The 57671-nt window shown below is 55.1% G+C and carries 52 protein-coding genes, 1 tRNA gene and 1 pseudogene (1 of these 54 only partly in view); 26 read left to right on the forward strand and 28 right to left on the reverse strand.

Annotated features, from left to right (window positions below; genetic code table 11):
* The first annotated feature begins 19 nt into the window (after positions 1-19).
* The 8 genes from ACT9TW_RS10755 to pheP all read left to right on the forward strand — a co-directional run bounded on the left by ACT9TW_RS10755 (position 20) and on the right by pheP (position 9799).
* Positions 20-96, forward strand: a tRNA-Arg gene (locus ACT9TW_RS10755).
* A 359-nt stretch (positions 97-455) separates the two neighbouring features.
* Positions 456-1472, forward strand: coding sequence for an iron ABC transporter substrate-binding protein (locus tag ACT9TW_RS10760; RefSeq protein WP_315688054.1), 1017 nt, complete (start codon positions 456-458; stop codon positions 1470-1472).
* A gap of 24 nt (positions 1473-1496) precedes the next feature.
* Positions 1497-3071: an ABC transporter permease gene (locus ACT9TW_RS10765; protein WP_446492340.1), complete on the forward strand. Its 1575-nt coding sequence runs from the start codon at positions 1497-1499 to the stop codon at positions 3069-3071.
* 1 nt (position 3072) lies between these two features.
* Complete coding sequence (locus ACT9TW_RS10770) at positions 3073-4110, forward strand: ABC transporter ATP-binding protein (protein WP_446492341.1); 1038 nt, start codon at positions 3073-3075, stop codon at positions 4108-4110.
* Between the two features lie 163 nt (positions 4111-4273).
* Positions 4274-4549 carry a DUF1471 family periplasmic protein YahO gene (yahO, locus tag ACT9TW_RS10775; protein WP_014069212.1) on the forward strand — a complete coding sequence of 92 codons (276 nt, stop codon included), beginning with the start codon at positions 4274-4276 and terminating at the stop codon, positions 4547-4549.
* A gap of 439 nt (positions 4550-4988) precedes the next feature.
* On the forward strand, positions 4989-6068 hold the full coding sequence (locus tag ACT9TW_RS10780; protein ID WP_446492342.1) for an outer membrane protein assembly factor BamB family protein: 1080 nt from the start codon (positions 4989-4991) through the stop codon (positions 6066-6068).
* Between the two features lie 53 nt (positions 6069-6121).
* The gene (locus ACT9TW_RS10785) at positions 6122-8308 is read left to right on the forward strand and encodes a TonB-dependent receptor (protein WP_446492343.1); all 2187 of its coding nucleotides are present in this window, start codon (positions 6122-6124) and stop codon (positions 8306-8308) included.
* Positions 8309-8410: 102 nt separating this feature from the next.
* Complete coding sequence (gene pheP, locus ACT9TW_RS10790) at positions 8411-9799, forward strand: phenylalanine transporter (RefSeq protein ID WP_182059920.1); 1389 nt, start codon at positions 8411-8413, stop codon at positions 9797-9799.
* Positions 9800-9934: 135 nt separating this feature from the next.
* Here the strand turns inward: pheP and ACT9TW_RS10795 are convergent, their stop codons facing one another.
* The 3 genes from ACT9TW_RS10795 to ACT9TW_RS10805 form a co-directional block, all read right to left on the reverse strand.
* A complete protein-coding gene (locus ACT9TW_RS10795; RefSeq protein WP_315685889.1) occupies positions 9935-11092 on the reverse strand; it encodes a DDE-type integrase/transposase/recombinase in 1158 nt (385 codons plus the stop codon).
* A gap of 112 nt (positions 11093-11204) precedes the next feature.
* Complete coding sequence (locus ACT9TW_RS10800; protein ID WP_315688058.1) at positions 11205-11504, reverse strand: helix-turn-helix domain-containing protein; 300 nt, start codon at positions 11502-11504, stop codon at positions 11205-11207.
* Positions 11492-11854 (reverse strand): type II toxin-antitoxin system RelE/ParE family toxin, encoded by a 363-nt coding sequence (locus ACT9TW_RS10805; protein ID WP_446492344.1) that lies wholly within the window; start codon positions 11852-11854, stop codon positions 11492-11494. The genes ACT9TW_RS10800 and ACT9TW_RS10805 overlap by 13 nt, the downstream gene beginning before the upstream one ends.
* 206 nt (positions 11855-12060) lie before the next feature.
* Between ACT9TW_RS10805 and ACT9TW_RS10810 the strand changes: the two genes are divergently transcribed.
* The 4 genes from ACT9TW_RS10810 to ACT9TW_RS10825 all read left to right on the forward strand — a co-directional run bounded on the left by ACT9TW_RS10810 (position 12061) and on the right by ACT9TW_RS10825 (position 16522).
* Positions 12061-13299, forward strand: coding sequence for an MFS transporter (locus tag ACT9TW_RS10810; protein ID WP_315688059.1), 1239 nt, complete (start codon positions 12061-12063; stop codon positions 13297-13299).
* A 15-nt stretch (positions 13300-13314) separates the two neighbouring features.
* Positions 13315-14340, forward strand: a complete 1026-nt coding sequence (locus tag ACT9TW_RS10815; RefSeq protein WP_446492345.1) for a sugar phosphate isomerase/epimerase family protein — start codon at positions 13315-13317, stop codon at positions 14338-14340.
* On the forward strand, positions 14333-15475 hold the full coding sequence (locus ACT9TW_RS10820; protein ID WP_446492346.1) for a Gfo/Idh/MocA family protein: 1143 nt from the start codon (positions 14333-14335) through the stop codon (positions 15473-15475). Before ACT9TW_RS10815 ends, ACT9TW_RS10820 begins: the two co-directional genes overlap by 8 nt.
* A 75-nt stretch (positions 15476-15550) precedes the next feature.
* On the forward strand, positions 15551-16522 hold the full coding sequence (locus ACT9TW_RS10825) for a LacI family DNA-binding transcriptional regulator (protein WP_446492347.1): 972 nt from the start codon (positions 15551-15553) through the stop codon (positions 16520-16522).
* Between the two features lies 1 nt (position 16523).
* Here the strand turns inward: ACT9TW_RS10825 and ACT9TW_RS10830 are convergent, their stop codons facing one another.
* Positions 16524-17768 carry a mechanosensitive ion channel family protein gene (locus ACT9TW_RS10830; RefSeq protein WP_446492348.1) on the reverse strand — a complete coding sequence of 415 codons (1245 nt, stop codon included), beginning with the start codon at positions 17766-17768 and terminating at the stop codon, positions 16524-16526.
* Between the two features lie 67 nt (positions 17769-17835).
* A complete protein-coding gene (locus ACT9TW_RS10835) occupies positions 17836-19272 on the reverse strand; it encodes an MFS transporter (RefSeq protein WP_446492349.1) in 1437 nt (478 codons plus the stop codon).
* 107 nt (positions 19273-19379) lie between these two features.
* Between ACT9TW_RS10835 and ACT9TW_RS10840 the strand changes: the two genes are divergently transcribed.
* From ACT9TW_RS10840 to ACT9TW_RS10855, 4 genes are all read left to right on the forward strand, one after another.
* On the forward strand, positions 19380-20258 hold the full coding sequence (locus tag ACT9TW_RS10840; protein WP_446492350.1) for a helix-turn-helix transcriptional regulator: 879 nt from the start codon (positions 19380-19382) through the stop codon (positions 20256-20258).
* A gap of 24 nt (positions 20259-20282) precedes the next feature.
* Positions 20283-21317, forward strand: a complete 1035-nt coding sequence (locus tag ACT9TW_RS10845) for a DUF2157 domain-containing protein (RefSeq protein WP_446492351.1) — start codon at positions 20283-20285, stop codon at positions 21315-21317.
* 137 nt (positions 21318-21454) lie between these two features.
* On the forward strand, positions 21455-21784 hold the full coding sequence (locus ACT9TW_RS10850; RefSeq protein ID WP_446492352.1) for a type II toxin-antitoxin system RelE/ParE family toxin: 330 nt from the start codon (positions 21455-21457) through the stop codon (positions 21782-21784).
* A complete protein-coding gene (locus tag ACT9TW_RS10855; protein ID WP_041162197.1) occupies positions 21777-22052 on the forward strand; it encodes a helix-turn-helix domain-containing protein in 276 nt (91 codons plus the stop codon). Before ACT9TW_RS10850 ends, ACT9TW_RS10855 begins: the two co-directional genes overlap by 8 nt.
* A gap of 35 nt (positions 22053-22087) precedes the next feature.
* On the opposite strand, the gene nfsB is transcribed toward ACT9TW_RS10855, so the two are convergent.
* From nfsB to ACT9TW_RS10870, 3 genes are all read right to left on the reverse strand, one after another.
* Positions 22088-22741 carry an oxygen-insensitive NAD(P)H nitroreductase gene (nfsB, locus tag ACT9TW_RS10860; RefSeq protein WP_446492353.1) on the reverse strand — a complete coding sequence of 218 codons (654 nt, stop codon included), beginning with the start codon at positions 22739-22741 and terminating at the stop codon, positions 22088-22090.
* Positions 22742-22861: 120 nt separating this feature from the next.
* Positions 22862-23230 carry an MmcQ/YjbR family DNA-binding protein gene (locus ACT9TW_RS10865; RefSeq protein ID WP_446492354.1) on the reverse strand — a complete coding sequence of 123 codons (369 nt, stop codon included), beginning with the start codon at positions 23228-23230 and terminating at the stop codon, positions 22862-22864.
* A complete protein-coding gene (locus tag ACT9TW_RS10870; RefSeq protein ID WP_446492355.1) occupies positions 23220-23810 on the reverse strand; it encodes a TetR/AcrR family transcriptional regulator in 591 nt (196 codons plus the stop codon). Before ACT9TW_RS10870 ends, ACT9TW_RS10865 begins: the two co-directional genes overlap by 11 nt.
* Positions 23811-23999: 189 nt before the next feature.
* Here ACT9TW_RS10870 and ACT9TW_RS10875 point away from each other — a divergent pair, with 189 nt between their 5' ends.
* The 3 genes from ACT9TW_RS10875 (at position 24000) to ACT9TW_RS10885 (ending at position 27200) form a co-directional block, all read left to right on the forward strand.
* Complete coding sequence (locus ACT9TW_RS10875; RefSeq protein WP_446492356.1) at positions 24000-25103, forward strand: MBL fold metallo-hydrolase; 1104 nt, start codon at positions 24000-24002, stop codon at positions 25101-25103.
* Between the two features lie 32 nt (positions 25104-25135).
* Positions 25136-25477 (forward strand): RamA family antibiotic efflux transcriptional regulator, encoded by a 342-nt coding sequence (locus ACT9TW_RS10880; protein WP_446492357.1) that lies wholly within the window; start codon positions 25136-25138, stop codon positions 25475-25477.
* Between the two features lie 154 nt (positions 25478-25631).
* Positions 25632-27200 (forward strand): alpha/beta hydrolase-fold protein, encoded by a 1569-nt coding sequence (locus ACT9TW_RS10885; protein ID WP_446492358.1) that lies wholly within the window; start codon positions 25632-25634, stop codon positions 27198-27200.
* On the opposite strand, the gene ACT9TW_RS10890 is transcribed toward ACT9TW_RS10885, so the two are convergent.
* Positions 27186-27434, reverse strand: a complete 249-nt coding sequence (locus ACT9TW_RS10890; RefSeq protein WP_446492359.1) for a DUF1158 domain-containing protein — start codon at positions 27432-27434, stop codon at positions 27186-27188. The genes ACT9TW_RS10885 and ACT9TW_RS10890 overlap by 15 nt on opposite strands.
* A gap of 489 nt (positions 27435-27923) precedes the next feature.
* On the opposite strand from ACT9TW_RS10890, the gene ACT9TW_RS10895 reads away from it, so the two are divergent.
* Positions 27924-30644 (forward strand): cation-transporting P-type ATPase, encoded by a 2721-nt coding sequence (locus tag ACT9TW_RS10895; RefSeq protein WP_446492360.1) that lies wholly within the window; start codon positions 27924-27926, stop codon positions 30642-30644.
* A gap of 579 nt (positions 30645-31223) precedes the next feature.
* A pseudogene (locus ACT9TW_RS10900) lies at positions 31224-31394 on the forward strand (hypothetical protein); the annotation flags it as partial.
* Here the strand turns inward: ACT9TW_RS10900 and ACT9TW_RS10905 are convergent.
* The gene (locus ACT9TW_RS10905; RefSeq protein WP_446492361.1) at positions 31327-32448 is read right to left on the reverse strand and encodes a YbdK family carboxylate-amine ligase; all 1122 of its coding nucleotides are present in this window, start codon (positions 32446-32448) and stop codon (positions 31327-31329) included. The pseudogene ACT9TW_RS10900 and the gene ACT9TW_RS10905 sit on opposite strands and share 68 nt — an antisense overlap.
* Before the next feature lie 169 nt (positions 32449-32617).
* Between ACT9TW_RS10905 and ACT9TW_RS10910 the strand changes: the two genes are divergently transcribed.
* Positions 32618-33136, forward strand: coding sequence for a DUF2569 domain-containing protein (locus tag ACT9TW_RS10910; protein WP_446492362.1), 519 nt, complete (start codon positions 32618-32620; stop codon positions 33134-33136).
* Between the two features lie 106 nt (positions 33137-33242).
* The gene (locus tag ACT9TW_RS10915; protein ID WP_182059941.1) at positions 33243-33716 is read left to right on the forward strand and encodes a cold-shock protein; all 474 of its coding nucleotides are present in this window, start codon (positions 33243-33245) and stop codon (positions 33714-33716) included.
* 44 nt (positions 33717-33760) lie between these two features.
* Here the strand turns inward: ACT9TW_RS10915 and ACT9TW_RS10920 are convergent, their stop codons facing one another.
* From ACT9TW_RS10920 to ACT9TW_RS10945, 6 genes are all read right to left on the reverse strand, one after another.
* Positions 33761-34216 carry a hypothetical protein gene (locus ACT9TW_RS10920; RefSeq protein ID WP_446492363.1) on the reverse strand — a complete coding sequence of 152 codons (456 nt, stop codon included), beginning with the start codon at positions 34214-34216 and terminating at the stop codon, positions 33761-33763.
* Between the two features lie 334 nt (positions 34217-34550).
* Positions 34551-35255, reverse strand: a complete 705-nt coding sequence (locus ACT9TW_RS10925; RefSeq protein WP_446492364.1) for an ABC transporter ATP-binding protein — start codon at positions 35253-35255, stop codon at positions 34551-34553.
* Positions 35242-36078 (reverse strand): ABC transporter ATP-binding protein, encoded by an 837-nt coding sequence (locus ACT9TW_RS10930; protein WP_446492365.1) that lies wholly within the window; start codon positions 36076-36078, stop codon positions 35242-35244. The genes ACT9TW_RS10925 and ACT9TW_RS10930 overlap by 14 nt, the downstream gene beginning before the upstream one ends.
* On the reverse strand, positions 36071-36904 hold the full coding sequence (locus ACT9TW_RS10935) for an ABC transporter permease (protein ID WP_217186221.1): 834 nt from the start codon (positions 36902-36904) through the stop codon (positions 36071-36073). The genes ACT9TW_RS10930 and ACT9TW_RS10935 overlap by 8 nt, the downstream gene beginning before the upstream one ends.
* The gene (locus ACT9TW_RS10940; RefSeq protein WP_446492366.1) at positions 36904-37926 is read right to left on the reverse strand and encodes an ABC transporter permease; all 1023 of its coding nucleotides are present in this window, start codon (positions 37924-37926) and stop codon (positions 36904-36906) included. The genes ACT9TW_RS10935 and ACT9TW_RS10940 overlap by 1 nt, the downstream gene beginning before the upstream one ends.
* Positions 37927-38029: 103 nt before the next feature.
* Positions 38030-39598, reverse strand: a complete 1569-nt coding sequence (locus ACT9TW_RS10945) for an ABC transporter substrate-binding protein (RefSeq protein WP_446492367.1) — start codon at positions 39596-39598, stop codon at positions 38030-38032.
* 200 nt (positions 39599-39798) lie between these two features.
* Here ACT9TW_RS10945 and ACT9TW_RS10950 point away from each other — a divergent pair, with 200 nt between their 5' ends.
* Positions 39799-40497: a GNAT family N-acetyltransferase gene (locus tag ACT9TW_RS10950; RefSeq protein ID WP_446492368.1), complete on the forward strand. Its 699-nt coding sequence runs from the start codon at positions 39799-39801 to the stop codon at positions 40495-40497.
* A gap of 109 nt (positions 40498-40606) precedes the next feature.
* Here ACT9TW_RS10950 and ACT9TW_RS10955 read toward each other — a convergent pair whose 3' ends face one another.
* Genes ACT9TW_RS10955 through ACT9TW_RS10970 form a run of 4 tightly spaced genes read right to left on the reverse strand, consistent with a single transcriptional unit; the run spans position 40607 to position 45347 of the window.
* Positions 40607-42106: an FGGY family carbohydrate kinase gene (locus ACT9TW_RS10955; RefSeq protein WP_446492369.1), complete on the reverse strand. Its 1500-nt coding sequence runs from the start codon at positions 42104-42106 to the stop codon at positions 40607-40609.
* Between the two features lie 14 nt (positions 42107-42120).
* Positions 42121-43539, reverse strand: a complete 1419-nt coding sequence (locus ACT9TW_RS10960) for an L-fucose/L-arabinose isomerase family protein (protein ID WP_446492370.1) — start codon at positions 43537-43539, stop codon at positions 42121-42123.
* Between the two features lie 34 nt (positions 43540-43573).
* Positions 43574-44524: a transketolase family protein gene (locus tag ACT9TW_RS10965; RefSeq protein WP_446492371.1), complete on the reverse strand. Its 951-nt coding sequence runs from the start codon at positions 44522-44524 to the stop codon at positions 43574-43576.
* Positions 44517-45347, reverse strand: a complete 831-nt coding sequence (locus ACT9TW_RS10970) for a transketolase (protein WP_446492372.1) — start codon at positions 45345-45347, stop codon at positions 44517-44519. Before ACT9TW_RS10970 ends, ACT9TW_RS10965 begins: the two co-directional genes overlap by 8 nt.
* 285 nt (positions 45348-45632) lie before the next feature.
* On the opposite strand from ACT9TW_RS10970, the gene ACT9TW_RS10975 reads away from it, so the two are divergent.
* Positions 45633-46589 carry a sugar-binding transcriptional regulator gene (locus tag ACT9TW_RS10975; protein ID WP_182059955.1) on the forward strand — a complete coding sequence of 319 codons (957 nt, stop codon included), beginning with the start codon at positions 45633-45635 and terminating at the stop codon, positions 46587-46589.
* 48 nt (positions 46590-46637) lie between these two features.
* Here ACT9TW_RS10975 and ACT9TW_RS10980 read toward each other — a convergent pair whose 3' ends face one another.
* The 8 genes from ACT9TW_RS10980 to ACT9TW_RS11015 form a co-directional block, all read right to left on the reverse strand.
* Positions 46638-47726, reverse strand: coding sequence for an ABC transporter permease (locus tag ACT9TW_RS10980; RefSeq protein WP_446492373.1), 1089 nt, complete (start codon positions 47724-47726; stop codon positions 46638-46640).
* Position 47727: 1 nt separating this feature from the next.
* The gene (locus ACT9TW_RS10985; protein WP_182059957.1) at positions 47728-49254 is read right to left on the reverse strand and encodes a sugar ABC transporter ATP-binding protein; all 1527 of its coding nucleotides are present in this window, start codon (positions 49252-49254) and stop codon (positions 47728-47730) included.
* Positions 49254-49862 carry a DUF2291 family protein gene (locus tag ACT9TW_RS10990; RefSeq protein WP_182059958.1) on the reverse strand — a complete coding sequence of 203 codons (609 nt, stop codon included), beginning with the start codon at positions 49860-49862 and terminating at the stop codon, positions 49254-49256. Before ACT9TW_RS10990 ends, ACT9TW_RS10985 begins: the two co-directional genes overlap by 1 nt.
* Before the next feature lie 11 nt (positions 49863-49873).
* Positions 49874-50815: a D-ribose ABC transporter substrate-binding protein gene (locus tag ACT9TW_RS10995; RefSeq protein ID WP_182059959.1), complete on the reverse strand. Its 942-nt coding sequence runs from the start codon at positions 50813-50815 to the stop codon at positions 49874-49876.
* A gap of 212 nt (positions 50816-51027) precedes the next feature.
* Entirely contained in the window at positions 51028-52056 is a 1029-nt protein-coding gene (locus ACT9TW_RS11000; protein ID WP_446492374.1) for a methionine synthase, read from the reverse strand.
* A gap of 27 nt (positions 52057-52083) precedes the next feature.
* Positions 52084-53067 carry a DUF1852 domain-containing protein gene (locus ACT9TW_RS11005; RefSeq protein ID WP_446492375.1) on the reverse strand — a complete coding sequence of 328 codons (984 nt, stop codon included), beginning with the start codon at positions 53065-53067 and terminating at the stop codon, positions 52084-52086.
* 213 nt (positions 53068-53280) lie between these two features.
* On the reverse strand, positions 53281-53937 hold the full coding sequence (gene entD / locus ACT9TW_RS11010; RefSeq protein ID WP_446492376.1) for an enterobactin synthase subunit EntD: 657 nt from the start codon (positions 53935-53937) through the stop codon (positions 53281-53283).
* 114 nt (positions 53938-54051) lie between these two features.
* Positions 54052-56301, reverse strand: coding sequence for a TonB-dependent siderophore receptor (locus ACT9TW_RS11015; RefSeq protein ID WP_182059963.1), 2250 nt, complete (start codon positions 56299-56301; stop codon positions 54052-54054).
* A 207-nt stretch (positions 56302-56508) separates the two neighbouring features.
* Here ACT9TW_RS11015 and fes point away from each other — a divergent pair, with 207 nt between their 5' ends.
* Positions 56509-57671, forward strand: the 5' portion of a protein-coding gene (fes, locus tag ACT9TW_RS11020) for an enterochelin esterase (protein WP_446492377.1). It continues 85 nt past the right edge of the window; only the first 1163 of its 1248 coding nucleotides appear in the window; it begins with the start codon at positions 56509-56511; its stop codon lies off the right edge, out of view.

The raw sequence follows: 57671 nt of genomic DNA on the forward strand, positions 1-57671 counted from the left end.
GAAGTTTACGCTTCTCCGTGCGCCCTTAGCTCAGTTGGATAGAGCAACGGCCTTCTAAGCCGTAGGTCGTAGGTTCGAATCCTACAGGGCGTACCATTCAGGTCATCGTTTTATCAAAACACCCATTTCACCGCCGTAAAACTCTCTTATGCTCCTGCACGTCATTTTTTGAATAATGCTGTGTATTTCACCTCAGTAACGTGTAAATTCAATTGCCTGAAATAAATAGAACGCTAATGAAATAATGTATTTTGAATCTTAAGGTTTTCCTAATCTTTAATATATCCATATTTTTTTCTTAGATTTTTATCATTTTAAATTCGCGTAAAAGCCTATTTTAGACTTTTACGTAAAAACATGACTGATAGTAATTATCATTAGCGTTTTTGTATGCTTTAATCCGTATCCGCAAAGCCATTCGTTGTGAATTACTTTGGTCTATTAAGGATATGTTCATGAATTCTCGCGTATTGTCATGCTTCTCGCTTGCATTATTGTCTTCATCACTTTTCCTTTCAACTCAGTCTGTTGCGGCTGAAAACAACGAAGGTATCGTTGTTTATAACGCCCAGCATGAAAATCTGGTGAAGTCGTGGGTTGATGGTTTTACTAAAGAAACAGGGATTAAAGTCACACTGCGTAATGGCGATGACAGCGAGCTGGGTAACCAGCTGGTTCAGGAAGGAGATGCATCACCTGCGGATGTCTTCCTGACCGAAAACTCCCCATCAATGGTACTGGTTGATAATGCAAAACTGTTTGCGCCATTAGATGCGGCCACTTTAAAACAAGTCCCTGCGGAATATCGTCCTGCGCACGGCCGCTGGATCGGTATTGCTGCACGTAGCACCGTCTTTGTTTATAACCCGGCTAAGCTGAGCGAACAGCAACTGCCTAAATCGCTGATGGATCTGGCAAAACCTGAGTGGAAAGGCCGCTGGGCTGCTTCCCCGTCTGGTGCTGATTTCCAGGCGATTGTTAGTGCGATGCTGGCGCTGAAAGGCGAACAGGCTACCCTGGACTGGCTGAAAGCGATGAAAGCCAACTTTGTTGCCTATAAAGGCAACAGTACCGTGATGAAAGCGGTCAACGCTGGTCAGATTGATGGCGGCGTGATTTATCATTACTACCGTTTTGTTGATCAGTCCAAAACCGGTGAAAACAGCAAAAATACTCAACTCTATTACTTCAAACATCAGGATCCGGGCGCGTTCGTGAGCCTCTCTGGCGGCGGTGTTCTGGCGTCCAGTAAGCATAAAGAGCAGGCGCAGGCGTTCATTAAGTGGATCACCGGTAAAGAAGGTCAGGAGCAGCTGCGCACTAACAATGCATTCGAATATGCCGTAGGCGTTAACGCCGCGTCTAACCCGAAACTGGTTCCGCTGAAAGATCTTGATGCACCAAAGGTTGAGCCTTCTACACTCAACAGTAAGAAAGTCATTGAGCTGATGACACAAGCGGGCCTGCTGTGATCCTAAGAGTTAAGTGAAAGCCTTATGTCTGGTTTGAGTCTCGACCTCGGTAAAAGTACATCTCGCCAGCCGCCCCGCAAGCGGCCGGCGTTGCCGATGGTTGTGTTAGCTGTACTGTTTTCATTGATGGCGCTTCTGCCTTTAGGTTTTATCATTGCCATTGGCTTTGAGACCGGCTGGGAAACCATTAAGGCTCTCGTGTTTCGCCCGCGTGTTGCTGAGCTACTCAGCAACACGTTGTGGCTGACGGCGTTAACGGTGCCTTTGTGTATTGTCCTGGGTGTCTCCATCGCCTGGTTGACTGAGCGTACCACGCTGGCGGGCAGTCGGGTCTGGTCAGCGCTTGCCGTTGCGCCGCTGGCGATCCCTGCATTTGTCCAAAGCTATGCCTGGATAAGTGTCGTGCCTTCTATGCACGGTCTCTCTGCGGGTGTATTTCTCTCCGTACTTGCCTACTACCCGTTTATCTATATGCCTGTTGCTGCGGTTCTGCGCCGCCTTGACCCAACGCTTGAGGATGTTGCCTCTTCGCTCGGTACGCCGCCGTGGCGGGTGTTTTTCCGCGTGGTGTTGCCGCAGTTAAAACTGGCGATTTGTGGCGGGGCGCTTCTGGTTGCGCTGCATTTGCTGGCGGAATATGGCCTGTACGTCATGATCCGCTTCGATACCTTTACGACCGCGATTTACGACCAGTTCCAGTCGACGTTTAGCGGCCCGGCGGCCAATATGCTGGCGGGTGTGCTGGCCTTGTGCTGCCTGGCGATTTTGCTGCTTGAAGGCGCAACGCGCGGTAAAGCCCGCTATGCCCGTATCGGATCCGGCGCAGCGCGCGAGCAAAAACGCTGGCCGCTGAAACCGGCTGCGGCTGCGATGGGGCAGGTGCTGTTTGTGGCGCTGGTTATTCTGGCCCTGGGTGTACCGCTCGTTGTGCTGTGTCGCTGGATCTGGCTTGGGGGCGTCCAAAACTGGATGAGCGCCGATCTCTGGCTCTCGCTTCGCCAGACGCTGGTACTCGGCGTGGGTGGCGCGCTGCTGACCACCGTCTGCGTTATCCCCATTGCCTGGCTCGGTATTCGCTATCCGCATCACGTGTTCAGGATGCTGGAAGGGTGCATTTACATCACCAGTTCACTACCGGGGATCGTGACGGCGCTGGCGTTGGTGACGGTAACAATCCATTACGCGCGGCCGATTTATCAAACCGAAGTCACGCTGTTCCTCGCCTATCTGCTGATGTTTATGCCCCGTGCGCTGATCAACCTGCGGGCCGGCATCGCACAGGCGCCGGTAGAGCTGGAAAACGTTGCCCGCAGCCTGGGTAGCTCTCCGGCAAAAGCACTCTGGAGCGTCACCATGCGGCTTGCCGCCCCCGGTGCGGCGGCAGGTGCTGCGCTGGTGTTCCTTGGCGTCAGTAACGAACTCACCGCGACGCTGCTGCTCTCGCCGCTGGGGACACGCACGCTTTCAACCGGCTTCTGGGCGCTGACCAGTGAGATTGATTACGTTGCTGCGGCGCCTTACGCCATGCTGATGATCCTTATCTCACTGCCGCTGACCGGTATCCTTTACATGCAGTCTAAAAAAATCGCAGGGCTTTGACATGCTTGAACTAACGTCGATTTCTAAATCATTTGCCGATGCGCTGGTGCTCGATAACCTGAACCTGACCGTCGCGCCAGGAAGCAGAACGGCGATTGTCGGGCCGTCGGGTTCAGGAAAGACAACGCTGCTGCGTATTCTTGCCGGTTTTGAAACGCCGGATGCCGGGCGCATTGTGATGCAGGGGAAAACGCTGTTTGATGAGGCGAATTTTGTTCCTGCTCATCAGCGTGGGATCGGTTTTGTTCCGCAGGAAGGGGCGCTGTTCCCGCACCTCAATGTGGCAGACAACATTGCCTGGGGGCTGGAAGGCACCCGGCAGGAAAAACGCCAGCATGTTGAGGCGCTTATGGAAATGGTGTCGCTGGACAGGCAACTGGCAACGCACTGGCCGCATGAGATTTCCGGCGGTCAGCAGCAGCGCGTCGCACTTGCGCGTGCTCTGGCACAGCGTCCGTCGCTGATGCTGCTGGATGAGCCTTTCTCCGCGCTTGATACCGGGCTTCGCGCTATGACGCGTAAAGCAACGGCGGATCTGCTCGCTGACGCGGGCGTGGCGTCTATTCTTGTGACCCACGATCAGAACGAAGCCCTGTCATTCGCGACCCAGGTTGCCGTGATGCGCTCAGGGCGTTTCACCCAGGTGGGGACACCTTTTGAGGTTTACACCCAACCGGTGGACGAAGAAACCGCGCTGTTCCTGGGCGATGCGCTGGTCCTGCCTGCGCAACTCAATGCCGGGCGCGCGATTTGCGCTCTGGGTGAAGTCCTGACTGATGATGATAAGGCAACGGGGCTGGGACGTATGATGCTGCGCCCGGAACAACTTCGCGTGACAGCATGCGCGCCGCATGAAAGCCAAATCTCCATTCTTGACGTCGATTTCACCGGCCACTTATCCACGCTCACACTGGCATTTGCCGGGCAGCAAGCGCCGCTTATCCTGAAAACAGTGAGCCAGCCGGGGTGGAACCCAGGCACGTCTGTACGTATCGATATTGCCGGTAAGGCCCGTGTTTTTTGCGTTTCGCAGGCCTGAAAGAAATTCTTAATACTCGTTAGTATTTTCCGGCAACGGATTGTTATAAAAGATTTTTTCCAGGCATGTGGCATTTCCTGAGTTTCTCTACCATGCTGATAAAACCTCACCAAGAAAAGTGAGGTTTTACGTGGTTGTTTATTAATCTCAAGGAAAAAAGGTTATGAAAAAAACAATTGCTATTTTGATGGGAACGGCGTTTCTGTTTACGACTAATGTCTTTGCTGCTGAACTGATGACTCGCGCTGAGTTTAAAAAAGTCGAGTCTCATTATAAAAAAATCGGTACTGTCTCCACTTCGAATGAAGTATCGGTCGATGATGCGAAAAAAGAGCTGATTGAGAAAGCGGATAAGAAAGGTGCTGATGTTCTGGTGCTGACTTCCGGCAATACGAACAACAAAATTCATGGCACGGCCAATATTTACAAGAAAAAGTAATACAGTGAACGCCGCCCCGGAATGATGGGGGGGCGTTCCGTTTTGTTTCGTTTTAAACCCGCCTGAAATAAGTATGGTTGCTTGAGCAGCGCCTTCAGTGGTTAACCACTGAAGTAACCCCTGCATCTCGTCGATTTTTCTCTCCGCAAACTCATTAACCCGACACGGGGTCTCAACCTAATAATGATTTTTTGAATCCCCATCTGTATTTACACTTGATTACACAAAGATAATGAGTATAGTTCTCATTCTCTTTAGTGTTTGCGGCAACGACGGACGCCCCCCGCATCAGCAGTGAGTGCCTGACTCACAAGGAACACTGAGTAATTACGGTGGACTTTGCACTGGCCTTACAGCCTGTCAACACAATCAGATCGCTTAGCGACATACGACGCAATTTCCCGCCTGACTTTCTCTTGAACGGTAAAGGATGTTCCTGATGACCCCAAAAATGTCTGCGCTGGCATTGCTTGTTGCTGTCTCTCTTTCCGGTTGCGCTGCACAACAGGCGGCCACCCCAGCACCTGCTGTCCAGAAGACCGTAACGGCCCCTGAGAAAACCGGTGTGCTCAAACGTGAACTGGCCGATGGTCTGTACGAAATGGTGCTCAACCAGAAAGGCGATGCGCTGTTTGTTGCCAGTTCTGAAGGCTTTAAGGATGTGCAGGGCGGTGTGGTCTATAAGCTTGATCCCGCCACGCTGAAAACCCTTGGCCGCAGCCATACGGATCTGAAAAACTTCGCGATGACCATCGCACCTGACGGGCAAACGGTCTACGTCACGAACTCGCTGGACGGCGGTATCAGCGCCATCAGCACCGCGGACGGCAAAGTCAATCAACGCCTGATGTTCACCGAGCGCAACAAAGAGGGCTTCCCGTTTGGTGCACGTGAAATTCTGCTGCACGACGGCACGCTGTTCGTGGGGGGCGTGGGCGATCCGGGTGTGATTTGGGTGATAGACGCCGAAACCCTGAAGCTGAAAAAAACCATCAAAAATGCCGGCCAGTGGGTCACCGGGTTGCTGTGGTCTGAACAGACTGACCGCCTGTATGCAGCCAATGGCGGCGGCGAGATCCTTGTCATCAATCCGCACACCAACAAAATCGAAAAACGCTGGAAGCCACTGGGCAGCAAGCCCGCCCTGCTGTTGAATCTGGCCGAAGACAAGGCCACCGGGCGCCTGTTCGTCACGGATAATTCCAAAGCCAAAACCACGCTGGTGCTCAATATCCGCACCGGTGACGTTATCAAACAGCTGGATATCGGCGACTCGCTGGCGGTGAAGTTCAACGCCAACCGCAGTGAGCTGTACATCACCCAGCGCGAAAGCGGAAAACTGCTGAGCCTGGACGCCACCACCTATGCCGTGAAGCAATCATGGGATCTGCCGCCGAATCCGAACAGCCTGCTGTTGTCCGCAGATGGCCAGACCCTGTACGTCACCGTTAAACAGGCTTTCAACAAAGACCACTCAACTAACGGGCCGGACAGCGTCGTTCGTATTTCGCTTAACTAAATTCTAAGGCCCGTTCACGGGCCAATTTTGCGCGTACTTTTAATGAGTTAATTATGACCAACACCACAATGCACAAAACGCTGCTGGCGCTCGCCATTGGCGCGGTTACGCACTCCGCCTTTGCGGCGGACAACAAAAATGAAGACACCATTGTCGTTCAGTCGGCTTCGGCAGACACGTTCAAACCGGGCGGCGAACAGTTGGTGCCTGCCTTCCTTGACGGGCAGGTGGCAAACGGTGGACGCATGGGAATGCTCGGCCAGCAGAACGCCATGGACGTGCCGTTTAACCTTGTCAGCTACACCGCGAAGCTGGTTGAAGATCAGCAGGCGAAAACCATTGCCGATGTGGTCGCCAACGACGCGGGCGTGCAGTACGTTCAGGGCTACGGTAACAGTGCGGAAAGCTTCCGTATTCGTGGCCTGAAGTTTGATGGCGATGACATGACCTTTGGCGGCCTGTCCGGCGTGCTGCCGCGCCAGGTGGTTGATGCGCAGATGGTGGATCGTATCGAAATCTTCAAAGGGGCAAACTCCCTGATGAACGGCGCGGCAAGCTCTGGCGTGGGCGGGATGATCAACCTTGAGCCAAAACACGCAGGTGCAACCCCGCAGGCGAAAGTTGGCGTGGATTACACCTCTGATTCGCAGTTTGGTACCACTCTGGATGCCGGTCGTCGTTTCGGTGACAGCGATCAGTTTGGTGCGCGGGTGAACCTGGTCCATCGCGAAGGGGAAACCGGCGTGGCGAACGATCGTCGCCGCACCACCTTGCTCTCTACTGGCCTGGATTACAAAGGCGATAACTTCCGCACCTCGCTGGATGTGGGTTATCAGAAGAAGACCTTCCACGGCAGCCCAACCAGCGTCAACATTTCGGCAGTAGACTTCATTCCTGAGCCACCGAAAAATGACCGCAACATCTCGCAGAAATGGGCTTACAGCAATATCGAAAACGAATTCGGGATGTGGCGCAGCGAATACGACATCACCGATAGCTGGACGGCATATACCGGCCTCGGCGCGCAACATGCGCACGAAGAAGGTTTATACAGCGCACCGAAGATCCTCGATAAAAGTGGCCGGGCGATTGTAAGCCGGCTGGACACCAACCGCATCAGCGATTCCGTCAGCGGCATGGCAGGCATTCGCGGCAACTTCAGCACCGGTTTTGTCTCGCATAAGGTCAACGTCGGCTATTCCGCGCTGACCAAAAACGAAAAAATCGCGTGGAAGATGTCGAAGGCGGCGGATAACCCGTACACCAACATCTACCACAACACCGGCGTGAATGCGCCAGACAGCACCAACTTCAACGGCTCTGGCGGTGATTACAGTGACCCGCTGACCAGTGGTCGCACCCGCTCTCAGGGCTGGCTGTTGAGCGACACGCTCGGCGTGCTGGACGACAAACTGCTGTTCACCGCTGGCGCGCGCCATCAGAAAGTGGTGATCCGTGGTTATAACAAAATCACCGGGGCAGAAAACGACGCGGATGGCTTCGACGGCAGCCGCTGGATGCCAACCTACGGTGTGGTGTATAAGCCGTGGAATGAGATCTCGCTTTACGCTAACCACACCGAGGCCTTGCAGCCGGGTAAAACCGCGCCAGATACGGCAACCAACTACGGCCAGAGCACCGGGATCGTCCATTCAAAACAGAACGAAGTGGGGGTCAAAGCCGACTTCGGTCGCGTGGGCGGCTCGCTGGCGCTGTTTGAAATCAAAATGCCATCGGCCATTCTCGACAGCGTGACCAAACACTATGGTCTGGATGCCGAGCAGCGTAACCGCGGGGTTGAGCTGAATGTCTTTGGCGAGCCAATGCTGGGGATGCGTCTCAACGCCAGCGCCACCTGGCTACAGGCTGAGCTGACCAAGACCAACAACGGCCTGAATCAGGGCAACGATGCCATCGGCGTACCGAATTTCTATGCGGTGCTGGGTGCTGAGTACGACATCAAACCCATTGACGGGCTGACGGCAACCGCGCGCGTGAACCACTCGGGCACGCAGTATGCAGACCTGGCCAACACCAAAAAGCTGGACAGCTACACCACCCTGGATCTGGGGATGCGCTACCGCTTTGCGGTTAACCAGAATCAAAACCAGATGACCCTTCGTGCGGGCATCGACAACGTCACCAACGAAAACTACTGGGCGTCTGTTGATGATTCCGGTACGTATATCACTCAAGGCGAACCCCGGACCTTTAAAGTCTCGGTTGGCTACGAGTTCTGAGTTCCACCCTCGTTATCAGGGGCAAGGATGCCCCAATCCCTTGCTACCACCAGCATGAAGTGTTAAAACGTGCCCCTTCTAAAAAAGAGACAGGGGTAGGACGTGAAAGACGCGTCATCCGCTTCGGGCAGTGAGAGCGCCGAAGCCTCGTCGGAACATAATCCGACGCTGCAACGTGGTTTGCAAAATCGACATATCCAGTTAATTGCCCTCGGCGGTGCAATCGGTACCGGGTTGTTTCTCGGCATCGGCCCTGCTATTCAGATGGCTGGCCCGGCAGTGCTGCTGGGTTACGGTGTCGCCGGGGTTATCGCCTTTTTGATCATGCGCCAGCTTGGCGAGATGGTCGTCGAAGAGCCAGTATCAGGCTCATTTGCGCACTTTGCCTATAAATACTGGGGGCCGTTTGCAGGCTTCCTGTCCGGCTGGAACTACTGGGTGATGTTCGTGCTGGTGGGTATGGCTGAGCTGACCGCCGCAGGCATCTATATGCAGTACTGGTTGCCGGACGTGCCGACGTGGATCTGGGCTGCGGCCTTCTTCATCATTATTAACGCCGTTAACCTGGTGAACGTGCGCCTGTACGGCGAAACCGAGTTCTGGTTTGCGCTGATCAAAGTACTGGCGATTATCGGCATGATTGGTTTTGGCCTGTGGCTGCTGTTCTCTGGCCACGGTGGCGAGCGTGCAACCATCGATAACCTGTGGCAGCACGGCGGTTTTCTGGCAACGGGCTGGAAGGGGCTTATCCTGTCGCTGGCGGTGATTATGTTCTCCTTCGGCGGGCTGGAGTTGATTGGGATTACCGCGGCTGAAGCGCAGGATCCGCATAAAAGCATCCCCAAAGCCGTGAACCAGGTGGTGTACCGTATCCTGCTGTTTTACATCGGTTCTCTGGTGGTGCTGCTGGCGCTCTATCCGTGGGTAGAAGTCAAATCCGACAGCAGTCCGTTTGTGATGATTTTCCACGATCTGAACAGCAACGTGGTGGCTTCAGCGCTGAACTTCGTCATTCTTGTGGCATCCCTTTCGGTCTATAACAGCGGAGTGTATTCCAACAGCCGAATGCTGTTTGGCCTGTCTGTGCAGGGCAATGCGCCGAAATTCTTAACCCGCGTCAGCCATCGTGGTGTGCCAGTGAATTCGCTGCTGCTCTCTGGCGCAATCACGTCGCTGGTGGTGTTGATCAACTATCTGCTGCCAAAAGAGGCCTTTGGCCTGCTGATGGCTCTGGTTGTCGCCACGCTGCTGCTGAACTGGATAATGATCTGCCTGGCGCACCTGCGTTTTCGCGCGGCAATGCGTCGCAAGGGGCGCGACACCCAGTTCAAGGCGCTGTTCTACCCGGCGGGGAACTACATCTGTATCGCCTTCCTGGGGCTGATCCTCGTGCTGATGTGCACCATCGACGACATGCGTCTTTCCGCGATGCTGCTGCCAGTGTGGGTGTTGTTCCTGTTTGTGGCGTTTAAGCTGTCACGTAAGAAGTGATCTGCTTTTCTCCCTCTCCCTGTGGGAGAGGGCCGGGGTGAGGGCACCTGACCGTACTTGCCTTAAAGCCCGGTGGCGCTTCTGTATGACCGGATACATAGGTGACAGCTCAGACCGGGAACATAGGTAACACTTTTAGTCTATCCGGAGCACACTCTGGGTTTTACTGTCGTAGTACGCAAGTGTTATTCCATTAAAGATGATGGCTTCCAGGCCATCATCTTGTTCTTTCAGCATTATGTACTCACCAGTCAGTGCTTCACTCAGGAACACGGTCCCCTTTTTTCCCATATACAGTGTTCCCCTCGATTTCACCCTGTAGACCATGCCCCCTGTCGGATAAACATATTCAGGCACTCTGCCATCCCAGTGTCGGCCCGAGGGTTGCCACACCGTTCCGGGCGTTGCACCTGCCAGGGCTTCATGCGGCCTCTCGTGGTTAAACTCTTCCCGGTAGTCACTGAACCACCGCTGTTGTTCTTCCATCGTCATGAAGGTGTTGCCATATTTCACCGCACTTTTCAGGGAGCGGTGCATTCGTTCATGGCGGCCATTCTCTTCCGGGTGTCCCTTTCTGATACGTTCCGGCCTGATGCCCAGCTTGATTAGCCAGACTGCAAGACGGCTTAATCCGGCTATGCCTGTTCCCGCGAAAGGTTGACCGTTATCGGTTCTGAGCACTTCCGGCAGACCATATTCCAGGAATGCATCAGTCAGGCACGCTCTGACAAAGGGCTCACTCTCCCGGTGTGTTCCCCGGCAGCACAGCAGATACCGGCTGTGATTGTCGGTCAGAGTGAAGGGATGGCAGTACTCCCCGCTCAGCAACCTGAATTTGCCTTTAAAATCAGCACTCCAGACCTGATTGTTCTCACTGATGGTGGTCAGCGGCTGGCGATTACCCGGTGTTCTGCGTTTTCTCTTTTTATCCGGAACCAGCCCTTCACGCTTGAGGATATCGCCGATAGTACTGGCGGCAGGTACGGCAAAATCGACATGGTGATTGAGCAACCACATCCGCAGTTTTTTCGGCCCCCAGTCAGGGTGTTTCTGACGCAGGGCAGTCAGATGCCCGACGATATCATCAGGAACTGTCCGGGAGTGGGAATGCGGAGCGCGCGACTGGTCAGAGAGGGATGACAGGTCAGAAGGGTCAAAACGTTCAAGCCATTTGTAGCCGGTTTTACGGCTGATACCAAAAAGACGGCAAAGAGCGGAGAAGGAGGCCGTACCTGCATGGCAGGCACGGATAAAATCAAGGCGTTGCATAGGTTGGGTCTCAGTCCAGGGCATAGCGAGTCTCCTCTTCTATGCCAGTTATAACTGTTACCCATGTATCCGGTCTAAAGTGTTACCCATGTTTCCGGTTCATACCCTTCGCTTACCGGGCCTACAATCCTGGGCATCAAATCTGAAACGCTATCCTTTTCCCATTCGGTAGCGTCACATCAATACTGAGTTCTCCCCCAAGCGCACTGACATAGCGTTTGAGTGTTGAGAGTCGGGGATCGTTACCCGGTTGTTCGATTTTTGCCACTGTGGGTTGCTTTACCCCCATTGCCGCAGCGAGTTCCGTTTGCGAAACGCACAGTTCTTCCCGCAGTTGATTCAGTGCAACAATTCGGCGCATCTTTTCAACTTTCGTCGCAATACGTTCCTGACTTTCCGCACTCTGTTGTGCCATAAGTTCTTTTAGCGATGCCATATGGCCTCCTTATTTGCCAGATGTTTGCTGAATTCAGCGTCAGCTAGCGTAATCATCTCATTATAGAATCGCTTCTCAACACATCCGGTCTTGTCTCCGGCACACAACACAATGGCGGTGCGACTCGGATCAAAAGCAAAAAAGGCTCTAATAGGATCACCTGAATGCTGGATCCGCAGCTCTTTCATATTCGGATAGGCTGAAGCTTTAACGGTATCGACATATGGACGCCCAAGCTGAGGGCCAAACTCAGCGAGAATATGCATTGCAGCAAGTACGTCCTCCTTTAATGCGAGTGTCTGGTTAAAAAACCATTTATCAAATCTGTCCGTTGTCTCGATGTCCCACATCGTTTCTCCTTATTTCTTCCTCGCCATATCATTTTATAGCCAATAGGCTATAAAACCAATCAAATCAGCTGGGCTGGCGATGAAATGATCTTTATCGTGACCCCCCTCCCATTTCTGTTTCGATCCACAGGATCTTTATTTTGTAATCGATTACTTTCCATTTGAACTGTTTTGTAATCGATTACTTTTTCTGGGTGAGGCTCATCATGGTGTCAACAACTGAAAGTAGTGAAAAGGCGATAGTACAGCACCGGCTTCTTGTGCCACGGCTGTCGTTAATGATGTTTATGCAGTTTTTTATCTGGGGTAGCTGGTCGGTCACGCTCGGTCTGGTGATGACTCAGCACAACATGTCTTTGCTGATTGGCGATGCGTTCTCCGCAGGGCCAATTGCTTCTATTCTCTCGCCGTTTGTGCTCGGGATGTTGGTGGATCGCTTCTTTGCCTCGCAAAAGGTGATGGCGGTAATGCATCTGGCGGGGGCGGCGATCCTGTGGTTCGTGCCTGGGGCGCTGATTGCGGAAAATGGCGCATTGCTGATTGGCCTGCTGTTTGGTTATACGCTCTGCTATATGCCCACGCTTGCGCTCACCAACAACATCGCGTTTCACAGCCTGGCGAATGTCGACAAAACCTTCCCGGTGGTGCGCGTGTTTGGCACGATTGGCTGGATTGTCGCCGGGATCTTTATCGGCGTCACCGGCGTGGCGTCCAGCGTTACCATTTTCCATATTGCGGCCACCTGCTCGGTGCTGCTGGCGCTCTATAGCCTGACGTTACCGCACACCCCGGCGCCAGCGAAAGGGCTGCCGGTACAGCTGCGCGACCTCTTCTGCGCAGACGCCTTTGCGCTGCTCAAAACGCGTCATTTCTTTATCTTCTCGCTCTGCGCAATGCTGATTTCCGTGCCGCTCGGGACGTACTACGCCTATACCGCGTCTTACCTGGCCGATGCAGGAATTGCGGACGTCAGTACTGCCATGTCGTTCGGGCAGATGTCGGAAATTGTCTTCATGCTGATAATCCCTCTGCTGTTCCGCCGTCTGGGCGTGAAATACATGCTGTTGGTCGGCATGTTGGCGTGGTTTGTGCGTTACGCCTTCTTCGCGCTGGGGGTGAGTGAGGAAGGGCGCTTCCTGCTTTATCTGGGAATTTTGCTGCACGGCGTGTGCTACGACTTCTTCTTCGTGGTCGGCTTTATTTATACCGACCGTGTGGCGGGGGAGAAAGTGAAAGGTCAGGCGCAGAGCATGATTGTGATGTTCACTTACGGTATTGGAATGCTGCTGGGCTCGCAAATTTCGGGCGCACTTTACAAGGGGCTGGTGGCCGGGCAAACCCTGCCGCAGGCGTGGGTGGCGTTCTGGTGGATCCCGGCGGTAGCGGCCGCGGCGATTGCACTGATTTTCCTTCTCACGTTCAGGTATGACGATGACAAGGCTTAACATTCAGGAGGCGGTATGAGAACCATTAAGGGACCGGCTATTTTTCTGACGCAGTTTATCAGCGGGCAGCCGCCGTTTAACTCGCTGGACGGGCTGGCGGGCTGGGCGGCTGGCAAGGGTTATAAAGCACTGCAAATTCCCTGCAATCATCCACATATCTTTGATGTGGAGAAGGCCGCTGAAAGTCAGACCTATTGCGACGAGATAAGCGGAAAGCTGGCCGAGCATGGGCTGGTTATCAGTGAACTCTCGACCCATCTGGAAGGGCAGCTGGTGGCGGTAAACGCGGTGTATCGCGAGGCGTTTGATCATTTTGCACCTGAAGCGGTACGCGGCAACGATGCGGCGCGCCAGGCCTGGGCAACAGAGAAGGTAAAACAAGCGGCCGTGGCGTCGTCCCGGTTAGGGTTGAACGCGCATGCAACGTTTTCCGGCTCGCTAGCCTGGCCGTATTTCTACCCGTGGCCACCGCATAATGAACAGCGTTTCCAGGAGGCGTTCCAAGAGCTGGCACGTCGCTGGCGGCCGATTCTGGATACCTTTGATGAACACGGGGTGAATGTCTGTTTTGAGCTGCATCCGGGGGAAGATCTGCACGACGGCGTGACCTTTGAGCGTTTTCTGGCGCTGGTGGACAACCATCCGCGCTGCAACATTCTCTACGACCCAAGTCATATGCTGTTGCAACAGATGGACTACCTGACCTTTATTGATATCTACCATTCGCGGATCAAGGCATTCCACGTTAAAGATGCCGAATTCAGGGCCAACGCGCGCAGCGGCGTGTACGGCGGCTACCAGCCGTGGATCAATCGGGCGGGGCGCTTTCGTTCGCTGGGCGATGGTCAGATTGATTTTAAGGGGATTTTCAGCAAGCTGACGCAGTACGATTACGACGGCTGGGCGGTGCTGGAGTGGGAATGTTGCCTGAAGGATGGCGACACCGGCGCCAGCGAGGGCAGCGAGTTTATCCGCCGCCACATTATTCCGGTGTCGGGGCGTGCATTTGATGATTTTGCAGCAGGAGGCAGCAATGATTAATGTCGGTATTATCGGCAGCGGGTTTATCGGCCCGGCCCATATTGAAGCGCTTCGCCGCCTGGGGTTTGTGCAGGTTGTGGCGCTGTGCGATGGCTCGCTTGCCCTCGCGCAGGAAAAAGCGCGCGCGCTTAATGTGCCCCACGCCTACGGCAGCGTTGATGAGCTGCTGGCGCACCCTGATTTGCACGTGGTACATAACTGCACACCCAATCATCTGCACGCGGAAGTAAATCGCCAGATTTTACGCGCGGGCAAGCATGTCTTTTCCGAGAAACCCCTGTGCATGACACCGCAAGAGGCGCGTGAGCTCGTAGCACTGGCAGAACAGGCGGGGGTGATCCATGGCGTCAGCTTTGTCTACCGCCAGTTTGCGATGGTGCGCCAGGCGGCAAGCATGATGCGCGAAGGCCGTATCGGGCGGTTGTTCGCTGCACACGGCAGCTATTTGCAGGACTGGATGCTACTGGAAACTGACTACAACTGGCGGGTTGATGCCGCTCTCGGTGGGGCGTCGCGCGCAGTTGCCGATATCGGCTCCCACTGGTGCGATACCGTGCAGTTTGTTACCGGGCGGCAGATAACCGAAGTGATGGCCGATCTCTCGATAGTCTGGCCAACGCGTAAGGCCAGCGTGGCGGGAAATCAAACCTTCATCCACGACGAACGGGCAGCGTATGAGGATAAACCGGTCACTACCGAAGACTTCGGCTCGGTGCTGTTTCGCTTTGATGACGGCAGCAAAGGCAGTTTTAACGTTTCGCAGGTCAGTGCCGGGCGTAAAAACCGCCTGACCTTTGAGATCAACGGCAGTGAACACTCCGTGGCGTGGGATCAGGAAGTGCCGCAACGGCTGTGGATTGGCCATCGCGCGCAGGCTAATCAGCTGCTGAGCGACGATCCGGGTTTAATGAGCCCGGATGCGGCGGAAAGCGCCCATTTCCCGGGGGGCCATATCGAAGGCTGGCCGGACGCGTTCAAAAATATGATGGCGCAATTCTACCGCGCTGTTCAGGCGGGGAGGATGCCGGAGCAACCGTTGTTCGCCACCTTTCATGAGGGTGCGAATGTGATGTATATCATTGATGCAATAGTAAAAAGCCATCAGCAACAGCGATGGGTGCGTATTGAGCGATGACGTGTTGCCCGGTTCGCCGGGCAACAAATTTATGATAGCCTGCATAAAACGCTAACCGCAGGATGTGTCGTCGTTATGTCAATTCAGAAAATCGCTCAGCTTGCCGGCGTGTCCGTGGCCACCGTGTCGCGCGTGCTCAATAACAGCGACACCGTAAAGGCAAAAAACCGCGAGCGCGTCCTGTCAGCCATCAAAGAGAGCAACTACCAGCCTAATTTGCTGGCGCGCCAGCTGCGCACCGCCCGCAGCAACATGATCCTGGTGATGGTGTCCAACATCGCCAACCCGTTTTGCGCGGAAGTGGTAAAAGGTATCGAAGAAGAGGCCGAAAAAAACGGTTACCGCATTTTGCTGTGCAACTCCGGCTCTGATATCGAACGTTCCCGCTCAGGCTTAAGCCTGCTGTCAGGTAAAATTGTTGATGGCATTATCACCATGGATGCGTTCTCTAAGCTTCCCGAACTTTCAGCGCTGATCGGGGCCGCTCCCTGGGTGCAGTGTGCCGAATACGCAGATGCCGGATCGGTATCCTGCGTGGGGATCAATGATGTCGATGCCTCGCAACATGTGGTGAGCCAGCTTGCCGACAGCGGTCGTAAACGCATTGCCCTGATTAACCACGATTTAAGCTACAAATATGCCCGTCTGCGCGAGCGGGGCTATAAAAGTGTGCTGCATCTGCGCGAACTGGATTATCAGGTTGTGGAATACGCACGCGAACTCAGCTCTGCAGCCGGGATGTCCGCGATGCAAAAGCTGCTGGCAGATAACCCGCCGGATGCGGTCTTTGCCGTATCCGACACGCTGGCGGCTGGTGCATTGCGGGCGATTGAGCAGGCGGGGCTGCGCGTGCCACAGGATATCGCAGTGGTGGGTTTTGACGGCACGGAGCTTGCAGACATGATCTCCCTGACCACTATCGAACAACCTTCGCGGGATATCGGGCGCAAGGCGGTCGATTTGCTGCTGAATAAAATCGATAATCCGGATGCGCCTACGGAAAGGGTGATGATGGACTGGCGCTTTATTTCCCGCGCCAGTTCCTGATTTATTTCGCCAGTGCGCTGGCCAGCGAGCGAATATCGTTCCCGGTTGGCGCCTGGTGAATACGTAGCCCAAATTCGTCTATTACCGCGAAAATATGATCGAAAATATCTGCCTGAATATTTTCATATTCAGCCCAGATAACGGTATTGGTAAAGGCATATATTTCAACCGGTAGACCGTTAGCGTCGGGGGCTAACTGGCGCACCATTAGGGTCATATCTTTACGAATGCGTGGGTGGTTACGCAGATATTCATTCAGATAAGCACGGAATGTCCCGATATTGGTCATCTTGCGCAGGTTCAATACTGACTCGCCTTCGCCGTTTTCCTCATTCCACACGCTGATTTCTTCATGACGTGCGGCCATATAAGGTTTGAGCAGTTTTGCCTGAATCAGGTGCTGTTGTTCCTGCTCGCTGAGGAAATGGATGCTGGTGGTATCGATATTCAGGCTGCGTTTAATCCGCCGCCCGCCGGAAGCCGACATCCCGCTCCAGTTAATAAAGGCATCAGACACCAGCGCCCAGGTTGGGATGGTGGTTATCGTATTATCGAAGTTGCGTACTTTCACCGTGGTCAGGCCGATATCCGTTACCGTGCCGTTTGCCCCGTATTTCGGCATCTCCAGCCAGTCGCCAAGCCGGAGCATGTCGTTGGCGGAAAGCTGAATACCGGCTACCAGCCCCAGGATTGGGTCTTTAAAGACCAGCATTAATACCGCAGCCATCGCCCCCAGACCGCTAATCAGAATGGCGGGCGACTGACCAATCAGCAGGGAGATAATCAAAATCCCCACCAGGATTGCGCTGACCAGTTTTATCCCCTGGAATATCCCTTTCAGTGGTAGCTGAGAGGCAGTCGCCATTTTTTGCGACAGCTTAAGCATAACGTCCAGCAGCGAGAAGAAAGAGAGCAGGGCGTATACCATCACCCATAGCTTTGCGCAGGTGGTCAGGATTTCAGCCGCGTCGCTGCTTTTTTGTAACCATAATACCGCCTGAACGTTGACGATAATCCCCTGTAGGGTAAACGCCAGACGGTGAAATAATTTATTTTGCGTGATTATCTGCAACCACAAATGGCTACTGGCCTGGGCACGTTTTTCAAATGCCCGCAGCACCCCTTTGTGCAGAATAAAATGTACTACGATGGCAGTAAGAAAAATAATACCAAAGATTATCACCAGGGATGTGGTGTGATTAATTTCAATGCCTAACTCTTCAACCTGGGCAATTAATTCCTGCATAACGTCTCCTGTATTGATGCAGCCCCATAATGGCGGCTGCGGATCTATTATGCAAATTAGGGGGGGCTTATTTCATCGCGTGGCAGGCTTTCACCACGGGCATACGCAGGTGATGGCGCATACGCAACGTTGCCAGTGCCAGGACAATCATCATGACGGTTTCCACCACCAGGAAAGCGTTGGTCGCCTGGGTGTAATCCCCGTGGTGGTTGTGCAGCGCATGCAGCAAAATGGCCCCGAAGATAGCCGGGCCAAGGCCTAATGCAGCCTGTTGCAGGGTGCTCAGAATGGCGCTGGCGGCACCGGCATCGTCAGGCTGGATATCGCGCATCCCGATACGGTAGAAACTGTTGACGATCAGCGCCTGGCCGTAGCCCACCAGCCCGGTTGCCGGGGCCAGCGTCAGCGCGGTGTTACTCATTCCCCAGTAACGGAAGGTGGCGATCAGCGCCAGCAGGCCGATTATCTGGATGGCGAGACCGGTGAGCAGAATGGTGCTGGTGCTGTAGCGAGCAATCAGACGCGGGGCAAACCACGCGGAAATAAAGTACGTCACCCCAAGCGCAATAAAGCTGTTCCCGGACTGCCACGGTGCCATGCCCAAACCCGTTTGCATGGTCAGTGCCATGCAGAACATAAACCCGGACCAGACGCTGAAAAAGAGCATCGCAATCAACACGCCAAAACGGATGCTGCCGAGCTGCAAAAGACGCGGCGGGATCAGTGGGTGGTCGTTCTCACGCTCTTTTTTGCGCGCATTTATCGCCATTAACCAGGCCAGCGGAATAATGGCAATCAGCGCAGCCTTAAGCGGCCAGGACCAGTGCCACTGCGGGCCGAGTGCCATTGGGAAAAGCAGACAGCAAAGAATTGCCGCCAGCAGGGCAGTGCCTGCCCAGTCGATGCGTGACGGGGTATCACGGCGGGTTTCCGGCACATGGCGGCGGCTTAACGCCAGCACAATCAGGCAGAATGGCACGTTGATGAAAAAGGCATTTCGCCAGCCCAGCCCGGCGATATCGGCTGATACCAGCCAGCCGCCGCCCATCTGCCCGACGATAAATGCGATACCACCGATACCGCCAAACAGGCTGATGGCTTTGGCGTGCGCCGTTCCTTTTAGCGTAACATGTAGCGTGGCGAGGATCTGCGGCATGATAAGTGCGGCCCCGGCACCCTGAACAATACGCGCAGCCAGAAGCTGTTCAATGCTCCCCGCCATACCGCACAGCAACGACGCCAGCCCAAAAATCGCTACCCCCGCCATAAACAGACGGCGACGACCCAGGTTATCGCCAAGCTTACTGCCCAGCGCCAGACAGACGGCAAACGCCACACCGTAGAGCGCGACAATCAGCTCCAGTTCGGTTGCGGTGGCATGTAACGAGCGGGTAATGGAGTCCAGCGCGACGTTGGTGATTGAGGTATCAATCAACGGCAACATCTGGCCGGTTAACAGCAAAATCAGGCCTGCACGACCCGGTGAAACAACTGACGTATTCATGGTAACTCCATTGCGTCATTCAACAGATGGTCGTAGCATCGACTATCTGATAAACGGGTACCAGTTCTTACTTATACTGGTACTGGCACTACCATGCAGGGGGAAATATGGCGCTAATGTCTGAACCTGTCACTTCGCTTCAGGATGACACCCGAAAACAGCTGGGGGCATTTTTGCGCGCGCGTCGCGAAAGCCTCGATCCGCAGCGCCTGGGTTTACCACGCAGTGGACGCCGCCGCACGCCGGGCCTGCGCCGTGAAGAGGTGGCATTGCTGGCGGATGTGGGCGTCACCTGGTACACCTGGCTTGAGCAGGGCAGGGACGTAAACCCGTCCAGCGCCGTTATGGCGGCGGTAGCAAAAGCGCTGCAATGCACGCCAACGGAAACCCGACATGTATTTGTACTGGCGGGGCTGCCTCCGGGCGAAGCACCGCAGCTGGTACAGTGCGAGGGGATTAGCGAAGGCACGCGCCGCCTGCTCGACACCCTGATGCCGAAGCCTGCCAGCATTCAGAAACCCAATTTTGACATCGTGGCGTGGAATGACGGCTTCGGGCATCTGATGGGTGTCGATTTCAATGAAATTCCGCCGGAAGACCGCAACTGTATTTATCTGTTCCTCACCCATCCGGCGTGGCGCGCTCGTCTGGGCAAACGCGACGATGCGCTGGCGATATTCGTCTCCTACTTCCGCGCGGCAATGGCGGAGCACCGGGGCGATCCGCTGTGGGAAGCCAAGCTGGCGCGCTTCTTTGCGGTGTCGGAGGAGTTTAAAACCCTGTGGCACCAGCGCAACGACGTGCGCGGCGTCGAAAACCAACTCAAGGTCTTCTGCCACCCTGAACTGGGAGAGTTTAATTTACAGCAGATGTACTGGTATTCCGCGCCGCGAAACGGCTCGCGGTTGCTGGTCTATCTGCCGGTGGATGAGACCGGGGAGCAGGCGCTAACATGGCTGGCGCAGCAGGCTGTTATACTGAGCTAAGCCCAACTCTTTCAGGGATCGAATATGAACGTTACGCGTAAGCAAGAAAAAGTTCTTCGCCGCGCTCTCACCGAGTGGGAACAAGAGGGGGCATTAACGGCTGAGGAACATCAGCGTCTGGCGGGTAGCCTGAAACGCGTTGCGATGGACTGGCAGCGCCTGAGCCGCTACGCCTTCTGGACCGCGCTGGCTTGCGTCATTATCGCCATCGGCAGCCTGTTTGCCGACAGCGAGCTGATGGCGCGCATCATCGAATTTTTCTCTTTCTCATCCATTGCTCGTATCGGGTTGCCTGCGCTGGTGGCGGTGCTGTTTTACCTGTGGGGATTTGCCAGACAGCGGCGGGAAACCCAGTGGCACTACAGCACGGAATCTATCCTGTTCCTTGGCGTGTTCTTTACCGCCATCGCGCTTTGGCAGCTTGGCGAAAGGCTGGATAACGGCAGCGGTCACATCGCGCCGCTGTTCCTTGCAGGCTGCGCCGTTTACGGGCTGGTGGGGTTCTTTGGCCGCTCAGGACTGGTGTGGCTGTTCTTCCTGCTATCGCTTGGCAACTGGTTTGGTGCGGAGACGGGCTATATGTCCGGCTGGGGCGCATACTGGCTGGGGATGAATTATCCGGTGCGGTTTATCTTCTTTGGCGGCGCGCTACTGGCGCTGTGCTGGGTATTGCGCGCGATGTTGCAGGCGCGCCATCTGTACACCACCAGTAAAGCGATGGGGCTGACGTACCTGTTTGTTGCGCTGTGGATCATGTCGATTTTTGGCAACTACGATGTGGATAACTGGTACAGCGTCACTCAGGCTTCGCTGCTGCCGTGGGCGCTGCTGTTTGCCGTCGCGGCGGGTCTCTGTATTTACATCAGCCTGAAAACTGACGACGGGATGCTGCGTGGCTTCGGCCTGACGTTCCTCGCCATCAACCTCTACACCCGCTATTTCGAGTACTTCTGGGACGGGATGAACAAAGTGGTCTTTTTCCTGATCCTCGCGGCATCACTGGCGGTGATAGGGCGTTATGCCGAGAAAATCTGGCACGCCGGGAGTTCGGTTAAGTAGGTTTTGCGAGGCGCTTTCAGGGAATGAATGCAGTTTTTCCTGGGCCTTGATAAAGCGTGTAAGGTATCTCACGGAAGGCAAAATTAGCCTTTAATGCAAATTGCCTTATATGCTAATATCATCAGGGATGACATATTGTGTTCAGACTCATTGTCCATGAGGCAGTCAGAGAAGAGCTCCTCTCATTGCCAGCAGGGGTACAGGCGAAGTTGATTCGCCAGCTTGATAAACTGCGCAGTAATCCGACGGCGCTACGAGAGCCCGACAGCAAACCCTTACCCTATGGTTTGTTTGAAATCAGAACTATTGGGCTGCTTCATAGCCGCGGGATTTATGTGTATCAGCAGGGGAAGACGATTTTTCTGCTGCGAGTGTTTATCAAGAAGACCCAGAAAACGCCCTCTGCGGAGATCCGTCTGGCATTAAAACGACAACAGGAGATGTTGGATGAGCAAGAAGATGATTGACTGGGATGCGTTAAGATCTGAACTGCTAAGTCACTCAGACGTGCAGGCGGCATTTGATGCAGAGGAACGCAAAGAACGCCTGCGTGAAATGCTGGCGCAGTGGCGTAATCATGCTGGTCTTACGCGTGCGCAGGTTGCGGAACGAATGGGAGTCAGCGCGCCAACGGTTTCCCGCATGGAAGCCAATATTACCCGGGCAAGCCTGGATACCTTAACGCGTTATGCGCTGGTATGCGGTGTTAAGCATCCGCAGATTACGCTGTACTAAAATCTGGCACGCCGGAACCCCGGGTGCCAGTAGCCTTAGCACTCGGTGACAACAGTGCTCTGCGGCAGGCGAGACTTCGGCAGAGAGGCGTTGAAATCTTCTACGCTGTGATGCCCGACCGGCACCACTACCAGGCTGGTGAAGCCTTTCTCTTCCAGGCCAAACTCTTCGTCGAGGATAGCGGCGTCGAAGCCTTCAATTGGCACTGCATCCAGGCCCATCGCGCCCACGCCCAGCAGGAAGTTGCCTACGTTCAGGTAAACCTGTTTTGCCATCCACTGATGGTCATCTTTCAGGTCCACGCGGTGCATGTCGGCAAAGTAGTGGCGGCCTTTGTTGTTGGCGGCTTTTGCTTCTGGCGTGGCAAAACGACCATCGGCATCTTCCTGGTCCACCACACGTTCTAGCCATGCGTCGTCCATTGCGGTTTTCGCGCAGAACACCACAACGTGAGAGGCATCCAGCATTTTGCGTTCGTTGAACACATAGCTTTCTGCGGCAGATTTTGCCACGCGTGCTTTACCTTCTTCAGTGCTGGCAACAATGAAGTGCCATGGCTGTGAGTTGGTGCTGGACGGGCTGTATTGCAGCAGGGTTTTAATTTTCTCGCCTTCTTCAGCGGTCAGTTTTTTGCTTGCGTCGAACGCCTTAGTGGAGTGGCGTTTCAGGGCGACAGAAATAATATCCATAACAACTCCTGGTGATGAAATTCGCCCGTCGGCGGGCGCGAAAGGGAAGCAGATTACAAGGCAATGCGGGAAAAGATAAGTGCGATACGAGCGCTTATACTGTTCGTCTCAACCGAACAATCAGACCGGGCGTATCCACTTCTGATCTTTTTTGGGCAGCTTGTCGACAACCAGATTCCATGAATCAGTGATAAGGTCGGCAACCAGCTCCGGCGTCATGTCATCGCTGCCGTAGAGTGAAATCCAGAGCTTTTTATTCAGGTGATAACCCGGCTCAATGCCGCGGTAAATCTGCTGATTTAACAGCGATTTTTCCGGGTCGGATTTCAGGCTGACGTGAGGACGCCCTTTTACAGTCGCCACAATCATGAAGACCTTCCCGGCCACTTTAAACACGTCATACTCTGGCCCAAACGGCCAGCAGTGTTCTGAGAAGGGGAATTCCCGTGCAACCCTTATGGCGTGCTCCTGTAATTCACTACCGTCCATCACTATCCTCCTGAGCCAGCCCGCGCCACATGGCTTCAAAACCGAGTGCTTTAAAATCGACGGCGCGTGAAGGATCGCGGGTGGCAAATTCCATTGTGGTTTCAGCCAGTGATAAGAAAATCGCATCACCGAACGTTTTGAATTCATCAGACATAAACACCTGGCGCACCGAGCGGCGACAAAGTTCATGCAGTTCCGGGAACATGTCTTTTACGGCCTGTTCGGTCTCAGCGTTGATTTTTTCACTGACGCCAAGCTGGCGAATGGCTGCGTGCGAGACGGGATTACGAATACCCCAGTCCACGTAGCTGTTCCAGATGTTGCGGGTATGATCTTTGGGCAGGGTAATGCTGCGATCAAGATTTGCCAGCATCGTCTGGCAGAGATCCTGTTTCAGGTGTAGATAGAGGGCATTCAGCAGATCGTCTTTGGTAGCAAAGTAGCGGAACAGCGTGCCTTCGGCGACGCCCGCGTTACGGGCGATTAATGCCGTTGAAGCGGCGATACCTGACTGTGCAAATGCAGCGGTTGCTGCTTCCAGTAAGGCCTGTTTTTTATCTTCACTCTTAGGACGTGCCACTAAATTTCCCCTCCTGTCAATTGTAAAAACCATGATTGAAACACGTGCTTTGCCACGCTGCAACGCGGAATGTCAAAGATCGAAAACGTCTTGACGAGTTTCTCGTCATATCTATAATGAGTGCTTACTCACTCATAATCAAGTTTACCCGCGCAATCCATCGGATGGGGCGCGTAGCCGGGTCAGGATATGAAAAAGCCTCTATTCATCTGCGTGGTGTTTGTCATGATTATTGCTTCAGCTGCAAGTTTACCTTTTGTCCTGAATGCTGGATTTGGCCAGCCACCGCAGGGTGAGCAGCTAACGGAAGTTGAAGCGTCTGCGCAGTATCGCGACGGGCGTTTCCACAATACGCTGCCTACGCCGGGCTATAACGGCGACAAAAATATGCTGGTGGCGATGTGGGAATTTCTGACCAAAAAAACTGAAAACGCGCGTCCTGCCGAGCCTCTGCCGCTGGTGAATACCGATCTGGCGAGCCTGCCGCTGGAACAGGATACGCTGGTGTGGCTCGGCCACTCCTCCTGGTTTATGCAGCTTGCGGGCAAACGCATCCTGATCGATCCGGTGCTTGGCAACTACGCCGCACCGTTCTCGTTCCTGAATAAAGCCTTTGCGGGTGAATACCCGTGGCGCGCGGAGTCCATGCCGGACATCGACCTGCTGATTATCTCTCACGATCACTACGATCATCTGGATTACGCCACCATTAAGGCGCTGCTGCCGAAGGTGAAGCGCGTGGTCACGCCGCTGGGTGTGGGTTCGCATCTGCGCTACTGGGGCATGAACCCGGCGATCATCGACGAGCGCGACTGGAATCAGTTGGTGCGCATCAGCGATGAACTGACGGTTCATGTGCTCCCGGCGCGTCACTTCTCCGGACGCGGCATCAAACGCGACCAGACCCTGTGGGGCAGCTTTATGTTCGTCACTCCTGAGCAGAAGGTTTACTACAGCGGTGATTCCGGTTACGGGCCGCACTTCAAAGCCATTGGCCAGCAGTTTGGCGAGGTGGATTTAGCCATTATGGAAAACGGCCAGTACGACCAGGACTGGAAGTACATCCACATGCTGCCGGATGAAACTGCGCAGGCGTCGGCAGATCTTAACGCCAGAGCCGTTGTACCGGGGCATAACGGACGCTTTGTGCTGGCGAAACACACCTGGAACGATCCGCTGATCCAGCTGGCAAGAGCCAGCAAGGATAAAAACTATCGGCTGCTGACGCCGGAACTGGGCGAACCCGTCCGCGTGGGTGATACCACCCAACAATTTAGCCAGTGGTGGGAATAATGTTTAATCGGGAAGCAGAGGGGGAGAGCAGCATGACTATTTCCGCTCAGGTCATCGACACCATCGTCGAGTGGATCGACGATAACTTACATCAACCGTTGCGCATTGAAGAGATTGCCCGCCATTCAGGGTATTCAAAGTGGCACCTACAGCGGTTGTTTATGCAGTACAAAGGCGAGAGTCTGGGGCGCTATATCCGGGAACGTAAGCTGCTGCTGGCAGCGCGCGATCTGCGCGAGTCGGACGAGCGCGTGTACGAGATCTGCCTGCGCTACGGATTTGACTCACAACAAACGTTTACCCGCATCTTCACCCGCACGTTCCACCAGCCGCCTGGTGCGTACCGCAAAGACAACCACAGTCGGGCGCATTAATCTGGTTGCCCCGCAAGCATTGCGCTTACCGGGGCAAAACCCCTTCCGCCAGACGCCGCCGTTCCCCTCAGTTGCAGAACGCTCTCTTTTTTATTGAAAATAATTCCCATTTGCATTAGCGTGAGTGGCACATTTTGCTGGGGAAAACGCGGTAATGAAAAGGGCATGGAGTGGTTTGCTGTTAGGGATTGGGACGCTGCCGGTGCTGGCGGCGACCTGTGAAACGCCTTCTGTTCAGGGGGAGCTTAAGGGGAAATTTGATGCCAGCGGCGAAGTCTGCTTTGTGCTTCCGGCCCTGGGCGAAAATTATGTCTCTGCCACGCTGAACGGCGTCACGGATGCCCGCCTGCTGGACGGGCAAAACCGGCGTATCCGCACCCTGATTGAACACGGCCCGGTGGATGGTGAACACTCGCTTCTTTTTGCCCTGCCGGTGCGTCAGAGCACGTCGCTGGTTCTCCATGGGGAAGAGGGCACCCCCTGGCGTTTTCAGTGGCGGATGAAAGAAACCGCTGCGTTGTCGCGCACGCAAATGCCAGAGCCCGAAAGCCCCACGCTAAAAGCGCTGGCAAAAACGGTTGCAGCGGGGGGAAGTACGGATGCGTTCTGGCAGGCGCAAATCCGGCAGGGAACGCCGATGGTTGAACCGGTCGATTCTCATCACAAACGGGTGACTTTTTTATGGCGCGGTGCGAAGGATAACGTCTTTCTCCTTGGTTCGCCTGCGGGCGAGCACGATCCTCTGTTCCGTCTTGGTAAAAGTGACGTCTGGTTTCGCAGCTACGTAGTTCCTTCGGATACGGTAATGCAGTACAAACTCGCACCGGATGTGCCGTTAATCGACGGGCAGCCTCGCGATCAGCACCGGGCGATCCTGGTCAGCGCCCAGGCGGATCCGCTCAATCCCCATTCGTCCGGTGAACAAAAGGCTGACCGCTGGAATCGTTTTTCATTGCTTGATCTCAGCCCGGCGCGCTATTTCTCCGCTCAGGCCATGGCTCAGCCGCTGAGGAATGGCACGCTGACCCGAGAAATGTTGGCCAGCAAAATTCTCGGCAACAGCAGGGAAGTGATGATTTACAAACCGCGTGGGGCACAGCCTGCGCGCTGGACGCTTATTCTGTTCGACGGGCAGGTTTATCAGGATCAGTACCACGTTGCAAATGTGCTGGACGGCCTGATTTCCCGCCATCATCTCCCCCCGGTTAATGTCGTCTTTATTGATAGTCTCGATCACCCGCGTCGTGGCAAAGAGTTGCCGCCGAACCCTGACTTCGCTGATTTTATGGCTCACGAACTGCTGCCGTGGCTGCGCGGGCAGGGGATTGCCCTGCAACGGCAAAAAACGGTGCTGGCGGGTTCAAGCTATGGTGGGATCGCCTCATCCTGGGTGGCACTGCGATATCCGCGCTTGTTCGGCAATGTACTTAGCCTGTCGGGATCGTACTGGTGGGCACCGAAAGGGGAAGCCTCTGGCTGGCTCACGCGGCAGTACCAGCAGTCACCACAGTATCCTGTGCAGTTCTGGCTTCAGGCCGGGACGTTTGAAACCCGCGGGCCGGGTGGCGGGAACTATCGTACCACAAAAGATTTTGAGCAGGTATTACGCGATAAAGGCTACCGTGTCAGCTTCCATCCGTGGTCCAGCGGCCACGATTATGTGGCCTGGTGTGAGGCGCTGATCCACGGAATGCGCGATTTCACCGGCTTACGACGCCAGTGAAAACCAACGGCGCCAGACGAAACGCAGGATAAAGAATTCGATGGCGCCAAGCACCAGGAACCACAGGCAGAAAAGGAGGGTGTAGAGCTGGTTAAGATCGACCAGGTGGAAGGTCGCCATCATTTTCTGCGCCAGCACCAGCCCGAGCGAGGGCGCCGGTAACAGCAGGCAAGAGAGCAGGGCCATCAGCAGAATGCCCCCGGCTGTTAGCAGCGATTCTAACGGATGTTTCATATTAATGTTAATCGTCAGTTAAAAAAGTTATTGTCGGGCATATTGTAGCGTAAAGCAATATAAACCCGATATTCACTTTTTGATAAAACCAGGGTCGTGTTTCGCTAATAAATAACCGAAACAGAATAATATTCTTAAGACGATTAAGCTAATATCGGGTTATGTAAATAAATGTCTTCCTCAGGAAAATAATTTTACAAATGTATATGTGCTATATCCAATTAACGTTGCAATAACAATGGCGGCGATAATATATAACGCCAGGCGGCGTCCGCGATAAATGCCAAACATGGTGGCTCCTTGTTTAGTTTTGGTTTAGAAATATTTTGTAAAAATCAGTTCATCGAAATAGTTTTAATCAGTTTTGAATAACCCGTCAGTAATTATATTGCGGTAGATCAATTTAAGCCGCAAGCCTTAAAAATGAATTTATTAAAGCCAGAAAGGAATTCAGGCTTCCGTCCACCGGATATTGCAGGATATGACGTAATGACCAAAATGAAGAACGTACAGAATATGCCACCCGCAGGGGGAAATGTGCAGGGGAAGCCCTACCAGCAAACGGTAGAGCAAGTACTTGCTCACAAGCAGACTCATGCAGACGGCCTTGATCGCGCAGAGGCGAAAGCCCGTCTGCACCAGTATGGCCCGAATGCCCTGCCGGAAAAAAAGGGTAAGCCTGCGTGGCTGCGTTTTCTGGCGCATTTTAATGATGTGCTGATATATGTTCTGCTGGCCGCTGCGGTACTCACCGCTGTCATGGGGCATTGGGTCGATACGCTGGTTATTTTGGGCGTGGCGGTCATTAATGCGCTGATTGGTCATATCCAGGAAAGTAACGCTGAAAAATCCCTGCAAAGTATTCGCAATATGCTTTCCAGCGATGCGCGTGTTATTCGGAATGGTAATCATGACACTATTCCCACAACTGAAATAGTCCCGGGTGATATTATTGTATTACGCGCAGGCGATCGTATTCCGGCTGATATGCGTCTGATTGAAGCTCATAATTTACGCGTTGAAGAAGCTATTCTAACGGGTGAATCAACGGTTGTGGATAAACACATTCTGCCACTCGACGGTGAATTATCGCTGGGCGATCGCACTAACCTGGTGTTTTCCGGTACCACTGTTAGTGCAGGTGGCGGTGTGGGGGTGGTTATTGCAACCGGGCAGGATACGGAGCTGGGCCATATCAATCAGATGATGGCTGGTATTGAAAAGCACCGCACCCCACTGCTGGTGCAGATGGACAAACTGGGTAAAGCCATTTTCGTCATTATTCTGGCGATGATGGCCGCGCTGTTTGTCTTTAGCCTGGTATTGCGCGATATCCCGATGGGGGAATTGCTGCTCTCGCTGATAAGCCTTGCAGTGGCTTCGGTACCGGAAGGTTTGCCGGCGATTATCTCCATTATCCTATCCCTTGGCGTACAGGCGATGGCACGCAAAAAAGCCATTATCCGTAAGCTGCCAACGGTAGAAACTCTTGGGGCGATGACTGTGGTCTGCTCGGATAAAACCGGCACGCTGACCATGAACGAAATGACCGTTAAAGCCATTATTACGGCAGATACCTGCTACCGCGTGGACGGTAATAGCTATGAGCCAGTGGGCAATATCTATCTTGAAGGCAGCGATGAGCCGGTGCAGATCCAGCCGGGCACCGTGCTGGAACAGTATCTGCGCACCATCGACCTGTGTAACGACAGCCAGCTGATCCAGGATGAGCGCAGTTTGTGGGGCATCACCGGCGGGCCAACCGAAGGCGCACTGAAAGTGCTGGCGGCGAAGGCAAACCTGGAGCCTGTGTTGACCACGCTGGTTAACAAGATCCCGTTTGACTCTCAGTACAAATACATGAGCACGCACCACCAGATTGGTGGCGAAGAGCAGATCCTGGTCACCGGCGCGCCGGATGTGCTTTTCGCCCTGTGCGAGCAGCAGCAGACCCGCAATGGTACGGAAGCTTTTAACCGCACGTACTGGGAATCTGAGATGGAGCGCTACGCGCGCCAGGGGTTGCGCATGGTTGCTGCTGCGTTCAAACCGGCGAACGGTGAGACCCGGCTTACCCATGACGACCTGAACCACGGGCTGATTTTCCTCGGTATCGCCGGGATGATGGATCCGCCACGCCCGGAAGCCATCGACGCAATCCACGCCTGCCAGCAGGCCGGGATCCGCGTGAAGATGATCACCGGCGATCACCCGCAAACAGCCATGAGCATCGGCCAGATGTTGGGGATCACCAACAGCGTGCAGGCGGTTACAGGCTATCAACTGGAGAAAATGGACGATCAGGAGTTGGCGAATGCGGCGGTGGAATATGACATCTTCGCCCGTACCAGCCCGGAGCATAAGCTGCGTCTGGTGAAAGCCTTGCAGGACAAAGGTGAAATCGTGGGCATGACCGGTGACGGAGTCAACGATGCACCAGCCCTGCGTCAGGCTGATGTCGGTATCGCGATGGGAATTAAAGGCACTGAAGTCACCAAAGAAGCGGCAGACATGGTGCTGACGGATGACAACTTCGCCACTATTGCCAGCTCGGTAAGAGAAGGGCGACGCGTTTACGACAACCTGAAGAAAACCATTCTGTTCATCATGCCAACCAACCTGGCGCAGGGGCTGTTGATTGTGATTGCGCTGCTGGCGGGGAACATCATTCCACTGACGCCGGTCCTGATTTTGTGGATGAACATGGCCACCTCCGCCACGCTCTCTTTCGGTCTGGCTTTTGAAGCCGCTGAGCGCGACATCATGAAGCGCCCACCGCGTCTGACCGGGCAGCACGTGATGGATGCCTTTGCCGTGTGGCGTGTCGCCTTTGTGGGCACCATGATCGCCATCGCTGCATTTGCACTGGAAGCCTGGCTGGCACCACGCGGCCACAGCGCAGAGTTTACGCGTACCGTGCTGTTGCAGATGCTGGTCTGTACGCAGTGGGTGTACATGATTAACTGCCGTAATGGCGACGGGTTCTCCCTCAACCGTGGCCTGCTGGCGAACAAAGGTATCTGGCTGGTGACGGGCGTACTGTTACTGCTGCAACTGGCGATTATCTACCTGCCGTTTATGCAGATGCTGTTTGGCACTGAAGCCCTGCCGCTGCGCTACTGGGCTATCACGCTGGTGATTGCAGGCGCGATGTTCTTCATCGTTGAAATCGAGAAGCGCCTGACCCGCAGGTTCCGCGAGGCTGCATAAACTTTTGCCCTCACCCTAGCCCTCTCCCACAGGGTTGAGGGATCCCCACAAAAATACGAGCACGGACAGCTCCCTCTCCTTTTTGGGGAGAGGGCTGGGGTGAGGGGGAACATACGGCTCAGGTGGTCATTCCGTTCACTTTACGTTCCTTGCTACTCTGTCACCACAATACCGGTGAACGTGCCAGGGTAGCTCACCGCCGCTACCCTGGCGACCCGGGCTCCCGGCAAGAAAATCGTCGCTTCGCGATGCCCTCAGCGTTTGCTCCAGGCTAATCGGGGACGGGCGGATGAAACGTCCCTGTAAAGCCGCCCTCGCCGCGCATCCATGCGCGTCGCCCCGGCCTTCCGTAAACGCTTCGGCGATTTTCAGCCGGACCATGACACCGCTGTAAGTCTCTTAATTCAATGGCGTAATATCATCGCTGAATTAAAGACAAAAATTACTGGGGAACCCTCAGCCCTGTGGGAGAGGGCCGGGGTGGGGGGAACACATCTGAGGTACTCCCATGAAATTCCCGCTCCTGTTCGCTCTCCTCGCCAGCACCCTGCAAACCGCCCTTTCCGCGCGGTCATGATGACGGCGGTATTCAGCGGGATGCTGGTTGCGACCCTCATCGGGATTGTTTTTATCCCCGCTCTGTTTGTGCTGTTCCAGCGCCTGCGTGAGTGGGGGCACCGGCTTACGGACTCGTGGCCCAGAGTTCGCAATGTTTTTGCACCAGCGAGGTCAGCGAACCGCCATTGTTGATGAAATCCCGCATCTGCTGCGCCTCGCTTTTGCCCTGTTTTAACAGCAGGGCAATCTCCGTGATGGCGCTGGTTGCGCCAAGTTTCCCGGCCGACGATGCAACCTGCTCCAGTAACCACGCGATATCCTCCGCAATGGTTTTTTGTTCCCCGGTATGGACGTCGGTCAATATTCCTTGCAGCCCATAGCGGCAGGCCTGGAACCGGTTAAAGCGATACAGCAGAAAATCGCGTTCCTGATGCTGGTAAGGCCGGGTGGTCAGCAGCCAGTGTGCGGTGGCCTGAATAAGCCCGGCGATATTAATGGCGTGTGAAAGCGTGAGTGGAGTATCCATCACCCGGACTTCCACCGTGCCAAAGTGCGGGCTTGGTCGAATATCCCAGTGTAAATCTTTAATACTGTCGACGATGCTGGTGGTGCTCAGGCGGCGAAACAGCCCCTCGAACGCCTGCCAGTTGTTCACCCACGGCATCGGGCCGTTATCCGGAAACCCGGAGAAGATATTGAGCCGCGACGAAGCAAAGCGGGTATCGGTGCCTTGCATATATGGCGATGCCGCTGCCAGGGCGATAAAGTGCGGCACAAAGCGTGACAGGCCGTGCAGCAGGTAAATGGCGTCATCTCCGGTCCGGCATCCGATATGCACGTGCTGGCCAAACACCGTGGCCTGCAAAATCAGATAACCAAACCGCTCCAGCGTGATGTTGTAGCGCTCGTCATCGCACACCTCCTGGCGCTGCCATTTTTGAAACGGATGCGTCCCTCCACCACAAATCTGAATCCGCTGGTCTGCCGCCACGCGCAGGATGCTCTGTTGCATGGCAGAAAATTGCGCTGCGGCCTGGTTAATGCCCTTACACACGCCTGTGGCGATTTCGAGCATACTCTCGGTGATATCGTGCTTCACTTCACCGGCGTTGATCTCATTTTTTACGGCGGTAATCAGTGCGGAAGAGTCCTGGCTGAGATCGTAGCCCGGTGGGTTAACCACCTGGAGTTCCAGCTCAATGCCGAGGGTGAAAGGTTCTGAGGCGTGAAAGTCGGGTAAAGGCATGGGGTGCTCCGTTGTCGGGGATACGTTGAGTATAGACAACGGCGTTATTGGCCCTTCTCGATCAACTTGTGGCTGAAAAACCTGGAATGCAATTTCGCTCAAGGATGAGCCCGATATTGCCGATATCGGGTAATACCCCTACCTACAAAAAGGCAATTAAGGATAAAAAATGAGCGACACCCCTTTCAAATGGACGTGCATTTCATGTGATAAGGACATTTCACAGGATCAGGAATACTGCGCAGAATGCGAAGAAAAGCGCTACAGGAAAATTGGGGGATTGTTATTCCTGCCATTACTCAATTTGTTACTGATCGCCTACGGTTATTTCACTTCTCTGGCAGTGACATTAAACGCCGGGCTATCGACGATGGGCCGCATTCAGGCATCCCAGTCGGCCTATCTGTTTATTGCCGTGGCGGTGAATTTCATTCTCCTGCTCTATATTATTTACACTGCCTCGCTCTTTTTCCGTAAGAAGAAAGAACTTCCTCTTGCGTATAGTGTTTTGATCGTGGTCGGCATCGTGATAATGCTGATTGACCGGGTCGTCACGTCCTGGCTGTTCCCCGCGATACCGATGAACTTTAGCCAGATAATGCCCATAGTCACGCACGTAATTTACGCCTGTATCTGGATACCGTACTTCCGTGCTTCCGTCCGGGCTAAAAAGACCTTTATTCGATAGTGGCGCAGGGCATTTACCCCAAATCCCTCGCCCCAAATCGCATTGTGTTTTACACTCCACGCTGCAAAAATTGAGTTAATGAACGATCAGACAGGCGGTAACAGCGATGAACGGTACAATCACAACGTGGTTTAAAGATAAAGGCTTTGGATTTATCAAAGATGAAAACGGTGACAACCGCTATTTTCATGTGATTAAGGTCGCGAACCCTGATCTGATCAAGAAAGATGCGGCGGTGACCTTTGAACCCACCACCAACAACAAAGGCTTGTCTGCCTACGCGGTGAAGGTTATCCCGGAAAGCCAGTACATCTACATTGCGGGCGAGCGGCTGAAACTCACCTCCATCAAATCTTTCGTGGTGTTCAGCGAGGAAGTACCGGCCGATACCAGCATTGATAAAGAAAATGCGGTGCTGTCGGTAGGGATCCTGATGAACAACATCAAACCCAAAAGCACGGCTAAGCCGGGTGAAATGCGCACGGTGAAGAAACTGGCCATCACCACCTTCCAGAAAACGACGCACATCTTCTCAGAAGATGAGATCGATATCGAAGCCACGGTAAAAATGCTGAAATAACAGAAGGCCGACACTCTGCGGAATGTCGGCCTTTTTTGCCCGCCTCAACGCGCTGTCATGTCTGATTCCTTCACAAAATCCGCCAGCAGCCAGACCATATCATGCAGCAGCTTTGTGAGTTCTTTTGCCACATCGGTTGGCAACGTCTTCCCCGCTATCGCATGAGTGAGAGCCTTCGCGTAGTCCACCTGTAACGAGGCGTCCTGCCAACATTCGGGTACGCAGGCGTTGAGTTTTTCGCCCGCAACGACCTGTTCAACCAGGTACGAAGGCAGGTCATTTTCGCAGTGAGCCCGCAACTGATTAAGCCCATGCAGAAGACGTTCGCAAAGTGCAGCATGGGTTTCGCGATCGTCGGTTTCGACTAACACGCTAACCCATGCAGCGCATGCTTCGCTCAGAACAATGGGATCCGCAGTATCGGGAAGCGGCCGGGTGAGAAGTTGGTGAATAACGTTTTCTTCAGATTGCGTGTGTGTCAGGGTAGGGTTTGTTGTCATGTGATTTTCCTTGTAAAAAAAAGCTCCTGGCCAACCAATACGTTCCTGTGCCGGTGAGTGGTAGCGCTGACGAAGGTAGGAATACCGCACACGACAAACGGTCAGCCTTTCGGCTACTCCACCAGCGCCACCATATCTTTAAAGGGGGGAACGCTGTCGCGACAATTTCATTGTCGTGTCATGAAAAACGGGTTCCTACGCCCGGTTGCGGATGCACCGCAACGCAGGCACTTTACGACCATGAAAAAACAAATAACAGTCTTATCCCTTGATGAAACAGGGTTACTTTTTCAGTTTGCGAGGCTCCTTCCAGAAAGGCCATCGCCCCACGGTACTACCCCATCCGGTGCTCGCCTTTTAGCATCGCCTCACGGTCAAACACCCGCTGGATCACCCCGTGCGCCATAAACGCCGCGCGGTCAGACATATGCGCAATTACATCTGCATCATGGCTCACCAGCAGATAGGTCATCCCGTGCTGTTGTTTAAGTCGGTTCAGCAGGTTGAGAATTTCCGCCTGCACGGACATGTCCAGCGCGGAAGTTGGTTCATCCAGCAGCAACAGCTGCGGGCGTAACAGCAAAGCGCGGGCGATAGCCACACGTTGCCGCTGCCCGCCGGAGAGCTGATGCGGATAACGTTTACCCGCATCGGCAGACAGCCCAACCTGCTGCAATGCATCTGCTACTTTTTCGGTAATCTGCGTTTCACCGTGGATTTTTAACGGCTCAGAGAGCGTGCGTGCGATAGTGTGGTTCGGGTGCAATGACGCCCACGGATCCTGAAATACCATCTGCACGTTGCGCCGCAGCGCGCCTTCAAAGCGGTGGCCTGTCTGCAAATGCTCACCCAGCACGGCAATGCTGCCGCTCCAGTCGTGTTGGAGCCCCGCCAGAACCCGCAAAATGGTGGATTTCCCGCAACCGGATTCACCAATCAGGCTGAAGGTTTCGCCTTTCCCGATTGCAAAGCTGGCTGCGGATACCGCGGTTTTTTCCCCGAAGGTGACCTGGAGCTGATTAACTTCAACGAGTGCCATTGTTCGCCTCCTTCCATGGCTGAGTGCGGTCAAGCGTTGGCAGCATCTGGCCGAACGTGCTGGCGTCAGGACGGCAGGTCCAGAGCGTGCGCGTATACGGGTGAGTGGCTTGCGGCAACTGATTTGCCGCCATCTCATCGACTTTTTCGCCCTGATACATCACCAGCACGCGGTCGCAATGTTCCGCCACCAGCGGCAGGTCGTGGCTAATCAGCAGCATCGCCATCTGACGCTCTTCACACTGCTGCACCAGAAGTTCGAGGATCTGGTTACGCAGGCGGGCGTCCAGCGCCGAGGTGGGTTCATCGGCAATCAGTACCTGCGGGTTGTTAATCAGCGCGATGGCAATCATCACGCGTTGCCCCATACCGCCCGAAAGCTCGCCGGGATAGCGCGTCAGCACATTGTCGGTTAGCCCGACGGCGCGAATAATGTCGTGGATGCGCGCCAGACGCTCCGATCTCGGCAGGGACTGATGCAGGGTTAAGGCCTCTTCAAGCTGGGCGGCCACGTTTTTCACCGGGTTCAGGGCGTAGCGCGGATCCTGAAGCACCATCGCAATACGGTTGCCGCGCAGCGCCTGCCAGCGTTTGTTATTCAGGGTCAGCAGGTCGTTGCCGAGCACGTTAAGCTGGCTTGCGCTCACGATGCCCGGCTTGCGCACCAGCCCCATCAGGGCGCGGGCGGACATGGATTTTCCTGAACCCGATTCCCCAACCAGCGCCAGGCGTTCATTGCCAAGCGTAAAGCTCAGGTTGTTAACCACGCGCGCGGTGGGGTAGTCGATATTCAGCGCATCGACGATGACGCGTTGTTCAGTCATGTTGCGGCTCCAGTACATCGCGCAGGCCATCGCCCAGCAGGTTAAATGCCAGGCTGGCAAACAGAATCGCACCGCCCGGAATGGCGGCAATCCACCACTGGTCAAAAATGACCTGCATCCCGTCGGCAATCATGGCTCCCCATTCCGCCATGGGTGGGCGTGCACCCAGGCCGAGGAACCCAAGCCCGGCGGCAGCCAGAATAATTCCGGCCAGATCGAGTGCCAGACGCACAATCGCAGACGGCAGACACAGCGGCAGAATGTGGCCGAACAGCAGCCGGAATCCGCGGATCCCCATCATCCCGGCAGCGGCCAGATAGTCGCTGTGACGCAGGCGCTGAATTTCACTGCGTGCCTGACGTGCATAGGCAGGCCAGGTGGTCAAAGCCAGCGCCAGCGCCCCGTTCACCAGCCCCGGGCCAAGCATGGCGACAAACGCGAAGGCGAGGATCAGACGCGGCATCGACATCACCACATCGGTAAAGCGCATCAGCACCCGCTCCAGCCAGCCGCCGTAAAACCCGGACAAAATCCCCACCAGCAGGCCAGCGGGCAGGGTGATGACGGTGACCAGCGCAACCAGCCCCAGCGCGGGACGCGTACCGTAGATCAGACGTGAAAGCAGGTCGCGACCGTAGCTGTCAGTTCCCAGCCAGTGCTGGGCGTTGGGGGCCTGTAAGCGTGCGGCGGCGTCCTGCCAGTTAGGGTCACGCGGTGCAAGCCATGGAGCAAACAGCGCAACAGACACCAGCAGCGCGATGGCGATAAGCCCGCAAAACGCCGCAGGAGAGCGGCGCAGGCGGCGTAAAAAGAGATAAAACGGCATTAGCGCACCCTGGGATCGGTTGCCCGCACAAGCAGGTCGGTAAGGTTATTGATCAGCACAAAACAGACGCCAATGAGCAACGTGCCGCCCATCACCGCTGTGGTATCGCCCGCAAACAGTGCGGTGGTGAGATAGCGCCCGATACCCGGCCAGGAGAAGACGGTTTCAGTTAATACCGCGCCTTCCAGCATACTGGTGTAGGCGAGGGCAATCACCGTCAGCAGGGTGCTGCGAATATTCGGCAGGACGTGGCGCAGCAGAATGGTCATCTCCCCGGCACCTTTGGCGCGAGCGAGCAGAATGTACTCTTTGTTCATCTCGCTCAGGCACGCTGAACGCGTCAGGCGGGTGATGCTCGCCAGCGAGTAATAGGCCAGCAAGAGTACCGGCAGCACCAGATGGCTGATGGCATTTCTGAAGGCGTCCCGGTCACCGGAAAGCCAGGTATCGACAAGCGCAAACCCGGTACGAGGCTCAACGGTAAACTGCCAGACATCATCGAGCCTGCCGGGGCCGGCGCTCCACTGGAGCTTCGCGTAGAACAGCGCCAGCATCAGCAGGCCGAGCCAGAAAATCGGTACCGAGTTGCCGAGCAGGGTAAGCGTGCGGATCGTCAAATCGAGCGCTGTACCGGCGTAGCGGGCGCACAGCACGCCCGCGATCACGCCGAGTAAGGCACCGATAATCAGCGCCAGGGTTGCCAGCTCCAGCGTGGCGGGGAACGCGTGCAACAAATCCTGCAATACCGGCTGTCCGGTGGCGCTGGCGGTGCCTAAATCGCCATGAGCAAGGTTTTGCACGTAATGCCAGAACTGCACGGGCAGCGGTTGATCCAGACCGAGCTGGTGGCGAACCTGATCGTAAGTGGACTGGCTGGCGTGATCGCCGACGATCTGCAAGACGCGATCGACGGGGGAAAATGCGGAAAGCGCAAACGTGATGAGCAACAGCCCGAAGAGCGTGAGCATCAGGGTCAGCAAGCCCTGAAGCACGCGCGTCACGTGGGTGGAAAGATGTGGCATGGGAAATCTCTTCATGCCGGGTGGCGGCGTCGCCTTACCCGGCCTACAAAAACCGAGAACGTAGGCCGGGTAAGCGAAGCCGCCCCCCGGCAACAAGGGCAGATTACTTCGTGACGTTGTCGTACCAGACCATATCCGCGTTCAGCCCCTGCTGATAACCCTTCACGTTATCGCGCACCACAATCTGGGTTTTACCCTGATCGACGAACACGTACGGCGAGTTATGCTGCAACTCTTCCTGCATCTTCTTGTACAGATCCAGGCGCTTCGCCGGGTCAGGCTCGGCAACCGCGGCCAGCGTGGCTTTATTCAGCTCAGGGATTTTCCAACCGTTCAGGCCCGCCACGGTGCTGGATTTACCATCGTTCCAGGCGAATGCACTGGCGTTAGAGTGCGCATCGAAATAGTCCGGGATCCACAGACGGATCGCCGCCTGATGCTGTTTAGCACGTACGCGGGCATAGACCTGACTACCGGCGGCTGGCAGCAGATCTACCTTCACGCCGCCCTGGGCAAAACTGGCCTGCATGGATTGGGCGATGGTGATAAATGGCGGCTTGTTCTCCACGTCCAGCGTGAAGTGCGCATCCTTGATGCCCGCTTTAGCAAGAATTTCTTTCGCTTTTGCCGGATCAAACTTAAATGGATTGTCTTCCAGCGCCCCCGGCAGACCCACCGGCAGGAAGCTCTGGTGAACAAAATACTGGCCTTTCAGCAGGTCTTTGGTGATGCCGTCATAATCCACCAGCCAGCGAGACGCTTCCCAGAACGCCGGGTTGTTCAGCAGCGGGTTGGCGCTGTTGCCGGTGTTAAACACCAGGTAGTTTTGCTCGGCAGACGGAATGCTCAGTACCTTCACGCCGGATTTGCCTTCCAGCGCGCTGATCTGGTCAGCGCCCAGATCGCGGGCGACATCCGCATCACCCTGCTGGATCAGCAGGCGGCGGGAAGCCGGGTCGGGGACGTTTTTAATGATGATGCTTTTAAGCTTCGGCGCACTGCCAGGGGCGGTTTCGTTGGCTTCCAGTACGATGGCCTGATGCGGCTGGTAGACACGCATTTTAAACGCGCCGCTGCCCGCAGAGTGCATTTTCAGCCAGGCATTGCCGAAGTCGTTATCCTTCACATTCGCAGACACCAGTTTCTGATCAACGATAGAGGCAATCGGCGTGGAGAGGATATTCAGCGCCACGGACGGGCTGACGTCCGCCGTCCAGTGCAGGGTGAGCGTGTGGTCATCCACTTTCTTCAGCTGGCTTTCGATGTTGCTCGCGTCCCAGCCCAGCACGTTAAGGATAAACGCCGGGGATTTGTTCAGGGTTACGGCACGGGTATACGAGAAGATCACATCTTCCGGGCGCAGCGGGTTGCCGGAGGCAAATTTCGCATCAGGCTTAAGTTTGATGGTCAGGGTTTTTGCTGCCGCATCGGCCTGCCAGCTTTCGGCCAGAATCGGGGTGATTTTTTCCGGGTTAGAGCGGTCTGGCTGCACCAGACGCTGATACAGGCTTGGTACGGTCTGGATGCTGGAAAGTTCGTTGGCTTCTGCCGGGTCGAGACTCACAATGTCATCAAGACCTTGTGCGACAACCAGCGTGTTAGGTGGTGTGGCGGCGTTGGCAGTGGCAGAGAGCACGGCCAGTACCAGTAACGGCAGCAATTTTTTTGTCATAGCGATCCCTGGAAAGTCATTATTGTGATTGTTTTATGCACCGCTACGTTAGGCTGACTGACGTTTTCCGCAAAGTTTAAATTCTGCTTTGCTTATGCCTTCAGGATATAACGCATTCATATTGGCTATTAGCCCGAACGCTTTTCCGCCGCTTTTGAACCTGCTATAACAAAATCCTTACCTTTCAAGGAGTCATCCCTGTGCCGGAAATCAATCAACATGGTCAGACCGTTAACGATACCGTTCCCGACTGGAAAGGCGCGAGCGTCCTGACCCGTACACCGCTGGTGGGGCGCTATTGCCGTCTTGAACCGTTGGACCAAGAGCGGCATGCCGCCGATCTCTTTGATGCTTATGCGCTGGGGGATGACAGCGACTGGACGTGGCTTGCCAGCACACAGCCCGCAACGGTTGAAGAGACATCGCACTGGGTGCTCGGTAAAGTAATGGATGATGCGCTGGTGCCCTACGCGGTTATCGACTCACGCACCGACCATGCGGTGGGGCTGGTGAGCTATATGGCGATTGAACGGCTGATGGGGTCGGTAGAAATCGGCCACGTCACCTGGTCGCGAAAGATGAAAGGCTCCCGGATTGGCACCGAGACGGTGTGGCTGCTGCTGAAAAATGCCTTTGAGCGCGGCTATCGCCGCCTGGAATGGAAGTGCGATTCGATGAACGTGGCATCGCGCAATGCCGCAGAGCGTCTGGGGTTTATCTGGGAAGGGCGGCTACGACAGAAGCTAGTGCGCAAGGGGCGCAACCGCGATAGCGACATGCTTTCTATTATTGATAGCGAATGGTCAGCGCGTGATGCGCAGTTGCGCGCGTGGCTGGCACCGGAGAATTTTGACGAGGAAGGGCGGCAGGTGAAACGGCTGGACGAGTATCGCGGGTGATTTTCAGCCGGAACACGACAGCGCTGTAACTCTCTTATTTAACCAGAATAATTTCATCGTTTAAGGATCATAAAAATGAAAAACGGCAACCAATGTTGCCGTTTCGTTTTTACTTTCTCGCCAGCGCCACGGCGTGCTGCCACGCCTGCCAGCGATGCTGCAACCGCACATGTCGCGCCATATCCGGTGCAAATGTCACGTGTTCCGGCAGATACTGGCGAAGCTGTGCCGTCGTCAGATTCATCAACGCCTTGCGCGCCAGCAGTGCCGCGCCGGTGGCGGAAAGCTCTGCCACGTCGCTACGCATCACCGGGCAGCCAAGCAGGTCGGCCTGGTACTGCATCAGCCAGTCATTTTTGGTTGGCCCGCCGTCCACCATTAGCGCACTGAGCGTAAAACCCTGATGGGCGCGCATCGCGGTTATCACGTCGGCAATCTGGTAGGTAATCGACTCCAGCGCGGCGCGGATCAAGTGCGCACGTTTCACGCCGCGACTTAATCCGTGGATCAGCCCGCGCGCGTTTTCATCCCACCAGGGCGCGCCAAGCCCGGTCAGCGCCGGAACGAAAAACACCCCCAGGGTTGAATCGACCGTGCGGGGCAAGTCGTTCAGCGCCTGCGCCAGCTCCTGCGGCGGAAGTTCGCTCAGCCCCGTGCTGTCGGCCATCCACGCCACCGCATCTCCGGTGTGTGGAATATTTCCCTCAAGACCGTACACCAGCGTGTTCCCGTCGTGCCAGGCCACCGTGGTGGCAAGCGATGTCACGTCGCAATCGGCAGACATCACCGGAGCCATCACAGACGATCCCGTTCCGTAAGTGGCTTTCACGCAGCCTTCCGCCCCCAATCCATGAGCGAACAGCGCGGCGTGGGAATCGCCAATCATGGCCAGCACCGGAATGCCGTCAGGAATGGATGTCCAGCCCGATGTCGTGCCAAACAGGCCGCTCGACGGTTTAATGGCAGGCAGGGCTTCGCGCGGGATGCCAAACAACGCGAGCATGTCCGCATCCCAGTCACCCGTTTGCAGGTTCATCAGCTGCGTGCGCGACGCGTTGGCGTGATCGCAGTAAAAACTCTCGCCCTGTGTGAGCTGCCACAGCAGCCAGCTGTCGACGGTGCCAAGACAAATCTCCCCCTGTTCAGCAAGGGCCAAACCGTCAGCAGTGTTATCCAGCAGCCAGCGCATTTTGGAGGCAGAAAATAGTGGTGCCACCGGCAGGCCGGTGACGGCTTTGATCTGCTGCTCGTGACCATTCTCGCGCAGCGCGTGGCAAAACGCAGAGGTGCGGGAACACTGCCAGCTCAGGGCCGGGGCAATGGGCCGCCCTGTTGCCCGATACCAGCCCACCACGGTTTCACGCTGGTTGCTGATGGCTAACGCCGACACGCGTTCTGCGCCAACGGCTCCGATGGCGCGAGAGATGACATCCAGCGATGCTGCAAGCAGCAACTCTGCGGATTGCTCCACCCATCCCTCACGCGGGGTCTGGATCTCCAGTGTGCGCGAGAAGCGGGCCACGATAGTGCCGCTACCATCAAAGGCCACGGCTTTCGCGTTTGTAGTGCCCTCATCAAGGGCAATAATAATATCCTTGTTCACCGACATAGCGGCCTCCGGCCTTACTGGTGGAGATAGGTCGACACGCCAAGATAGCGGGTGAACGCTTCGTTGAGGATCTCTGCGCTGGAGGAGTGGTTCATGGCAACGTGATGCTCAAATCCGTTGCGGCAGATCCACGACAGCAGATTTTCCAGATGCGGAACCTGGATAACCGCGCGACACCCAACAGTATCCAGCGGATCGTCCACCGAACAGCCTTCGCCCACGTAGGCTTTGATTTCACCGGTCAGGTCGTCAGTGCTCAGGCGGAAGTAGGTCAGCGGGCCACTTTTCAGGCGGCCATGTACCGCGCCGCAGGTGTTCTCTTTGCCCACGGTGGTGCCGATGATGTCGGCCGTGCCCATGTGCGGGGTTTCCAGGCTGGCGGCGGCGAAGTTACCGCAGTGGAACAGCACGCACTTGTCGCGATCGTCGCCAAAGTTGTTGTTCCAGTCGGCAATGGAGGCCGGGTTCAGGTTGCTGCTGGCGAGGGCATACATGGAGAGTGCGCCCATCACGTCCACTTCGCAGGCGCTTGGCATCAGCTGGCCGGACATTACGCTCATGATCGAGCAAACGTTAATCCCGAGGTTTTCCTGCAATGACGTCCAGCACTGGATTGCGGTGGTGTCGATGTCGTTGGCGACAATCCATTCGCTCAGCACTACAAACAGTTTTGCCATCATGACCAGTTTGTCTGCCGGAATGCCGCTGGCATCGGCGTTATCGAGCAACAGTCGGCGTTTTTCATCGACGCGGATATCGTCATCACGCAGCAGTTTAATGCGGGTAAAGACTTCAGACAGATCGAGCGTTTCCACGGCAATGCCCAGCCGTTCCAGCAACTTCTCGCTGTAGCGTACGGTGTTAAAGCCCGCCGGACGCGCACCAATGGCCCCGACACGCACACCCCGCATACTGCTCACCACGCGGCAGACTTGCTCAAAACGACGGAGATCCTGCTCGAAGACTTCACCGCTGAGCGCGCAGACGTGCTGGGTCGTCAGGGTGAACGGGATGCCGTACTGGCGCAGGTTATTGCACAGTGAGATCTTGCCGCAGAAGCTGTCGCGGCGGGTGGCGAGGCCCATTTTGTCGAGATTATCTTCTTCGGCCTGCACCAGTACCGGCACGTTCAGGCCGGAAAGGCGCAGGGTTTCGGCAATCGCTTTTTCGTCACCAAAGTTAGGCAGCAGAACCACCACACCGTGAATGGCATCGCGATGGGCGCGGAACAGATCGGCACAGACTTTTGCGTCCTGACGGGTTTCAACCCCGCCAAGCTCCGTCTGGCTCGGGTCGAGCATAATGGTGTTGATGCCAAGACGGCCAAACAGCGCGATGGCCTGTTCACGCGCTTCTGCGACCAGGTAGCTTGGGAAAAATCCCCGGTTACCGATAATCACGCCCATGGTGAGTTGTTGAGGAATTCGGGACATTGCGTTCTCTCCAGTAAGATGTTGTTTTTATTTTTCAGGATGCCTGTTTTACGTGCAGTTCCCGGGCGTGTCTGATAACGCCTGCTGCATCTATTTCGTGGCGCGCGCGCGTCGAGGCGCGGTCGGCCGCAATCGCGTATTGCCCGTCAGGGATACCTAAACGGCGCAGCGGGATAGCGCACCCGGCTTCGGCCAGCACTTCCGCCACCAGGCTGCCAACGCCACCGTTCACATTGTGCTCTTCTACCGTCACCACGGCTTTGCACGGTTTGATGGCCGCCAGCAACGCTTTGGTATCACAAGGACGAATAGATGGAACACTGATAACACTGGCGTCAATACCTTCTGCGGCGAGTTGTGCGGCCGCTTCCACTATTTCATGTACGGTCGAGCCCATTGCAACCAGCGCTACGTCATGGCCCGCACGCACCACGTCGATGTTGCCCGGTGTAAAACGGTAGCTTTCATCGTGCAGTTCCGGCAGTGCTTTGCCGTCAAGACGGATATAGACCGGGCCGACGTGATCCAGGGCGTAGTCGATAATCTGACGACACTCTGCCGGGCTTGACGGAGCATAAATTTCGATATTGCCAAAACCGCGCATGATGGCGATATCGTCAATGCTGTGGTGGGTACTGGCGAGAGGGCCGTAGCTGGCACCGGCATTCAGGCCAAACAGTTTGACATTGGTGTTGTTGTAGCAAATATCGACTTTGATTTGCTCGTTGGCTCGGGAGATCAAAAACGGTGCGGCATTACAGGTGACCGCAATCTTGCCGCCAATCGCCAGCCCGGCGGCAGTGCCGACAAGGGTCTGCTCGGCGATCCCGACGTTCACCAGCCTGCCAGGGAAACGCTTGATAAACGGCGAAATTTTGGCAGTAGAGGTGGAATCTGCAACCACGGGAACCAGATCCAGCCCTCTGTCGACCGCATCGATAAAGGCATCTACCATTACGGTGGCGAGATGTTCGCTATTACTCATCTTTCAGTTCCTCCAGCGCCAGTTCAACTTCTTCGCCTTTTGGCACACGGTGGTGCCACTCCGGGCGGCCCTGAATAAAGGAGATCCCGGCGCCTTTCGTTGTGTGGGCGATCACCACGTGCGGCTTCCCGTTTGGCTGTAATCCTTCCAGCGTCGCCACCACATCAGCCATGTTATTGCCGCTGCATTCGGTCACTTCCATGCCAAACGCGCGCCACTTCTCATCCAGCGGATCGGTGTTGAGGATCTCTTTGGTTGAGCCCGCGAGTTGCAGGTTGTTTTTGTCGTTAATGATGACCAGGTTATCCAGCTGATAGTGGGCGGCAACCAGCGCCGCTTCCCAGTTACTGCCTTCCGCCAGCTCGCCGTCACCGGTCACCACAAAGACCCGGCGCTTGCTGTTATTGCGTTTCGCGGCCAGGGCGATGCCCACCGCAACCGGCAGGCCATGGCCGAGTGCGCCAGTATTCAGCTCAATGCCCGGGGTTTTGTGTTTCACCGGATGACCCGGCAGGTGAGAATCTGCGTGCTGATAAGTGGCAAGCCACTCCAGTGGGATAAAGCCAGCTTCGGCGAGCACGCAATAGTAACCGCCCACCGCATGACCTTTGGACTGGATATAGATATCGCGTTCGTCGCTGTCCTTCAGCTGCGGCGAGCAGTGGAGAATGCGGAAATAGAGCGCGGTGAGCAGCTCAACCTGAGAGAGATCTGCACCGGTGTGACCACCAGCGGGGCTTTCAGCATTCAGCACGATGATCCGCCGACGAATCGAGCGTGCCTTTTTTTCGAGCTCCACAACGGAGAGCGAAAACGGATTCATAAAACACCTCCTGAATTTATAATCTGTAATGAATAATTATTCCAGCAGGGTAAGAAAGAGCCCGTCTGACACGGGGTTTTTTACGTCATTGAATATATATTCAATGCTGATTTATTATTCATGATGATAAGATATGCCCGGATTCAGGGTTTGTCTACGCCCCGAACGGGCTCTTTGCAAAAAAAGCGAAAACGATCACATTCGGATCTCTTCAGGAAAGGCGCGTTCCCTTGTTATCTATTCATCAATGAATAAAAATACAGGTATGAAATCAGGGGGAACGCCATGTCAAAGCAGGATGAACAACGGTTGCTGGTGAAGATTGCCACGCTTTACTACAGCGAAAATAAAAAACAGTCCGAGATTGCCTCGCTGCTGCACCTCTCACAGTCTTTTGTATCACGTGCCTTAACGCGCTGCCAGAAAGAGGGGCTGGTCAAAATCACCGTCGTCCAGCCGACCAATATTTTTGTGTCGCTGGAGAAGGCGCTGGAAGAGCAGTACGGCATTCGCCAGGCCATTGTGGTGGATGTGGGGGACAACCCGACTAACGCACAGGTGAAACACGCGATTGGCAGTGCGGCAGCGCACTATGTTGAAACGCGCCTGCGCCCTGACGATCTGGTGGGAATTTCCTCCTGGAGTAGCACCATCCGTTGCATGGTGGATGAGATGCATCCACAGAATATCAGCGCCGCAGGGGTTATCCAGCTTTTGGGCGGTGTCGGGCCAAACGGTAACGTGCAGGCGACTATCCTGACGCAACAGCTGGCGGCGCATCTGGACTGTCCGGCGTGGCTGTTACCGTCGCAAAGTATTGAGCACTCCGTTGAAGAGCGCGCCCGGCTGGTGGGCAGCCCGGACGTGGCGGCAGTGGTCAGTAAATTTGCCGAAGTGGATGTAGCGATTGTGGGGATTGGCGAGCTGGAGCCGTCCCAGCTGCTGAAAAACTCCGGGAACTACTACAACGAAGATATGCTCAGGTTGCTGTCTGAGCGCGGTGCGGTAGGGGATATCTGCCTGCATTACTATGATGCGCAGGGCAAGCAGGTGCTGAGCCACGAAGAAGATCCGGTGATTGGCATGGAGCTTTCCCAGATCCGCGCCTGTCCGCAGGTGATTGCCCTGGCGGGTGGGCCAGAGAAGCGCAACGCTATTCGCGGGGCGCTGGAAGGGGACTATATCGATGTGTTAATCACCGATTACCCGACGGCAAGGAGTTTGTTGAAAGCGGAAGTGTAAGTTTTGCCGGGTGGCGGCTGCGCCTTACCCGGCCTACACATTTAATCGCTATTTCCCTTCCATTACCGCCTTCTGCGCCACCACCGCCGCTTTCTGCTGCATCCGGTTTTGCATCTGGTCGATAATGACCGCCACGATAATCACAATCCCTTTAATCACCATTTGCCAGAACTCACTCACGCCCATCATCACCAGCCCATCAGCCAGGAAGCCAATCACAAAAGCGCCAATCAGGGTGCCGAGAATGGTCCCGCGTCCGCCCGCCAGCGACGTCCCGCCAAGCACCACGGCGGCGATGGCGTTCATCTCAAAGGCTGTGCCGTTCGCCGGGTGGCTGGCCAGAAGCTGAGCCGAAACCACAATCCCGGCAATGGCCGCGCACAGGCCGGAGAGGGTATACACCAGCACTTTCACCTGTTTCACCTTCACGCCGGAAAGCTCCGCTGCACGCTCGTTATCGCCGATGGCGTACACGTGGCGGCCAAACGGCAGGCGGCGGGCGATATAGGCAATTACCACGGCCAGCACGATCATCATCCAGATGGCCCACGGAATGCCGAGCAGTGTGCCCGCGCCAATCTCGTCAAAGCCGGTATTGCCCAGCTGCGGGTTACCGGCAAGGCCGGGGAAGGTTTGCCCGTCGGAGGTTAGCATCGCCGTGCCGCGCAGCACGTACATGGTGCCCAGGGTGCAGATGAACGGCGCCACGTTGTAGCGGGTGATGATCCAGCCGTTCACCGCCCCAATCAGCGCTCCAATCAGCAGCACGATGGGGACAATCACCCAGACGCTCGGGAAGATGGCAATGCCAAACATCGGCAGAACAATGCCTTTGGTGATTAGCCAGCCGGCGACCATGCCGCACAGGCCAAGCGTGGCACCAATCGACAGGTCAATCCCGGCGGTAATGATCACAAAGGTGATCCCCAGCGCCAGGAACGCATTGATCGCGATGTGTTTAATCATGATCACCAGGCTGCCCGCAGAGAGGAAGCCTGGCACGGTAATGGTAAAGAAGCCGACAATCAGGAACAGCGCAATAAAGGTGCGCATTTTGAGCAGCAGAAGCAGGACATTTTCCCGGGAAAGCGCAGCCCCTTTTTGCGGTGCCAGCGCGACAGACTGTGTAGTTTTCATATCAGAACCCCTGAGCACTTGCCGTTACCAGTGCCGATTCTTCGGCCCGATCGCGAACGATATCGGCGGTGAGTTTGCCGCCGGACATCACCAGAATGCGGTCAGATACCGCCATAATTTCTTTTAAATCCGAGGTGGAAAAGACCACCGCAATCCCGCGTTTTGAAAGCTCCACCATCATGCGGAACACGTCGGCTTTCGCCCCGACGTCGATGCCCCGCGTGGGTTCGTCCAGGAACAGCACTTTCGGGTCCGTCAGCAGCGAGCGGCCTATCACCACTTTTTGCTGGTTACCGCCGCTCAGCGCCTGAATTTCGACTTCAGGTGATGAGACTTTGATCGACAGGTTGCCAATGGTGGAGGCCACCACCGCCTGCTCGTCCTTTTGCGAGATGGTTAACCCGCGTTGTAGCCGTCGCCACAGGCTGGCAATGGTCAGGTTGCTGGCGACCGATGAGCCGGGGAAAATCCCGGTGCGTTTGCGGTCTTCCGGTACCAGGCTCATGCCCATGCGGATGCGGTCGGCAGTCGAGAGCCGCTGCGGCACGGGTTTGCTGTCCAGCCACAGCTTGCCGAGGTAATTCCGCTGGGTGCCCAACATGCACTCGAACAGCTCAGTGCGCCCTGCGCCCATCAGGCCATAAATCCCGACGATTTCGCCCGCGTGAACCTGGAAGCTGACATCGTTCACCACCGAGTTACCTGCCGCGTTAACGCAGGTGATATGCTCGGCTTCCAGCACCGGTGCGCCAAACGTCCGCCCCGGCGAGAGGAAGTTGCTCACCGGATCGCTGCCCAGCATTTCACGCACAATCCAGGGCACGTCGATATCTTCCACCCGCGCTTCGGCCTGGAATTTACCGTCACGCAGAATGGTAATCACATCCCCAATCGCCATGAGCTCTTCCAGGCGGTGCGAGATATAGATGATGGAGACGCCCTGGTGGGTCAGCTCGCGGATCACGCGGAACAGAATATCGACTTCGGTTTTGCTGAGCGCCGATGTGGGCTCATCCAGGATCAGGATGTCGGCATCTTCCGCCAGCGCTTTGGCAATCTCGATCAGTTGCTGCTGCCCGACTTTCAGATTGCCGACCAGCTCGCGTGGGGAAATCGGCTGATCGAGCCGTTTTAGCAACGTGGCGGCGTGCGCTTCCTGTTCGCTTTCCTGAATCGGCATCAGCCCTTTTTGCCGCTCGCGGCCAAGGAAAATGTTCTCTGCCACGTTCAGGTTTTCAAACAGGTTCAACTCCTGGTGCACCATGCCGATACCCTGTGCTGCGGCATCCCGGGTATTGGCAAAATGAACCTGTTTGCCGTTAAGCCACATCTCACCGAGGCTTGGTTGCTGAACGCCCGCGAGGATTTTCATCAGCGTGGATTTTCCGGCACCGTTTTCGCCAATGATGACGTTCACTTTGCCGCGCCAGACGCGGTAGTCGACGTTATCCAGCGCGACAGTGCCAGGAAAGAGCATCGAAATGCCGCGCGTGCGCAGGATAATGTCGTCAGTCGGGATGTCGCTCATCACGGCGTCTCCTGTTTCAGTTCCAGCGCGGCGGCTTCATCAGCTTTGCCTGCAGTTATCGTGGTGGCGAAGGTCACGCTGGCGTTTTTACCGTTCCAGCTTTCATCCACTTTCGGCAGATGCGTCACTGCCTCGCGATTAAAGGCGCGAGAGAGCTGAGCAAACTGCACCTGATTGGTGAACTCTTCAAAGCGGAAACCGGCCGCATCGCGAATGGCATTGCCCCGCATCACCGGGCCGCTCTGGATCTCAAACGGCTGACCGTTAACCATCATCACCAGTTTTTGCTCGCGTTCGTTGCTGTTATCCACGCGCTCAATTTTGCCGGTCAGCCGGACAAAGACACTTTTCGGCGTGGAAGAGGGCGTTTTCAGCTGCGTGCTCAGCGCACTGGCATCCAGCGCGTGTTGTGACGCGGCATCCAGTACCCGTGACTGCCAGGTTTGTTGCGCGATCTGCTGGGGTGTCTGGTTGTCGAAGCTCGCTTTCGCGTTCGGATCGGCAGGCATAATCGGCTTGCCGTCCGCATCCAGATCCACCACCGTGCAGGCCGTCAGCAACAGGGCGGCGCACCCGATCAGCACAGCGCCCCATTGTTTTAACGACATATTGCCTCCGCTTATTTGCTGAGATTGAACATGCTCAGCTTGCTGGCGTTGGTGTCATCAATCAGCACGCAATCCATCAGCTGTTTCTCTTCCTTCTGCGCTTTGCCGTTTTTCAGGTAGTAATCCGCCTGCTCAACGGCCATCTGCGCCTGTTGCCAGCCAGGCTGCAACACGGTGGCTTTGATGTTGCTGTTTTTGACGATGGAATCGCGGGTGTAGTCGCTGCCGTCGAAGCCGACTACGATGACGTTATGTTTGCCAGCGGCTTTCAGAGCGGCTTCTGCACCCAGCGCCATGGTGTCGTTACCGGAGATCACGCCCACGATGTCGGGGTTGGTCTGCAAAATGGCTTCCATACGGGTGAAGGCTTCGGTCTGGCTCCAGTTGGCAGTTTGCTGCGCCACCATTTTCATGTCGGTGTAATCATCCAGTACGTCGTGGTAACCCTGTGAGCGGACGTGGGCGTTGGTGTCGGACTGGCGACCCAGCAGCTCAACGTATTTACCTTTGCCGTTCAGCAGCTTCGCGAACTTCTCGGCACCCAGTTGTGCGCCCTGATAGTTGTTCGACACGATCTGGGCGACGGCGACACCGGTTTTATTGATTTCGCGATCGATAAGGAATGCTGGTACGCCTGCGGATTTGGCTTTCTCCAGCGGGCCGACGGTGGCATCTGCCCCAGCATTATCAAGGATGATGGCCTTGGCCTTACGGGCAATGGCGGTTTCAATCAGCTGGTTTTGCTTGTTCACGTCGTCATCATGGGATGCCACCAGCACGGTATAGCCAAGCTCTTTTGCTTTAGCTGCCGCGCCGTCGGCTTCTGCCTTGAAGAACGGGTTGTCGTGAGAAGGGGTAATTATCGCGATAAGACCGTTTTCAGCAGCAAACAACGAGCCGGAAGCGGCAATCATAGAAGCGAACAGGGCGGTTTTTACAAAGGTCATCTTCATGCTTTTCTCCACATTGAATATTTATTCAATAATGATTTATTATTCAATTTAACGATAAAGCCGCCTTTCCGAACTGTCTACGGTTTAGGCAGCTAATTTCTTAAAAGGAGAATAGGATCACGATCCTGACGGGAAAGAGGGAGATCAGGTAAAAACGAAAGCACCTGCTCAGAGACAGGTGCTTAAAGAGGGACAAATTGTTGACGGTGCGATCAGGCCTGAAGCTCTTTACGCACCAGCTCTGAGCCGGCGCTTAAGGCATTGAGTTTGCCCTGGGCAACCTGGCGGGATAACGGCGCCATGCCGCAGTTGGTGGATGGATAGAGCTTATCGGCATCGACAAACTGAAGCGCTTTTCGCAATGTACTGGCCACCTCTTCTGGTGTTTCAACGGTATTCGTTGCAACGTCGATGGCGCCCACCATCACTTTTTTGCCGCGGATCAGTTCAAGCAGATCCATTGGCACGCGGGAGTTATGACACTCCAGCGAGATGATATCGATATTCGATGTTTGCAGTTTAGGGAAGGCTTCTTCGTACTGCCGCCACTCAGAACCCAGCGTTTTTTTCCAGTCGGTATTGGCTTTGATGCCATATCCGTAGCAGATATGTACTGCCGTTTCACACTTAAGCCCTTCAACGGCACGCTCTAACGCGGCAATGCCCCAGTCATTCACCTCATCAAAGAACACGTTAAAGGCAGGCTCATCAAACTGGATAATATCAACGCCAGCAGCTTCAAGCTCTTTGGCTTCCTGGTTGAGTATTTTGGCGAATTCCCAGGCTAACTTTTCGCGGCTCTTGTAGTGGTCGTCATAGAGCGTATCGATCATCGTCATCGGGCCGGGCAGCGCCCATTTAATCGGCTTGTTGGTGAGCTTGCGCAGGTATTTGGCATCGTCGACAAAAACGGGTTTTTGACGGGCGACCGCACCCACAACTGTCGGAACACTCGCGTCATAGCGATTACGAATTCGGACTGTTTCGCGTTTTTCAAAATCAACGCCGCTGAGGTGTTCAATAAACGTGGTGACAAAATGCTGACGCGTCTGTTCGCCGTCGCTGACAATATCGATGCCTGCACGCAGTTGATCATCCAGAGACAAACGCAGGGCATCCTGTTTCCCCAGAATTAACTCTTCATTTTGCAATTTCCACGGTGACCAGAGTGTTTCTGGTTGGGCAAGCCAGGACGGTTTAGGTAAGCTGCCCGCCGTCGACGTGGGAAGTAAAATTTTCATAATGGATGACCTTTTATATTTCGTTAATCAAAGAGAGTAATTAGCAGACCATTGCTCAAGAATTGTCTTGTAAGGTTTGATAAAGTTCTCTTCGGTATATTTTCCCTGTTCAATAGCCAGCTGACTCCGCTCTTCCCGGTCATAAACAATTTTGGTTAATGAATGATCCTGGTGATTCAGGTCAGGCTGATAGCATTGGCCTGCCGCAGAGTTGGCATTGTAAATTTCAGGTCGGTAAATCTTCTGGAATGTCTCCATAGTGCTGATGGTGCTGATCAGTTCAAGGTTAGAATAATCACTCAGCAAATCACCCGCAAAGAAGAATGCCAGAGGCGCTGCGCTATTTTTTGGCATGAAATAGCGAACCTGTAACCCCATTTTATTGAAGTATTGTTCAGTCAAAGAGGTGCCGTCTGGCTGGTACTCCAGGCCGAGAACAGGGTGCTGCACGCCGGTCTGATGATAGGTGTCTTTACTTGACACGCTCAGGCAGATAACCGGTGACTTTTTGAAGTTGGCCTTGTATTCACTGGAGTTGACGAAATGCCTGAAGATATTCCCGTGCAACTCGCCAAAGTTTTCAGGAATGCTGAACTGTGCCTGGTTTTTATTATATTCGGACAGTAATACGCTAAAGTCATAATCACGGACGTAAGAGGAGAAGTTATTCCCGACAATACCTTCAATACGTTCGTTGGTTTTTTTATCAATAATGCTGGTTTTCAATATTTCAATCGCCGGGAATACCGTGCTGTTACCTTCACTGCCGATATTCATTTCAACAGAGATAATATCCAGTTCAACCGAGTAGCGATCGCCTTTAGGATTATCCCAGTGCGCCAGCGTATTAAAACGATTGTTAATCATCACTAACGTGTTGCGCAAATTCTCCTGACGATTTTTCCCTCTGGCCAGATTAGCGAAGTTGGTCGTAATACGCGTGTTTTCAGAGGGGTTATAATTTTCATCGAAAGCACTGCGTTTAATCGCAAATGTAAAATTATTATTCATCGTACTGTGTATCCTGGGCTCTGAGATGAAAACGGTTCGCTTATCTGGCTATTCCTGCGTGGGCTGAGTTACTCAGTTGCCGTTTTCATGTTATGAATTAGTTAACATGGCATAATTTATGCCAGAGCCACTGGATGAGGAAAAGCGACTTAATTTCAATACAACATGAGTTATCTTCATGATCGGGGGAGGGCAGGGTGAGGAAGTTGAGCTTTACTCAACCAACAGCGTGCAAATATGGGCGTTAATCATCTTCCAGGCGAGGGTGAACGGCTTACCTTTGCTAAACGGCCCTGCGTCTTTTGTCAGCGCCAGAACGAGCGTCTTGTTATCCAGTTGGGTCACGCGCGCGCAGTCAAACCCCATGTATTCCTGTACCTGAGGAAAGAGGGCTTTAAACAGGCTCTCTTTGGCGCTGAAGGCAAGCGTCAGGGCAAGGGCGAAAGGATAACCTGAGCGGGAAAGCACGGCCTCTTCCTCTGTATCAATCACCCCGTCTTTGATTTCATGAGCTTCACTTTCAGCGAGGATGGCTTCGCAATCGATGCCGATAAGAGCATGTTGATTGCGGGTGGCGACCGCCATCGCCTGCGTGCCGCTGTGGGTGATGCTACCTGAAATATTCGCAGGCCAGATGGGCTCTCCGCTGGCACCGATGGCCGGGATAGTGCGGTCATTCAGGGCGCTGAGCGCGTGTGCAGCGGCGATCCGTCCTGCCAGGTGGTCGGCTTTGCGCTTGCGTCCGGCATCGGTCAGTTGGGTGTGGTGGGGGAGCCAGAGCAGATCGGCATCGGCGAAAGTCGTGGGATCGAAGGTGACGTGATGGACGGTGTGGCTGGCGAGAAGGAATGTGGTGTGGGTGGATTTCATGTTATTCCTTTTGAGTTTGTGCGGCCTGATGCCCTCACCCCGACCCTCTCCCACAGGGAGAGGGAGCAAACACAAAAAACGGCAACCGAGGTTGCCGTTTTGATTTTACCTTGCTTAGAAGTGCGTATTCACACTCATATACCAGGTACGGCCAGGTTCATTATACGTGTACGCACCCGCACCGTACATATATGCACCCGTCGTGGTGTTACCCGTGGTCTGGGCATTACCCGCACGCCACTGACGCTTGTCAAAGACGTTATCCACGCCGCCAGTCAGGCTGACGTTTTTGGTCACATCCCAGGTCGCACTCAGGCCAACAATGCTGTACGGGCTGACTTCATCTTTCTCAGAGCCGGTAACAGGCTGACCTTTGTAGTTGTATTTCTTCGGCTGCTGCTTGCCGTACCAGGTGAAGGTCGATTGCAGCGACACATCCTCTTGTACCTGCCAGCTCAGGGTAGAGTTCAGCGTGTACTCTGGGATGATCGACAGACGATCGCCCGTCTCCTTGTTCTTGCTTTGCAGCATATAGGTAATGTTGTTGGTCCAGTTGATCGTATCGCTTACCGGTACGTTCAGTGAGCCTTCCAGACCTTCTACCACGGCTTTCGGAACGTTTTCCCACTGGTAGATATCGGTCTGAACTTTACCGGAAGAGGTATGGCCAATTGGCGCATAACCCGCTTCAATCTTGTCGCGGTAGTCGTTGCGGAACCAGGTCACACCCGCCTGCCAGCCGTTGTGTTTCCACTCCAGACCAATCTCTTTGTTGATGCTGGTTTCAGCTTTCAGGTCGTCGTTACCCATCATGTAACAGCCCACGCCGTCAGAGCTTGCATAGCAACCCTGGCCTTTGCTGTACAACAGGTAGTTCGGGTTCGTCTGGTACAGGCTTGGCGCTTTATAAGCACGCGCAATACCCATCTTCAGGGTGAAATCATCGCCCAGGCCTTGCGACAGGTTCAGGGACGGGCTCCAGTTGTTGCCCACAATGGTGTGATGATCGAAACGCAGCGCCGGGGTCAGCATGGTGCTGTCGGTCAACTCCATGTTGTTTTCCGCGAACAGGGAGAAGATCTCAGCCGATGAATATGGGCTACGATCGTTGCTCATGCCCGGGATCGTACCGCCTTGCTGAGTCTGGGTGTTAGAGGTGGAATCTTTCATCCGCTGCTGGTTCCACTCAGTACCCAGGGTCAGGTTCTGGTTGACCAGGAAATCAATCGGCAGGTTGATTTCACTGTGCAGCATCACGTCAGACAGGTCGGTGTCGGTGAACTTATTGCTGTTGAACAAGCCTTCCAGACCGCCTGCCAGCCCTTCGCCCAGACGGGAGTTACGGGTGTGCTCATACTGCGCCCAGTTGCTGGTGGTGATGCCATTATCCCAGCCGCCGTTCCAGCTCACGGCAAAGTTCTGGCGGTAAATACGGTTAGTCTCTTTACCGTAGTTTTTCTTCACCAGGCCGTTGGAGCTGTTGTCGTTGTTGGTGTTCTGCGTGTCGCCCGCGTAGAGGTTGTTCTGGCGGCTGTAGCCCGCTTCAAACTCCAGGGACTGCATTGGCGCAAAGTCCCAACGCACCACGCCGTTGATGTCTTTGTTTTCTACCCCTTCACGGCCTGCTGGCAGCGTGTCGGCATAAGCACCGGTACGTTCAGATTCATGACCCTGGTTGATATCCCGCGCATCGGCCTGGGTTTTATCCAGGTTACCGTACATACGGAAGCTGAAATCGCCGCCCAGCGGGCCGCTCAGGCTGAAGTTGGTACGCTTGGTCGAACCTTCGTCCTTATGTTCTGGCGCATTCAGGTAGGTGTTCCAGGAACCATGCCACTGGTTGTCGAAATTCTTGGTGATGATGTTTACCACACCACCTGCCGCACCGTTACCGTAACGCGCTGCCGCCGGGCCACGGATAACGTCGATACGCTCGATCATTTCCGGTGGAACCCAGCCGGTATCGCCACGGGTATCACGCTCGCCACGCCAGCCCAGACGGATGGAGTTACGGCTGGTAACCGGCTTACCATCGATCAGGATCAGGGTGTTTTCAGGGCCCATACCACGGATATCAATCTGACGGTTATTACCGCGCTGGCCGCTGGTGGAGTTACCGGTCAGGTTTACACCAGGCATAGTACGGATGATTTCGGCAACGTCGCGGGCGGGAGGATTTTTACGGATTTGATCGGCCGTAATGGTCGATACGCCAGGCGCTTGCAGATTCTGCTCAGCGGCGGTGATCACCATCGTGTCTTCGTGCTGCGCGGTGGTGGTTTTGTCGTCTGCCAGGGCTGGCAGTGCGACGCCGTAAATCCCTAAGTTGACCAGCAAGGCCAGGGAGTGAATCTTCTTATTCATTGTACGTCCTGCTTTTCGCGCCGCATCCCCTGGCTCCGTTCCCGAAAGGGAGAGGAGGCGGCATGTTGTCACCCGCATTTGCATAAGCAGCCCTGTCCTCGAGCGCACACAATGCGTGGCATGTTTATTTTATGAGCGCGCTTCCCACAGCGCGGGCACTACGCTATTGCAAATGCAAATAGTTATCAATAATATTATCAATAAATTTTGTCTTGTAACAAAAAAAGACACGATAAACATGAGGTTAAAAGCGTGACGGCGTTAACAACGGGAAGTGATGCCTGGTGGCAGTCAAAAAACGGCCCTGAATGGGTGTGTGAAAAGGGGAGGTATCGCGTCACATTCTGGTGGCGTGACCCGGCAGGAACACAGGCATCTTCGGCGGTGAAGCGCGTCTGGCTCTATATCACCGGCGTTACCGATCACCATCAGAATGCCCGCCCGCAATCTCTCGAACGCCTTCCCGGAACCGACATCTGGCAATGGCAGGGCGAGTTCAGCCCGCAGTGGCGCGGCAGCTACTGTTTTATCCCTTCTGAGAACGAACATGATTTTGCCGATGCGGTATTTCACGGTGAGCAGCCTGACCGCATGGCGCTGCGTGAAGGCTGGCGCAAGCTGCTGCCCAACGCGGTGTGCGATCCGCTGAATCCGCAGAGCTGGCGAGGTGGGCGCGGACATCCGGTATCGGCGCTGGAAATGCCTGAAGCACCGGTTCAGCCTGGCTGGGACCGCCCTGATACCCCTTACCGGCAGCCGGTCTGTATCGAATGGCACAGCGAGCGGCTGCGCAACCGTCGCCGCGTGTGGATTTTCACCACTGGTGATGCCAGCCCGGACAGCCCGCTGGCGGTGTTGCTCGACGGGCAGTTTTGGGCCGAAAGCCTGCCCGTATGGCCAGCACTGGCGTCACTGACGGCTGAGCGCAAATTGCCGCCGGCGGTCTATCTCCTGATCGATGTTATCGACACCGCTCACCGCAGCGTTGAGCTGCCCTGCAACCCCGATTTCTGGCTGGCGGTGCAGGAAGAACTTCTCCCGCTGGTGAAAACCACCGCGCCATTCAGTGACCGCGCCGACCGCACGGTCGTGGCAGGGCAAAGCTTTGGCGGGCTCTCTTCTCTTTATGCTGGTCTTAACTGGCCGCAGCGTTTTGGCTGCGTGCTCAGCCAGTCTGGCTCCTACTGGTGGCCGCACCGTGGTGCGCAGCAGGACGGGCTGCTTATCGAACAACTTAAAGCGGGTGAAAAAACCGCACGCGGGCTGCGCATTGTCCTTGAGGCGGGGCGCAACGAACCGCTTATCTTCCACGCAAATCAGGCGATTTACGCCGAGCTACAACACACTCAGCAGCAGGTTTACTGGCGTCA

The organism is Enterobacter sp. C4G1 (assembly GCF_052886895.1).

Coding starts and splice junctions, on each gene's coding strand:
- ACT9TW_RS10760 (WP_315688054.1), top strand. CDS start 456: ATGAATTCTCGCGTATTGTCATGCTTCTCGCTTGCATTATTGTCTTCA.
- ACT9TW_RS10765 (WP_446492340.1), top strand. CDS start 1,497: ATGTCTGGTTTGAGTCTCGACCTCGGTAAAAGTACATCTCGCCAGCCG.
- ACT9TW_RS10770 (WP_446492341.1), top strand. CDS start 3,073: ATGCTTGAACTAACGTCGATTTCTAAATCATTTGCCGATGCGCTGGTG.
- yahO (WP_014069212.1), top strand. CDS start 4,274: ATGAAAAAAACAATTGCTATTTTGATGGGAACGGCGTTTCTGTTTACG.
- ACT9TW_RS10780 (WP_446492342.1), top strand. CDS start 4,989: ATGACCCCAAAAATGTCTGCGCTGGCATTGCTTGTTGCTGTCTCTCTT.
- ACT9TW_RS10785 (WP_446492343.1), top strand. CDS start 6,122: ATGACCAACACCACAATGCACAAAACGCTGCTGGCGCTCGCCATTGGC.
- ACT9TW_RS10795 (WP_315685889.1), bottom strand. CDS start 11,092: ATGCCCTGGACTGAGACCCAACCTATGCAACGCCTTGATTTTATCCGT.
- ACT9TW_RS10800 (WP_315688058.1), bottom strand. CDS start 11,504: ATGGCATCGCTAAAAGAACTTATGGCACAACAGAGTGCGGAAAGTCAG.
- ACT9TW_RS10805 (WP_446492344.1), bottom strand. CDS start 11,854: ATGTGGGACATCGAGACAACGGACAGATTTGATAAATGGTTTTTTAAC.
- ACT9TW_RS10810 (WP_315688059.1), top strand. CDS start 12,061: ATGGTGTCAACAACTGAAAGTAGTGAAAAGGCGATAGTACAGCACCGG.
- ACT9TW_RS10815 (WP_446492345.1), top strand. CDS start 13,315: ATGAGAACCATTAAGGGACCGGCTATTTTTCTGACGCAGTTTATCAGC.
- ACT9TW_RS10820 (WP_446492346.1), top strand. CDS start 14,333: ATGATTAATGTCGGTATTATCGGCAGCGGGTTTATCGGCCCGGCCCAT.
- ACT9TW_RS10825 (WP_446492347.1), top strand. CDS start 15,551: ATGTCAATTCAGAAAATCGCTCAGCTTGCCGGCGTGTCCGTGGCCACC.
- ACT9TW_RS10830 (WP_446492348.1), bottom strand. CDS start 17,768: ATGCAGGAATTAATTGCCCAGGTTGAAGAGTTAGGCATTGAAATTAAT.
- ACT9TW_RS10835 (WP_446492349.1), bottom strand. CDS start 19,272: ATGAATACGTCAGTTGTTTCACCGGGTCGTGCAGGCCTGATTTTGCTG.
- ACT9TW_RS10840 (WP_446492350.1), top strand. CDS start 19,380: ATGGCGCTAATGTCTGAACCTGTCACTTCGCTTCAGGATGACACCCGA.
- ACT9TW_RS10845 (WP_446492351.1), top strand. CDS start 20,283: ATGAACGTTACGCGTAAGCAAGAAAAAGTTCTTCGCCGCGCTCTCACC.
- ACT9TW_RS10855 (WP_041162197.1), top strand. CDS start 21,777: ATGATTGACTGGGATGCGTTAAGATCTGAACTGCTAAGTCACTCAGAC.
- nfsB (WP_446492353.1), bottom strand. CDS start 22,741: ATGGATATTATTTCTGTCGCCCTGAAACGCCACTCCACTAAGGCGTTC.
- ACT9TW_RS10865 (WP_446492354.1), bottom strand. CDS start 23,230: ATGGACGGTAGTGAATTACAGGAGCACGCCATAAGGGTTGCACGGGAA.
- ACT9TW_RS10875 (WP_446492356.1), top strand. CDS start 24,000: ATGAAAAAGCCTCTATTCATCTGCGTGGTGTTTGTCATGATTATTGCT.
- ACT9TW_RS10880 (WP_446492357.1), top strand. CDS start 25,136: ATGACTATTTCCGCTCAGGTCATCGACACCATCGTCGAGTGGATCGAC.
- ACT9TW_RS10885 (WP_446492358.1), top strand. CDS start 25,632: ATGAAAAGGGCATGGAGTGGTTTGCTGTTAGGGATTGGGACGCTGCCG.
- ACT9TW_RS10890 (WP_446492359.1), bottom strand. CDS start 27,434: ATGAAACATCCGTTAGAATCGCTGCTAACAGCCGGGGGCATTCTGCTG.
- ACT9TW_RS10895 (WP_446492360.1), top strand. CDS start 27,924: ATGACCAAAATGAAGAACGTACAGAATATGCCACCCGCAGGGGGAAAT.
- ACT9TW_RS10905 (WP_446492361.1), bottom strand. CDS start 32,448: ATGCCTTTACCCGACTTTCACGCCTCAGAACCTTTCACCCTCGGCATT.
- ACT9TW_RS10910 (WP_446492362.1), top strand. CDS start 32,618: ATGAGCGACACCCCTTTCAAATGGACGTGCATTTCATGTGATAAGGAC.
- ACT9TW_RS10915 (WP_182059941.1), top strand. CDS start 33,243: ATGAACGGTACAATCACAACGTGGTTTAAAGATAAAGGCTTTGGATTT.
- ACT9TW_RS10920 (WP_446492363.1), bottom strand. CDS start 34,216: ATGACAACAAACCCTACCCTGACACACACGCAATCTGAAGAAAACGTT.
- ACT9TW_RS10925 (WP_446492364.1), bottom strand. CDS start 35,255: ATGGCACTCGTTGAAGTTAATCAGCTCCAGGTCACCTTCGGGGAAAAA.
- ACT9TW_RS10930 (WP_446492365.1), bottom strand. CDS start 36,078: ATGACTGAACAACGCGTCATCGTCGATGCGCTGAATATCGACTACCCC.
- ACT9TW_RS10935 (WP_217186221.1), bottom strand. CDS start 36,904: ATGCCGTTTTATCTCTTTTTACGCCGCCTGCGCCGCTCTCCTGCGGCG.
- ACT9TW_RS10940 (WP_446492366.1), bottom strand. CDS start 37,926: ATGCCACATCTTTCCACCCACGTGACGCGCGTGCTTCAGGGCTTGCTG.
- ACT9TW_RS10945 (WP_446492367.1), bottom strand. CDS start 39,598: ATGACAAAAAAATTGCTGCCGTTACTGGTACTGGCCGTGCTCTCTGCC.
- ACT9TW_RS10955 (WP_446492369.1), bottom strand. CDS start 42,106: ATGTCGGTGAACAAGGATATTATTATTGCCCTTGATGAGGGCACTACA.
- ACT9TW_RS10960 (WP_446492370.1), bottom strand. CDS start 43,539: ATGTCCCGAATTCCTCAACAACTCACCATGGGCGTGATTATCGGTAAC.
- ACT9TW_RS10965 (WP_446492371.1), bottom strand. CDS start 44,524: ATGAGTAATAGCGAACATCTCGCCACCGTAATGGTAGATGCCTTTATC.
- ACT9TW_RS10970 (WP_446492372.1), bottom strand. CDS start 45,347: ATGAATCCGTTTTCGCTCTCCGTTGTGGAGCTCGAAAAAAAGGCACGC.
- ACT9TW_RS10975 (WP_182059955.1), top strand. CDS start 45,633: ATGTCAAAGCAGGATGAACAACGGTTGCTGGTGAAGATTGCCACGCTT.
- ACT9TW_RS10980 (WP_446492373.1), bottom strand. CDS start 47,726: ATGAAAACTACACAGTCTGTCGCGCTGGCACCGCAAAAAGGGGCTGCG.
- ACT9TW_RS10985 (WP_182059957.1), bottom strand. CDS start 49,254: ATGAGCGACATCCCGACTGACGACATTATCCTGCGCACGCGCGGCATT.
- ACT9TW_RS10990 (WP_182059958.1), bottom strand. CDS start 49,862: ATGTCGTTAAAACAATGGGGCGCTGTGCTGATCGGGTGCGCCGCCCTG.
- ACT9TW_RS10995 (WP_182059959.1), bottom strand. CDS start 50,815: ATGAAGATGACCTTTGTAAAAACCGCCCTGTTCGCTTCTATGATTGCC.
- ACT9TW_RS11000 (WP_446492374.1), bottom strand. CDS start 52,056: ATGAAAATTTTACTTCCCACGTCGACGGCGGGCAGCTTACCTAAACCG.
- ACT9TW_RS11005 (WP_446492375.1), bottom strand. CDS start 53,067: ATGAATAATAATTTTACATTTGCGATTAAACGCAGTGCTTTCGATGAA.
- entD (WP_446492376.1), bottom strand. CDS start 53,937: ATGAAATCCACCCACACCACATTCCTTCTCGCCAGCCACACCGTCCAT.
- ACT9TW_RS11015 (WP_182059963.1), bottom strand. CDS start 56,301: ATGAATAAGAAGATTCACTCCCTGGCCTTGCTGGTCAACTTAGGGATT.